This window comes from Klebsiella sp. AqSCr (assembly GCF_008452795.1).
Lineage (GTDB): Bacteria > Pseudomonadota > Gammaproteobacteria > Enterobacterales > Enterobacteriaceae > Klebsiella > Klebsiella pneumoniae.
In genome coordinates this window covers 111,488-168,528 of record NZ_MJDM01000004.1, presented here as the reverse complement: position 1 = coordinate 168,528, position 57,041 = coordinate 111,488, and the positions used below count along the sequence as shown (strand labels likewise).

General features: G+C 56.5%; 53 protein-coding genes and 1 other RNA gene (1 of these 54 cut by a window edge). 20 read left to right on the top strand and 34 right to left on the bottom strand.

Annotated elements, in window-relative coordinates:
• Both mscK and acrR read right to left on the bottom strand, forming a co-directional pair.
• Positions 1–2,460: the 5' portion of a mechanosensitive channel MscK gene (gene mscK / locus BHE81_RS03390; RefSeq protein ID WP_004142927.1), read on the bottom strand. 888 nt of this gene lie to the left of the window's left edge; only the first 2,460 of its 3,348 coding nucleotides appear in the window; its start codon is at positions 2,458–2,460; its stop codon lies off the left edge, out of view.
• A 129-nt stretch (positions 2,461–2,589) separates the two neighbouring features.
• Positions 2,590–3,240 carry a multidrug efflux transporter transcriptional repressor AcrR gene (gene acrR / locus BHE81_RS03385; protein WP_002892080.1) on the bottom strand — a complete coding sequence of 217 codons (651 nt, stop codon included), beginning with the start codon at positions 3,238–3,240 and terminating at the stop codon, positions 2,590–2,592.
• Positions 3,241–3,382: 142 nt separating this feature from the next.
• Between acrR and acrA the strand changes: the two genes are divergently transcribed.
• The 5 genes from acrA (at position 3,383) to maa (ending at position 9,575) form a co-directional block, all read left to right on the top strand.
• Positions 3,383–4,576 (top strand): multidrug efflux RND transporter periplasmic adaptor subunit AcrA, encoded by a 1,194-nt coding sequence (gene acrA, locus BHE81_RS03380; protein ID WP_004177236.1) that lies wholly within the window; start codon positions 3,383–3,385, stop codon positions 4,574–4,576.
• A 22-nt stretch (positions 4,577–4,598) separates the two neighbouring features.
• Positions 4,599–7,745, top strand: a complete 3,147-nt coding sequence (acrB, locus tag BHE81_RS03375) for a multidrug efflux RND transporter permease subunit AcrB (RefSeq protein ID WP_002892069.1) — start codon at positions 4,599–4,601, stop codon at positions 7,743–7,745.
• A 485-nt stretch (positions 7,746–8,230) separates the two neighbouring features.
• Positions 8,231–8,605: an Hha toxicity modulator TomB gene (tomB, locus tag BHE81_RS03370; protein ID WP_002892066.1), complete on the top strand. Its 375-nt coding sequence runs from the start codon at positions 8,231–8,233 to the stop codon at positions 8,603–8,605.
• A gap of 26 nt (positions 8,606–8,631) precedes the next feature.
• The gene (locus BHE81_RS03365) at positions 8,632–8,850 is read left to right on the top strand and encodes an HHA domain-containing protein (protein WP_002892050.1); all 219 of its coding nucleotides are present in this window, start codon (positions 8,632–8,634) and stop codon (positions 8,848–8,850) included.
• A 158-nt stretch (positions 8,851–9,008) separates the two neighbouring features.
• Positions 9,009–9,575, top strand: a complete 567-nt coding sequence (gene maa, locus BHE81_RS03360; protein ID WP_002892030.1) for a maltose O-acetyltransferase — start codon at positions 9,009–9,011, stop codon at positions 9,573–9,575.
• Here the strand turns inward: maa and BHE81_RS28025 are convergent.
• Positions 9,547–9,687, bottom strand: a complete 141-nt coding sequence (locus BHE81_RS28025; protein WP_004147370.1) for a hypothetical protein — start codon at positions 9,685–9,687, stop codon at positions 9,547–9,549. The genes maa and BHE81_RS28025 overlap by 29 nt on opposite strands.
• Positions 9,688–9,707: 20 nt before the next feature.
• On the opposite strand from BHE81_RS28025, the gene BHE81_RS03355 reads away from it, so the two are divergent.
• Complete coding sequence (locus tag BHE81_RS03355) at positions 9,708–10,178, top strand: YlaC family protein (RefSeq protein WP_002892026.1); 471 nt, start codon at positions 9,708–9,710, stop codon at positions 10,176–10,178.
• Here BHE81_RS03355 and BHE81_RS03350 read toward each other — a convergent pair.
• Positions 10,153–11,604 carry a PLP-dependent aminotransferase family protein gene (locus tag BHE81_RS03350; RefSeq protein WP_023302231.1) on the bottom strand — a complete coding sequence of 484 codons (1,452 nt, stop codon included), beginning with the start codon at positions 11,602–11,604 and terminating at the stop codon, positions 10,153–10,155. The two genes, BHE81_RS03355 and BHE81_RS03350, sit on opposite strands and share 26 nt — an antisense overlap.
• A gap of 100 nt (positions 11,605–11,704) precedes the next feature.
• On the opposite strand from BHE81_RS03350, the gene BHE81_RS03345 reads away from it, so the two are divergent.
• On the top strand, positions 11,705–12,403 hold the full coding sequence (locus BHE81_RS03345) for a GNAT family N-acetyltransferase (protein WP_002892021.1): 699 nt from the start codon (positions 11,705–11,707) through the stop codon (positions 12,401–12,403).
• Here the strand turns inward: BHE81_RS03345 and ykgO are convergent.
• The 3 genes from ykgO to BHE81_RS03330 form a co-directional block, all read right to left on the bottom strand.
• Positions 12,400–12,540 carry a type B 50S ribosomal protein L36 gene (ykgO, locus tag BHE81_RS03340; RefSeq protein WP_002892018.1) on the bottom strand — a complete coding sequence of 47 codons (141 nt, stop codon included), beginning with the start codon at positions 12,538–12,540 and terminating at the stop codon, positions 12,400–12,402. The genes BHE81_RS03345 and ykgO overlap by 4 nt on opposite strands.
• Positions 12,540–12,803 (bottom strand): type B 50S ribosomal protein L31, encoded by a 264-nt coding sequence (locus tag BHE81_RS03335; protein ID WP_002892011.1) that lies wholly within the window; start codon positions 12,801–12,803, stop codon positions 12,540–12,542. The genes ykgO and BHE81_RS03335 overlap by 1 nt, the downstream gene beginning before the upstream one ends.
• A gap of 115 nt (positions 12,804–12,918) precedes the next feature.
• Positions 12,919–13,989 (bottom strand): LacI family DNA-binding transcriptional regulator, encoded by a 1,071-nt coding sequence (locus BHE81_RS03330; RefSeq protein WP_002892007.1) that lies wholly within the window; start codon positions 13,987–13,989, stop codon positions 12,919–12,921.
• A gap of 270 nt (positions 13,990–14,259) precedes the next feature.
• On the opposite strand from BHE81_RS03330, the gene BHE81_RS03325 reads away from it, so the two are divergent.
• Positions 14,260–15,531, top strand: coding sequence for a maltoporin (locus tag BHE81_RS03325; RefSeq protein WP_004177240.1), 1,272 nt, complete (start codon positions 14,260–14,262; stop codon positions 15,529–15,531).
• A 136-nt stretch (positions 15,532–15,667) separates the two neighbouring features.
• On the opposite strand, the gene BHE81_RS03320 is transcribed toward BHE81_RS03325, so the two are convergent.
• The 6 genes from BHE81_RS03320 to BHE81_RS03295 form a co-directional block, all read right to left on the bottom strand.
• On the bottom strand, positions 15,668–15,982 hold the full coding sequence (locus BHE81_RS03320) for a glucose PTS transporter subunit EIIB (protein ID WP_002892003.1): 315 nt from the start codon (positions 15,980–15,982) through the stop codon (positions 15,668–15,670).
• A 64-nt stretch (positions 15,983–16,046) separates the two neighbouring features.
• Positions 16,047–18,104: a beta-galactosidase gene (locus BHE81_RS03315; protein WP_004177241.1), complete on the bottom strand. Its 2,058-nt coding sequence runs from the start codon at positions 18,102–18,104 to the stop codon at positions 16,047–16,049.
• 31 nt (positions 18,105–18,135) lie between these two features.
• Positions 18,136–19,338, bottom strand: a complete 1,203-nt coding sequence (locus BHE81_RS03310; protein WP_004178761.1) for a glycoside hydrolase family 53 protein — start codon at positions 19,336–19,338, stop codon at positions 18,136–18,138.
• Between the two features lie 4 nt (positions 19,339–19,342).
• Entirely contained in the window at positions 19,343–20,194 is an 852-nt protein-coding gene (locus BHE81_RS03305) for a sugar ABC transporter permease (RefSeq protein ID WP_000079398.1), read from the bottom strand.
• A gap of 10 nt (positions 20,195–20,204) precedes the next feature.
• Positions 20,205–21,512 (bottom strand): carbohydrate ABC transporter permease, encoded by a 1,308-nt coding sequence (locus BHE81_RS03300; protein ID WP_004177243.1) that lies wholly within the window; start codon positions 21,510–21,512, stop codon positions 20,205–20,207.
• Positions 21,513–21,574: 62 nt separating this feature from the next.
• Positions 21,575–22,807 carry a maltodextrin ABC transporter substrate-binding protein gene (locus tag BHE81_RS03295; RefSeq protein ID WP_002891991.1) on the bottom strand — a complete coding sequence of 411 codons (1,233 nt, stop codon included), beginning with the start codon at positions 22,805–22,807 and terminating at the stop codon, positions 21,575–21,577.
• Positions 22,808–23,163: 356 nt separating this feature from the next.
• On the opposite strand from BHE81_RS03295, the gene BHE81_RS03290 reads away from it, so the two are divergent.
• Positions 23,164–24,273 (top strand): ABC transporter ATP-binding protein, encoded by a 1,110-nt coding sequence (locus BHE81_RS03290; RefSeq protein WP_004178760.1) that lies wholly within the window; start codon positions 23,164–23,166, stop codon positions 24,271–24,273.
• 233 nt (positions 24,274–24,506) lie between these two features.
• Positions 24,507–26,066: an EAL domain-containing protein gene (locus BHE81_RS03285; protein WP_009307950.1), complete on the top strand. Its 1,560-nt coding sequence runs from the start codon at positions 24,507–24,509 to the stop codon at positions 26,064–26,066.
• Positions 26,067–26,100: 34 nt separating this feature from the next.
• Here BHE81_RS03285 and BHE81_RS03280 read toward each other — a convergent pair whose 3' ends face one another.
• Entirely contained in the window at positions 26,101–26,373 is a 273-nt protein-coding gene (locus BHE81_RS03280; protein ID WP_023316515.1) for a metal/formaldehyde-sensitive transcriptional repressor, read from the bottom strand.
• A gap of 164 nt (positions 26,374–26,537) precedes the next feature.
• Here BHE81_RS03280 and BHE81_RS03275 point away from each other — a divergent pair, with 164 nt between their 5' ends.
• Entirely contained in the window at positions 26,538–27,401 is an 864-nt protein-coding gene (locus tag BHE81_RS03275; RefSeq protein WP_023284740.1) for a nickel/cobalt efflux protein RcnA, read from the top strand.
• 44 nt (positions 27,402–27,445) lie between these two features.
• Here the strand turns inward: BHE81_RS03275 and BHE81_RS03270 are convergent, their stop codons facing one another.
• On the bottom strand, positions 27,446–28,060 hold the full coding sequence (locus BHE81_RS03270) for a YczE/YyaS/YitT family protein (RefSeq protein ID WP_004183194.1): 615 nt from the start codon (positions 28,058–28,060) through the stop codon (positions 27,446–27,448).
• 88 nt (positions 28,061–28,148) lie between these two features.
• Between BHE81_RS03270 and BHE81_RS03265 the strand changes: the two genes are divergently transcribed.
• Positions 28,149–29,576: a PLP-dependent aminotransferase family protein gene (locus tag BHE81_RS03265; protein ID WP_004191652.1), complete on the top strand. Its 1,428-nt coding sequence runs from the start codon at positions 28,149–28,151 to the stop codon at positions 29,574–29,576.
• 134 nt (positions 29,577–29,710) lie between these two features.
• Here BHE81_RS03265 and BHE81_RS03260 read toward each other — a convergent pair whose 3' ends face one another.
• From BHE81_RS03260 to ffs, 3 genes are all read right to left on the bottom strand, one after another.
• Entirely contained in the window at positions 29,711–29,926 is a 216-nt protein-coding gene (locus BHE81_RS03260) for a hypothetical protein (protein ID WP_004142688.1), read from the bottom strand.
• Positions 29,923–30,180, bottom strand: coding sequence for a hypothetical protein (locus BHE81_RS03255; RefSeq protein WP_004147352.1), 258 nt, complete (start codon positions 30,178–30,180; stop codon positions 29,923–29,925). The genes BHE81_RS03260 and BHE81_RS03255 overlap by 4 nt, the downstream gene beginning before the upstream one ends.
• A gap of 309 nt (positions 30,181–30,489) precedes the next feature.
• Positions 30,490–30,586, bottom strand: an RNA gene (gene ffs / locus BHE81_RS03250) — signal recognition particle sRNA small type.
• Positions 30,587–30,826: 240 nt separating this feature from the next.
• On the opposite strand from ffs, the gene BHE81_RS03245 reads away from it, so the two are divergent.
• Together BHE81_RS03245 and BHE81_RS03240 are read left to right on the top strand one after the other, a co-directional pair.
• The gene (locus tag BHE81_RS03245; protein ID WP_004178755.1) at positions 30,827–31,234 is read left to right on the top strand and encodes a dTDP-glucose pyrophosphorylase; all 408 of its coding nucleotides are present in this window, start codon (positions 30,827–30,829) and stop codon (positions 31,232–31,234) included.
• 67 nt (positions 31,235–31,301) lie between these two features.
• On the top strand, positions 31,302–31,613 hold the full coding sequence (locus BHE81_RS03240; RefSeq protein ID WP_004142687.1) for an MGMT family protein: 312 nt from the start codon (positions 31,302–31,304) through the stop codon (positions 31,611–31,613).
• A gap of 37 nt (positions 31,614–31,650) precedes the next feature.
• Here the strand turns inward: BHE81_RS03240 and BHE81_RS03235 are convergent, their stop codons facing one another.
• Positions 31,651–32,142 carry a YbaY family lipoprotein gene (locus BHE81_RS03235; protein WP_002891903.1) on the bottom strand — a complete coding sequence of 164 codons (492 nt, stop codon included), beginning with the start codon at positions 32,140–32,142 and terminating at the stop codon, positions 31,651–31,653.
• A 216-nt stretch (positions 32,143–32,358) separates the two neighbouring features.
• On the opposite strand from BHE81_RS03235, the gene tesB reads away from it, so the two are divergent.
• Complete coding sequence (gene tesB / locus BHE81_RS03230; protein WP_002891899.1) at positions 32,359–33,222, top strand: acyl-CoA thioesterase II; 864 nt, start codon at positions 32,359–32,361, stop codon at positions 33,220–33,222.
• A 54-nt stretch (positions 33,223–33,276) separates the two neighbouring features.
• On the opposite strand, the gene amtB is transcribed toward tesB, so the two are convergent.
• The 5 genes from amtB to BHE81_RS03205 all read right to left on the bottom strand — a co-directional run bounded on the left by amtB (position 33,277) and on the right by BHE81_RS03205 (position 39,224).
• Positions 33,277–34,563 (bottom strand): ammonium transporter AmtB, encoded by a 1,287-nt coding sequence (gene amtB / locus BHE81_RS03225; RefSeq protein ID WP_004152876.1) that lies wholly within the window; start codon positions 34,561–34,563, stop codon positions 33,277–33,279.
• Positions 34,564–34,596: 33 nt separating this feature from the next.
• The gene (gene glnK, locus BHE81_RS03220) at positions 34,597–34,935 is read right to left on the bottom strand and encodes a P-II family nitrogen regulator (protein WP_002891893.1); all 339 of its coding nucleotides are present in this window, start codon (positions 34,933–34,935) and stop codon (positions 34,597–34,599) included.
• A gap of 243 nt (positions 34,936–35,178) precedes the next feature.
• Complete coding sequence (locus tag BHE81_RS03215) at positions 35,179–36,957, bottom strand: SmdB family multidrug efflux ABC transporter permease/ATP-binding protein (protein WP_004147345.1); 1,779 nt, start codon at positions 36,955–36,957, stop codon at positions 35,179–35,181.
• On the bottom strand, positions 36,950–38,722 hold the full coding sequence (locus BHE81_RS03210) for a SmdA family multidrug ABC transporter permease/ATP-binding protein (RefSeq protein ID WP_004147344.1): 1,773 nt from the start codon (positions 38,720–38,722) through the stop codon (positions 36,950–36,952). The genes BHE81_RS03215 and BHE81_RS03210 overlap by 8 nt, the downstream gene beginning before the upstream one ends.
• 43 nt (positions 38,723–38,765) lie before the next feature.
• Positions 38,766–39,224: an Lrp/AsnC family transcriptional regulator gene (locus BHE81_RS03205; protein WP_002891873.1), complete on the bottom strand. Its 459-nt coding sequence runs from the start codon at positions 39,222–39,224 to the stop codon at positions 38,766–38,768.
• Positions 39,225–39,339: 115 nt separating this feature from the next.
• Between BHE81_RS03205 and BHE81_RS03200 the strand changes: the two genes are divergently transcribed.
• Positions 39,340–40,392 carry a PLP-dependent cysteine synthase family protein gene (locus BHE81_RS03200; protein WP_009307943.1) on the top strand — a complete coding sequence of 351 codons (1,053 nt, stop codon included), beginning with the start codon at positions 39,340–39,342 and terminating at the stop codon, positions 40,390–40,392.
• Positions 40,393–40,436: 44 nt separating this feature from the next.
• Here BHE81_RS03200 and cof read toward each other — a convergent pair whose 3' ends face one another.
• Positions 40,437–41,255: an HMP-PP phosphatase gene (gene cof / locus BHE81_RS03195; protein ID WP_004151335.1), complete on the bottom strand. Its 819-nt coding sequence runs from the start codon at positions 41,253–41,255 to the stop codon at positions 40,437–40,439.
• Between the two features lie 127 nt (positions 41,256–41,382).
• On the opposite strand from cof, the gene BHE81_RS03190 reads away from it, so the two are divergent.
• On the top strand, positions 41,383–43,083 hold the full coding sequence (locus tag BHE81_RS03190; protein WP_023302233.1) for an SgrR family transcriptional regulator: 1,701 nt from the start codon (positions 41,383–41,385) through the stop codon (positions 43,081–43,083).
• A gap of 66 nt (positions 43,084–43,149) precedes the next feature.
• Positions 43,150–43,851 (top strand): 7-cyano-7-deazaguanine synthase QueC, encoded by a 702-nt coding sequence (gene queC, locus BHE81_RS03185; protein ID WP_002891863.1) that lies wholly within the window; start codon positions 43,150–43,152, stop codon positions 43,849–43,851.
• Positions 43,852–43,962: 111 nt separating this feature from the next.
• On the opposite strand, the gene BHE81_RS03180 is transcribed toward queC, so the two are convergent.
• The 9 genes from BHE81_RS03180 to bolA all read right to left on the bottom strand — a co-directional run bounded on the left by BHE81_RS03180 (position 43,963) and on the right by bolA (position 54,521).
• Positions 43,963–44,364, bottom strand: coding sequence for a YbgC/FadM family acyl-CoA thioesterase (locus BHE81_RS03180; protein WP_002891860.1), 402 nt, complete (start codon positions 44,362–44,364; stop codon positions 43,963–43,965).
• A gap of 111 nt (positions 44,365–44,475) precedes the next feature.
• Positions 44,476–44,844 carry a helix-hairpin-helix domain-containing protein gene (locus BHE81_RS03175; RefSeq protein ID WP_002891859.1) on the bottom strand — a complete coding sequence of 123 codons (369 nt, stop codon included), beginning with the start codon at positions 44,842–44,844 and terminating at the stop codon, positions 44,476–44,478.
• A 148-nt stretch (positions 44,845–44,992) separates the two neighbouring features.
• A complete protein-coding gene (gene ppiD, locus BHE81_RS03170) occupies positions 44,993–46,867 on the bottom strand; it encodes a peptidylprolyl isomerase (protein ID WP_023302234.1) in 1,875 nt (624 codons plus the stop codon).
• Between the two features lie 214 nt (positions 46,868–47,081).
• Positions 47,082–47,354: a nucleoid-associated protein HU-beta gene (gene hupB, locus BHE81_RS03165; protein WP_002444653.1), complete on the bottom strand. Its 273-nt coding sequence runs from the start codon at positions 47,352–47,354 to the stop codon at positions 47,082–47,084.
• A 209-nt stretch (positions 47,355–47,563) separates the two neighbouring features.
• Positions 47,564–49,918, bottom strand: a complete 2,355-nt coding sequence (lon, locus tag BHE81_RS03160; RefSeq protein ID WP_004151336.1) for an endopeptidase La — start codon at positions 49,916–49,918, stop codon at positions 47,564–47,566.
• Between the two features lie 183 nt (positions 49,919–50,101).
• The gene (gene clpX, locus BHE81_RS03155; protein ID WP_002891807.1) at positions 50,102–51,376 is read right to left on the bottom strand and encodes an ATP-dependent protease ATP-binding subunit ClpX; all 1,275 of its coding nucleotides are present in this window, start codon (positions 51,374–51,376) and stop codon (positions 50,102–50,104) included.
• Positions 51,377–51,626: 250 nt separating this feature from the next.
• A complete protein-coding gene (clpP, locus tag BHE81_RS03150; protein ID WP_002891804.1) occupies positions 51,627–52,250 on the bottom strand; it encodes an ATP-dependent Clp endopeptidase proteolytic subunit ClpP in 624 nt (207 codons plus the stop codon).
• A gap of 309 nt (positions 52,251–52,559) precedes the next feature.
• Positions 52,560–53,858, bottom strand: a complete 1,299-nt coding sequence (gene tig / locus BHE81_RS03145) for a trigger factor (protein WP_004147333.1) — start codon at positions 53,856–53,858, stop codon at positions 52,560–52,562.
• 345 nt (positions 53,859–54,203) lie between these two features.
• A complete protein-coding gene (gene bolA, locus BHE81_RS03130) occupies positions 54,204–54,521 on the bottom strand; it encodes a transcriptional regulator BolA (protein ID WP_002891649.1) in 318 nt (105 codons plus the stop codon).
• 302 nt (positions 54,522–54,823) lie between these two features.
• Between bolA and BHE81_RS03125 the strand changes: the two genes are divergently transcribed.
• Positions 54,824–55,402, top strand: coding sequence for a lipoprotein (locus BHE81_RS03125; RefSeq protein ID WP_002891647.1), 579 nt, complete (start codon positions 54,824–54,826; stop codon positions 55,400–55,402).
• Between the two features lie 43 nt (positions 55,403–55,445).
• Positions 55,446–56,921: a muropeptide MFS transporter AmpG gene (gene ampG, locus BHE81_RS03120; protein WP_004178749.1), complete on the top strand. Its 1,476-nt coding sequence runs from the start codon at positions 55,446–55,448 to the stop codon at positions 56,919–56,921.
• Positions 56,922–57,041: the final 120 nt, after the last annotated feature.

The following is a 57,041-nucleotide window of genomic DNA, read 5'->3' as shown; positions in this document are numbered from 1 at the left end:
CCAGAGGGTAATGCTGTCGAGGTAGGCGAAAACGGTGATCAAATCAGACCAAATCGCCCAGAACATCACCGCGAACAGCGCGACCATCACCAACATGGTGATGCGCAGCGTCTGCTGGTTGACCTGCTCGAGAGCGATAGTTGGCTCTTCCTGCGGCTCGGCGCCTTCCGCCCCTTCCTTCACCAGATGTTGACGGCGCGCCAGCGCGCGGCGCCAGGCGATACGCCGCGCCGCCACGCTCAGGCCACGCAGCACGGTCTGGTACAGCAGGTTCCAGATCATCACCAGATACACGGTCTCGATCCAGCGTCCCGCCAGACGCAGCGTCGTGTAGAAGTAGCCGGTTGCCGTCAGCACCATCAGGGCCACCGGAACGATAGACAACACCGTGATCGTCAGCAGGCGCAGGCTGTGCGACTCTTTATCGCGCCAACTTTCCCGGCACATCGGCCAAACCAGCACCGCGATCAGCAGTAAGTTGAAGAAAATCACCAACTGCCCCAGCACGTCGTCCATCAGGTTCAGCGGCGACAGTTCGGAAATCACCGACCAGAAATTCAGCGGCAGCAGCGCCAGGCTGACGCGAACAATCTGCCGCCGCCAGTGGCTGGTCAACTGCGCCGGCATATTAAAGTGGTTGACCGCGACGCCGTTCTTTTCCAGCACTTTCCAGCACAGGCCAAATACCAGCCAGAACATAGCCAGCTTTTTACTGTACGCCCACAGCAGTCCGCTAATATTTAACTGCATGGTGAGTAAGATCAGACCGATAGCCAGAATCAACAGTACCACCGGTAAGGCGCGGATCAGATCGATCAGGATCGCCTTCGGCGTATGCAGTTGGGTATCGTTGCGCAGCTGTCCCACCTGGGAAGCAAGCTTTGCCTGATAATCCTTGAGCCACTGCAGACGCCAGCGGATGAGGCCGGCAATCAACAGCAGCGGTAAACCGGCCAGGAAAGCGACAAACACCGCAGGCCACGCTTTTTCCCAGTTCACGGTGATTTTCATCGCCTTAAACTGACCTTTCAGCGCCTCCGGGAAGGCCTTAATCCACTCCCAGTCCATCGGTTTATTGCTGTTCACCCAGAAAATTTGCTGGGTCAGAATTTCCTTCAGACTGCTCGAGACGCTCATCAGCTGCTGCTGGTTGATCTGCAGGTTGATGGCCATCATCAGCTGGTTGCCCAACTGTTTGTTGAACTGATCAAGCAGTTCGCGACGCATGTCGATCACTTCCAGTAGCGCGGCGTGGACTTCATCGTTCACTTCGCTGCTGTGCCCCTCCTCCAGTTTGGCGACAAAGGCATCGCTCTGGAACAGCGCGTCGCGCTGCTGGTTCACCTCAAACTGTTCAAGCCGCAGGTCGGCGATGCGGTTGGTCATATCCTGCAGCTCATCCGCCGACGGTAATGTCTGTTGCTGTTGGTAAAGAATACGCGACAGCAGCAGGCTCCCCCGCAGAACTGAAATTTGCTCTTTAATATCCCGTTCAGACTGCAGCGCGCGGTCGAGCCAGTTTTTGACCTGGATATTGCGCTGCACCAGCTGGTTACCGTTCTCTGTTGCCTGGATCAGCTTCTCGCTGAGCTGATGGTTAATATCCAGCTCCTGCTTGACCAGCGGGTTGGCCTGAATACGCGCCGTTTCGTCGGGGGTAACCGCCTCCTGGGCGGTTTTCTCGGTCAGGGTCAGCCGTTTGCTGTTCACGGCCTCCTGCAGCAGCTGTAGCTGATGCTCCAGCCGGTTGCTCCAGGCGGTGACGTAGTCACGCTGCTTCTGCAGGGTATCCTGCAGGATAGTGTTGCCTTCGAGGCTCTTGCGCTGTTGCTCGATCTGCGCGTTGAGCAATGCCTGTTGAGCCTGCAACAGCACCTGCTGGGTCGGGCGTAGGGTCTCGTCGCCCACCGAGGTACCATTCAGACGATTGCGGATCTGCTGCAGCTGCTGGGAGGCGTTGAACATCGCATTTTGCACGCGTTCCGGCTGCGTTTGCAGGGAAACCAGTTGGCTGTTATAGGTCGCCAGATCGTTTTGCGCATTCTGCAGATCGTCCAGCGTCTGGGTGACGCGCGACTCCAGCTGACGCAGGGAGAGCGTACTTAGCGTTTTGCGCGTCGCTTCGTCGTTCGGGACATCGCTCAGGTTATTGAGGCTCTCCACCGCCTGGCGCAGCTTCGCCGGCGCCTGCTCGACCTGCTGTCGCAGCTGTGCCGTCTCGCTTTTGATACGCTCGATTTTATCCAGCGTTTCCAGCGTCTGAGTCAGATCCTGCTGGACCAGTTTGTCCTGCGGAGTCAGTTCTTTTTGCTTGTTTAACGTATTGAGCTGGCTCTGCACCTCTGCCCGATCGGGGAGATCCGCGGCGCGGCCCTGGACTGGGCTGAAAAGGCCAATAAAACAGAGCAGCGTGATAATAAAGATGAACGTGGCGCGTTGCCTGGAGATCGTGTGCAGCATAGTTAATATGAATGAATGCAAATACCGGAGAATACCGGGGGTCGTCGCAAGCGCGCAGAATAGCACTTCTCAGCGCTGGCGAATAGCGGCGGACGGCGCTAAAAATTCACGCCCATCCGCGCGCTACCTTTAAGCTGACAAGCTCTCCGGGCCGCGTAGCGTCGGGCAGAATTGATACATCTCCAGCAGAATAGCGACGTAGTCCCGCGCTTCCGCATGCAGGTCGAACGAATCGGGGGCAAACAGCCAGTTTTCCATCAGCCCGGAAAGGTAGCTGCGCATTAACACGGCCGCCCGCCGGGTGAGTAAATTGGCGGGCAGCAGCTTCGCCGCGATGCACTCTTTCAAGGTCTGCTCGATACGCTCATAACTCGCCAGGGAGAGCTGCCGCTGGGCCTGCTGCACCACGGTCATTTCACCGACGAACTCACACTTATGATAGATAATCTCCATCATTAATCGTCGACGTTCTTCTGTCACTGTCGCTTCAAGAACATAGACTAGAATCTCCCTGATAACTGAGAGTGGATCGTTGGGGAATTTTGCCCGATACTCAATTTCGAGATCGCTAATACTGGCGTCTGACAGCTCCCAAATTTCGTTGAATAAATCTGATTTATTCTTGAAATGCCAGTAGATAGCCCCCCTCGTTACACCCGCAGCTTTTGCAATTGTTGCCAACGAGGTAGATGATACGCCTTGCTGCGAAAACAGACGCAGAGCAACATCCAGAATCAGTTGCCGGGTTTCACGTGCCTGTTGTTTGGTTTTTCGTGCCATAGGTTAATGACTTTACAGAGGTTACGTTTACATACATTTGTGAATGTATGTACCATAGCATGACCATAATAGAAAGACTGTAGTGGGTTTGTGGTTGTTTGAGCCACTGAACATTTTGAAATTGGACACTCGAGGTTTACATATGAACAAAAACAGAGGGTTAACGCCTCTGGCGGTCGTTCTGATGCTCTCAGGCAGCTTAGCGCTAACAGGATGTGACGATAAACCGGCTCAACAGGGAGCCCAGCACATGCCGGAAGTCGGTATTGTGACGCTCAAATCCGCACCTCTACAAATAACCACCGAACTGCCAGGCCGCACCAGCGCCTATCGCATTGCGGAAGTCCGTCCTCAGGTCAGTGGCATTATTTTAAAACGTAACTTCGTGGAAGGTAGCGATATCCAGGCCGGCGTCTCCCTGTATCAGATCGATCCAGCCACCTATCAGGCCAGCTATGACAGCGCCAAAGGCGACCTGGCAAAAGCCCAGGCGGCGGCAAACATGGATCAACTGACGGTCAAGCGTTATCAGAAACTGTTGGGCACCAAATATATTAGTCAACAAGACTACGATACCGCCGTTGCGACGGCGCAGCAGAGCAATGCGGCCGTGGTCGCGGCGAAAGCGGCCGTTGAAACCGCGCGCATCAATCTGGCCTACACCAAAGTCACCTCGCCGATCAGCGGCCGGATTGGTAAATCCGCCGTGACCGAAGGGGCGCTGGTACAGAATGGTCAAACGACCGCCCTGGCAACCGTTCAGCAGCTGGATCCGATCTATGTTGACGTCACCCAGTCGAGCAATGATTTCCTGCGCCTGAAGCAGGAGCTAGCCGACGGCCGCCTGAAACAGGAAAACGGCAAAGCGAAAGTGGAGCTGGTGACTAATGACGGTCTTAAGTATCCGCAGTCCGGCACGCTGGAATTCTCGGATGTCACCGTCGATCAGACCACCGGCTCAATCACGCTACGCGCTATTTTCCCGAACCCGGATCACACCCTGCTTCCGGGGATGTTCGTCCGTGCCCGTCTGGAAGAAGGGATTAACCCTGACGCCCTGCTGGTACCGCAACAGGGTGTTACCCGTACGCCGCGCGGCGACGCCAGCGTCATGGTAGTGGGGGAAGGCGATAAAGTTGAAGTCCGCCAGGTCACTGCTTCTCAGGCGATCGGCGATAAATGGCTGGTCACTGACGGTCTGAAATCCGGCGATCGCGTTATCGTCACCGGCCTGCAAAAAATCAAACCAGGTGTGCAGGTAAAAGCGCAGGAAGTAGCTTCTGATGATAAACAGCAAGCCGCAGGCAACGCGCCATCAGAACAAACCAAGTCTTAACTTAAACAGGAGCCGTTAAGACATGCCTAATTTCTTTATCGATCGCCCCATATTTGCATGGGTGATCGCCATTATCATCATGCTGGCTGGGGGATTATCGATCCTCAAATTGCCGGTGGCGCAATATCCGACGATTGCGCCGCCAGCAATTTCCATTACCGCCATGTACCCCGGTGCTGACGCCGAAACGGTGCAGAACACCGTAACTCAGGTTATCGAACAGAATATGAACGGTATCGATCACCTGATGTACATGTCCTCAAATGGCGACTCCACCGGTACGGCAACCATTACGCTGACCTTCGAATCCGGTACCGATCCGGATATCGCCCAGGTTCAGGTTCAGAACAAGCTGGCGCTGGCGACGCCTCTGCTGCCGCAAGAAGTACAGCAGCAAGGGATTAGCGTTGAGAAAGCGTCCAGCAGCTTCCTGATGGTTGTCGGCGTCATTAACACCAACGGCACCATGAACCAGGACGATATTTCGGACTACGTGGCGGCCAACATGAAGGATCCGATTAGCCGTACCAGCGGCGTCGGCGACGTTCAGCTATTCGGTTCCCAGTATGCGATGCGTATCTGGATGGATCCAAACAAACTGAACAACTTCCAGCTTACGCCGGTGGATGTGATCAGCGCCCTGAAAGCGCAGAACGCCCAGGTGGCCGCGGGCCAGTTAGGCGGTACGCCGCCGGTGAAAGGCCAGCAGCTTAACGCCTCGATCATCGCGCAGACGCGTCTGACCAATACGGAAGAGTTTGGCAACATCCTGCTGAAGGTGAACCAGGACGGTTCCCAGGTTCGTCTGCGTGATGTCGCCAAAATTGAGCTGGGCGGCGAAAGCTATGACGTAGTGGCGAAGTTTAACGGCCAGCCGGCATCCGGTCTGGGTATTAAACTGGCTACCGGCGCGAACGCGCTGGATACCGCCAACGCTATTCGCGCTGAACTGGCGAAGATGGAGCCGTTTTTCCCGTCGGGGATGAAGATCGTTTACCCGTATGACACCACCCCGTTCGTGAAAATTTCTATTCACGAAGTGGTTAAAACGCTGGTGGAAGCGATCATCCTGGTGTTCCTGGTCATGTATCTGTTCCTGCAGAACTTCCGCGCCACCCTGATCCCCACCATCGCGGTACCGGTGGTCCTGTTAGGCACCTTCGCGGTGCTGGCGGCGTTTGGCTTCTCGATAAACACCCTGACGATGTTCGGGATGGTGCTCGCCATCGGCCTGTTGGTGGATGACGCCATCGTGGTGGTAGAGAACGTCGAGCGCGTGATGGCGGAAGAGGGTCTGCCGCCGAAAGAAGCGACGCGTAAATCGATGGGACAGATTCAGGGCGCGCTGGTAGGTATCGCTATGGTGCTGTCGGCGGTATTTATCCCGATGGCGTTCTTCGGCGGCTCAACCGGGGCCATCTATCGCCAGTTCTCCATCACTATCGTTTCCGCGATGGCGCTGTCGGTACTGGTGGCGTTAATCCTGACGCCGGCGCTGTGCGCCACGATGCTGAAACCCATTCAGAAAGGCAGCCATGGCGCGACCACCGGCTTCTTCGGCTGGTTTAACCGCATGTTTGATAAGAGCACGCACCATTACACCGACAGCGTAGGCAACATTCTGCGCAGCACCGGTCGTTATCTGGTGCTGTATCTGATTATCGTGGTGGGTATGGCATGGCTGTTCGTCCGTCTGCCGAGCTCGTTCCTGCCGGACGAGGACCAGGGGGTATTCCTGAGTATGGCGCAGCTGCCTGCGGGCGCCACCCAGGAGCGTACGCAGAAAGTGCTGGATGAGATGACGAATTACTATCTCACCAAAGAGAAGGACAACGTGGAATCCGTGTTTGCGGTTAACGGCTTCGGTTTCGCCGGCCGCGGCCAGAACACCGGTATCGCGTTCGTTTCGCTGAAAGACTGGAGCCAGCGTCCGGGTGAGGAAAACAAAGTTGAAGCGATCACCGCGAGAGCAATGGGCTACTTCTCGCAGATTAAAGATGCGATGGTCTTCGCCTTTAACCTGCCGGCTATCGTTGAACTGGGTACCGCGACCGGCTTTGACTTCGAGCTGATTGACCAGGGCGGTCTCGGCCACGAAAAACTGACCCAGGCGCGTAACCAACTGTTTGGCATGGTGGCGCAGCATCCTGACGTGCTGACCGGCGTGCGCCCTAACGGTCTGGAAGATACACCGCAGTTTAAAATCGATATCGATCAGGAGAAAGCTCAGGCGCTGGGCGTCTCCATCAGCGACATTAACACCACGCTGGGCGCAGCCTGGGGCGGAAGCTATGTCAACGACTTTATCGACCGCGGCCGCGTGAAGAAAGTGTACATCATGTCCGAAGCGAAATACCGTATGCTGCCGGAAGATATCGGCAAGTGGTATGTTCGCGGCAGCGATGGTCAGATGGTGCCGTTCTCTGCTTTCTCGACCTCGCGTTGGGAATACGGTTCGCCGCGTCTGGAACGCTACAACGGTCTGCCGTCACTGGAAATCCTCGGTCAGGCCGCGCCAGGCAAGAGTACCGGTGAGGCGATGGCGCTGATGGAAGAGCTGGCGGGTAAACTGCCTTCCGGTATCGGCTACGACTGGACCGGGATGTCTTATCAGGAGCGACTGTCCGGCAACCAGGCCCCTGCCCTGTATGCCATCTCGCTGATTGTCGTCTTCCTGTGTCTGGCGGCGCTGTATGAGAGCTGGTCGATTCCGTTCTCGGTTATGCTGGTCGTCCCCCTGGGTGTGGTCGGTGCGCTGTTAGCCGCCACCTTCCGCGGGCTAACCAACGACGTTTACTTCCAGGTGGGTCTGCTGACCACCATCGGCCTGTCGGCGAAGAACGCAATATTGATCGTTGAATTCGCCAAAGACCTGATGGAGAAAGAGGGCAAAGGGCTGATTGAGGCGACGCTTGAAGCAGTACGTATGCGTCTACGTCCAATCCTGATGACATCTCTGGCGTTCATCCTCGGGGTAATGCCGCTAGTTATCAGCTCCGGCGCCGGCTCCGGTGCGCAGAACGCCGTCGGTACAGGCGTAATGGGCGGGATGGTGACCGCGACGATCCTGGCGATCTTCTTCGTGCCGGTGTTCTTTGTGGTGGTTCGTCGCCGCTTTAGCAAAAAATCGGAAGATATAGAGCACAGCCATCAGGTTGAGCATCATTAATCTTCACTCCTGAACAAAGGGCCGCTACCGCGGCCCTTTTTTATCACTGGCTGGCAAGGCACATATTGCCATTGTTTATTTTTCGTTCTGCATTTAATATATATTGATATGGCGCAGGCTATTTTTAGCAGCTTGTTCAACAACTCGGGATCGGCAAACACTCATTTACCAGGAATAATCTTACTATCATTATCCACGGGTCGGCGGTTTCTGAACGCGACAGCTGCCTGCCTTAAACCAATGATTCATAAGATTTCTCTATTTCTCCGGCTGTGGGCCAGCGCCTGCGAAATTAATTCGTCTATTTTTAAGATAATTTCTCGCTGATAATTGTAATTTTTCGTAATAGCACGATGAAATCTGTTGGAGAGTGGATTATAGTTAAATCAGCAGGATTACTCAGTTAGTGTCAGGTCAGTTAGTCGTGTTCATCCCACAACGGTGTTTGCTAGTCGTCGTTTAAACCACTCAAAAGGGGATGCGTTATGGACGAATACTCGCCAAAAAGACATGATATTGCACAGCTACGCTTTCTCTGCGAAACGCTGTATCATGACTGCCTTGCAAACCTGGAAGAGAGCAACCATGGCTGGGTCAACGACCCGACGTCGGCTGTCAATCTCCAGTTAAATGAATTGATCGAGCACATTGCCACATTCGCTCTTAATTATAAAATTAAGTATGCAGAGGATAATAAGCTGATCGCTCAGGTTGACGAATATCTGGACGACACTTTTACGTTGTTCAGTAACTACGGCATTAACTCTACGGATTTGCAAAAGTGGAAAAAATCCGGTAACCGACTATTTCGTTGCTTTGTCAACGCCAGCCGGGAAAACCCGGCCAGTCTATCGTGTTAGAATTATTACAATCAAAAGGTGGAATTATGTCTGATAAGCCATTAACTAAAACAGACTATTTGATGCGCTTACGTCGTTGCCAGACAATTGACACGCTGGAGCGCGTCATTGAAAAAAATAAATATGAACTGTCTGATAATGAGCTGGCGGTATTTTACTCAGCTGCCGACCATCGTCTGGCGGAACTGACCATGAATAAGCTATACGATAAAATCCCGACTTCTGTCTGGAAATTTATCCGCTAATTTACGCGTACTACGTGGTCTGCTGGCCGGACGGTACGGGTCAGCCGCCATAGGGTATCTTTGTGATAGACATCACATCATTCAGCCAACAGCAACCCTGTAACCGGTTTCTTTTTTATACTGCTACGGCCATCAACAGTCAGGTATAAGGAAGACCCATGAGTGAAGAAAAACGCAAAATGATCGCCGGTGAGCTCTATTTATCTGGCGACCCAACGCTTCGCGCCGATCGCCTGCGCGCCAGACAGTTGTTGCACCGTTATAATCATTCCGCCCCGGATGACCAGGAACAACGTCAGCATATTCTGGCCGAGCTGTTCGCTCGCGCCGGCGATGCGTATATCGAGCCAAGCTTTCGCTGCGACTATGGTTATAATATTTTTCTCGGCGCCGGTTTTTACGCCAATTTTGACTGCGTGATGCTCGACGTCTGCCCTATCCATATTGGCGATAACTGTATGCTGGCGCCAGGCGTCCATATTTATACTGCCACTCATCCGCTGGACGCCGATGCGCGTAATAGCGGCCAGGAATACGGCAAGCCGGTAACTATTGGCCACAATGTGTGGATTGGGGGTCGGGCAGTGATCAATCCCGGCGTGACCATTGGCGATAATGCGGTCATTGCGTCCGGCGCGGTGGTCACCAAAGACGTCCCTGCCTGTACCGTCGTCGGCGGTAACCCGGCGCAGATCATTAAGCGCCTTCCGCCGACAAATCCGTAACTGTTATGCTTTTCTGTAACTGATCTGTTACTTTCTCCGCAGAATATTGCAACATAAAATAGCCTTCAGGCTGAGCCTGCCGCGCCTGGTCCGCCGGGCGCGGCAGGCTCATTGCAGAATTCGAGGACCAAGATGACAGAAATACAACGCCTGCTGATTCACACCATTGACGAACTCAACGTCCAGGAAAAACGCGATAATCGCCCGCGTTTTAGCATCAGTTTTATCCGCAACCATCCGGGACTGTTTGTTGCCATGTATGCCGCGTTTCTGGCGACGCTGGTGGTCATGCTGCGCTCTGAAACGCTGGTAGACTCGGTCTGGTTGCTGGTGGTGCTGTTCATTCTGTTCAACGCCTTTTTCTTCTTTGACGTCTATCCACGCTATCGCTACGAGGATATCGATGTCCTCGACTTTCGCGTGTGCTACAACGGGGAATGGTACAACACCCGCTTTGTCCCCCGGCAGCTGATCGACCGTATCCTGCAGTCGCCAGACGTCGATAGCGAGCAGAAGGCGCAGCTCAAAAAGATGGTCGCCACCAAAGGCGAGCTCTCCTTCTACGATGTCTTTACCCTCACGCGCGCCGGTGCTGCGCAATAAGGCGATTTAGGGTCCGCAGCGCCGGGAGATAGCGAGAAGCAGAGGTATTGCCATACCCAAGCACCAGTCCGCTCCGCGCTCGCTGCGGGTCGAGATAGAAATGACTTAACGCGGCGGGCGCCAGCTGAAACTGGCGCGCCTGCTGCGCAAGCGTCCGGTCATTAACGCCCTCCATCGCCACCGTCAGGTGCATCCCCCCTCCCCCGCCGAGAACGTCGCACGGCACGGTTATCTCTTGCGCCAGCGCCTCGCGCAGCTGTTGCTGACGTTTACGGTACAGGCGGCGCATCGCTGCCAGATGGCGCGCATAGTGTCCCTTCTCGATAAAGCTGGCCAGCGCCCGCTGTTCAGCACGGTGTCCCCCGCGCAGCAGCGCGCCAATGGCGTCCTGAGCAGCATCCGCCAGCGCGGGCGGCATAACCATAAAACCGATACGCAACGCCGGAAACAGCGTTTTGCTGAAGGTGCCGAGATAGACCACCGGGGCATCAGGCACCATTCCCAGCATCGCCGGGATCGGTTCTCCGCTATGGCGAAACTCGCTGTCGTAGTCATCCTCCACAATCCACGCCCCGTGCCGGCGGGCATATTCCACGAGCGCCAGACGGCGCCCGGCGCTCATGATGCTCCCACAGGGATACTGGTGTGAAGGAGAGGTGAAAATGAGCCGGGGCGGCTCCGCGACGCCGTTGGCAATACACATCCCTTCATCGTCGACAGCCATTCCTCTGTCCCGCAGTCCCGCCCGCTGAAAGCCACTCCTCGCCCCCAGGTACCCCGGTTCTTCCAGCCACACGCTGTCGCCCGGGTTGGTCAGTAGCGAGGCGCATAAGTTGACGCCTTCCAGCGCGCCTTCGGTGATGACGATCTGCCGGATATCGCACCGGATGCCCCGGGAGAGCGCCAGATGACGAGCGATAGCCTCTCGCAGCAAAGGATCGCCCGCGGCTTCGCCATAACCCAGCAGCGCGCTACCATCTTCGCGTAGCACGTTATCCATCAGTCGCCGCCACAGCGGCAGCGGGAAATAGTTTACCGCCGGCATGCCTGGCGTAAATGCCAGCGTCGGTGAGTCGCGGCGCATCGCGGCTGGCAGCCTTTGCAGCCGCTCAGGCAGCACGACGGGCGGCATCTGACCCGCCTCCTGGCGGCAGGAGGCGAGTGGTGCCACCTGCGATCCCTGACGGCTCCGTGTCAGGTACCCCTCCAGCGCCAGCTGTTCCAGTGCGGCATTGACCGTATTCCGCGACAGGTGTAGCCGTTCGGCCATCACCCGCGATCCGGGTAAACGGCAGCGGGCCGTCAGGGTTCCCTGCAGGATAGCGTCACGTAAGGTGTGGTAAAGGGCGCGCTGTAAGGTTTCGACCGTGCGGTTCCGCATCCCCTGCGTCAACAGCGTAAAAAACCCCTCGTCCGGTATATTCATATTGCCTCCTCGTGGCCCCATAAAAACATACTCTAATGGCACTTTTTATGGAACCAGCGAGCGCGTACGCTGCCTGTAAATCCCCAATAAGGAAACCGCAATGTGCGAATATAATCAGTTTGGCCAGGCGCTCGGCGTCGCGCTGCCTGACTGGCAGCCGCGCCCCTGGCCGACACGACAGGTATTACAGGGCAGCCGTTGTCGACTCGAACCGCTGACTCTTGCTCATGCCAGCGATCTGTTCGCCGCTCACCAGCTGGCGCCAGACGCCCGCAGCTGGACGTGGCTGCTGCGTGAACCTGAGAGCAACCTTGCAGAATTCAGTGCCTGGGTGGAGCAGGTCGCCACGCTGGCAGACCCGATTCATTTTGCCGTCGTTGACCAGCAGCGAGGGAAAGCGGTCGGCTCGCTGGCGTTAATGCGTATCGATATCGCTCACGGTGTGGTAGAGGTGGGGCATGTGCATTTTTCACCGTTACTGAGCCGAACGGCCATGGCCACCGAAGCGCACTGGCTGTTGATGCAGTATGTCTTTGATACGCTCGGCTACCGTCGCTATGAATGGAAATGCAACAGTCTTAATATCCCATCAGCCCGGGCGGCAAGGCGGCTGGGGTTTCAGTACGAAGGACGTTTTCGCCAGGCGCTGGTGAGTAAAGGACACAACCGGGACACGGACTGGTTTTCGGTGATAGACGGCGAATGGCCGGAGCTGGATAACGCCATGCGCCAATGGCTGGCCGCCGACAATTTTACCGCCGACGGCCAACAGCGCCGCTCGCTGGAGAGTTTCCGTTAACGGCGTTTTTTGCGCCCCTGCACCGCTTTGAAGCGGGGGTTGCTCTTACAGATAACGTACAGCCGCCCTTTGCGTTTAACCAGCTGGCAATCCGGGTGGCGCTGTTTAGCGCTACGTAATGAGTTGACGACCTGCATCATGCTTTCCTTTTCGCATCAATAAAGCCGCCGAAGCGCTGGCGGAATCGGGCTGCACTGCCTTCATTGGCGAAGGTTTTTTGTTTGCCCGTGTAGTACGGATGCGATTTCGAGGAGACGTCGATCGTCACATACGGAAAAGTTTCGCCATCGAGTTCAATCACGCGATCGGTGCGGATAGTTGAGCCGACTTTAAAATACTCATTCGCGCTGGTGTCGTGAAACACCACCGTACGATAGGGAGGATGGATATGGGCTTTCATGCTGACCTCTTCATTACGTTATAACATAACATTAAGGGTACGCCGTGCTGTGACAAAGATCAACCCTGCTCAATTTAAGAGTAAGGTGATAAGGCGAGTTTCCCCGCCTTTGGCGTCAGGGTGCCAGACGGTGGGCGATGGCGCGGAGCTGTTCTGCAATGGCCTGCAGATCTTTTCCCTGCTCGATTCGGGCGCCGCTGGAATGGCGTATCACCAGGCGCGCCGGCAGAATGGATGAGGTATGAGGCGCCCCGCTGGTGCTGGCGAGGATCCGCCGCACCGCCTCTTTCCCCTGCAGGTCGAGGTCGAGCGACACGGTACTCAGCGCCGGATAGAAAAAGGAGCTTTCGTAGGTATCGTCATAGCCAATAACCGACTTCTCACCCGGCACCGCCACCTGATGCTGATGGAAGGCGCTGAGCACCCCCAGCGCCATCTGATCATTACCCACCAGCACAGCGCTGAAATTAGGCGTTTCGCGCAGCATCTGCAGCGCGCCGGCGTAGCCGCTCTGCGCATCCCAGTTGCCGTGCAGGACGGTCACCGGCTTCAGACCGTAACCATCCAGGGTCTCCAGCCAGCTTTTTAACCGGAGTTTGGCCGAGACTGAGCTGTCCGGCCCCGCCAGCAGGGCGATCTCCCGATGCCCCATCTCATAGAGATATTTGACGCTGGCCCGGGTGCCGTCCGCCGGGTTAAACGAAACGTTAAACACGGAACTGTAGGGATCAACGTCGAGAAACAGGCAGACGATATCATCGTTGTCAGCAGCGATTTTCTGCGCCTGTTCGGTCTCCAGCGGCACGTTGATAATGACTTTATCCACCCGCTGAGATTTCAGCTCATTGATGGAATCCTGGATGCTTTGGTTGACGCTCTCATCGATCATCGAAATCAGAACCTGGTAACCTTCCAGGTTGGCATAGCGTTTTACCGCCGCCGCCACCTGGGAAGGCGCATGCCAGGCCAGAGAAATAGTCACCAGCCCGACCGTCTGGCTCTCCTTCCCCACCAGCTGCTGCGCCAGCCGGTTTGGCACATAGCGTAAGGCCTCTATCGATTTCTCCACCTTGCGACGCGTCGCTTCGGATACATTAGCTGATTTGTTGAGTACCCTGGACACGGTCTGGTAAGAGACGCCCGCATGGCGTGCGACGTCTTCCAGAGTAGCGCTTTTAGACTTCATGGTCCGGTTCCTTATGTTGTTATCCCATGATTGTAACAGGGGCCATTTGAAAAAACGCTCACCGCCACCTCTCACTGCAAAACAATAGCGATAAAAGTATTACGTTCACAATACAACGAATTGTGAATCATCTCACCCATCGCAACAAAAACCACCGTGATTATTTGCAGTTAATCACACAATAATCATATCTCATTTGCCTGAAGTTACATTTAGGCATTTTATGACACCAGTTATGTGAACGTAATACAAAACAATAAGAGGATAGAGATGAACACTACACTGCGCGCCCTTTCAGTCGCGTTAGCCGCTGCGCTAATCGCTCCTTCCGCGTTTGCGGCCACCGCCGCGATCCCAACGATCGATTTCCATGGCTATATGCGCGCCGGGGTTGGGGTCTCCGGCGACGGTAGCGAAGCGGAATGGCAAAAAAATAAGCTGGGCCGTTTGGGGAACGAGTCGGATACCTACGGCGAGCTGGAGCTGGGCTCTGAGGTCTATAAGAAAGATGACGTCAGCTTCTATCTCGACAGTATGGTCAGCATGGTCTCCGACGGCTCTAACGATAATGAAACCACGCTGAACGATGATGCACAGTTCGGCTTACGTCAGTTGAACCTGCAGATAAAGGGGCTGATCCCTGGCGATCCGAATGCGGTGATCTGGGGCGGTAAACGTTACTACCAGCGCCATGATCTGCATATCATCGATACCAAATACTGGAACATTTCCGGCTCCGGAGCCGGGGTGGAAAACTACACCCTCGGCCCGGGCGCCGTCTCGCTGGCCTGGATCCGCGGCGATGCCAACGATGTTGACTATCGCGTCGATGGCGACAGCAACGTCAATATCAACTATATCGATTTACGCTACGCGGGCTGGAAGCCATGGGCGGGCTCGTGGACCGAATTCGGTATCGACTACGCGATGCCAAACACCACCAAAAAACAGGATAGCTACGGCGGACTGTACGATGCTGACAACGGCGTCATGCTGACCGGTGAAATCAGTCAGGATATGCTGGGCGGCTATAACAAAACCGTGCTGCAGTACGCCAACAAAGGCCTGGCGCAGAACATGGTCTCCCAGGGCGGCGGCTGGTACGATATGTGGAACTACGTGAACGACGCCACCGGTTATCGCGTGATTAACACCGGCCTGATCCCGATTACTGAGAAGTTTTCTATCAACCACGTTCTGACCTGGGGCTCGGCGGATGACATTACCGACTATACCGACAAAACGCGGATGCTGTCGCTGGTCGCCCGCGGGCAGTACCAGTTCACCGACTACGTGCGCCTGATTGGCGAAGTCGGCGGTTTCTATCAGAAAGACAGCTACAACAATGGCACCAGCTACAAACAGGCCGGTGAGAAATACACCATTGCGTTGGGCCTGGCGGACGGGCCAGACTTTATGTCACGTCCGGAATTACGCATTTTTGCTTCATATTTGAATGATTCCGAAGATGGTAAACCGTTTGAAGACCAGACGGCGAATAATACCTGGAATTTCGGCGTGCAGGTTGAGGCCTGGTGGTAATTGCGCACGGCTAAGACTCATACGTTATTTTTATCTCCTGCTGTAAGACTGTTAATTATCTTCCGGTAAACTTTATTGCCACTGCTGTCTTTGTCTTACTTTCGGGATAACCTGTTTTCAGGTTATCCCGTTTTATTTATTTCCGGGCAGCAAAATGTTCATCCAGAAGCTGACGCAGCGCATCGGACTGTTTACCGAAAATAGCATGCACCTGCTGACCAAGAATAATAACCCCCAGCGCGCCCTGCTGCTGTAATGCTTCGGAGTCCACGGCCGCAAGATGGCGAACGCTAACCCGCAGACGGGTAATACAGGCGTCCACTTGCGTAATATTCGCTTCGCCACCAAAGGCCTGAATCAGCGCCTCGATTTGCTGTTTTTCCGCCTCGCTTAATGGCTGTGCCGGACGCGCTGGGGAGAAATAGTGCAGGAAGGATTTTAAACTCACCATAATAAACTCCAGGTTTAAGATAAAAAAAAGCCTGCTCGTCAGAGCAGGCGTGGAGAAGAAGAAATTACGCGTGACGACGGAGAATACGGCAATCCCATGCCGACAGGGTCAGTGGAGCCGATACCGCCGCGTCGGTCAGGCAATCCCAATACCCTTGCGGCAGGGTAAGGGTATGGTTTTGCGCGCTGTAGTTCTGCAGGAAGATAAATGCGTTGTCACCGTCGGTGCGCGCAGTCGCCACCACGCCGGGTGGTAACTCCGTCGCTATCGCCCGCGGCAGGGCCAGCTCCTTGCTCAGGGCGGTAAAGAAATCGCGCTGGAAGGCTAAATCGTTGCGGGAGGCCACATGCCAGGCTTTGCCTTTCCCGAACGCGTTCACCGTCACAGCCGGCCGTCCGGCATAAAAATCATCCCGGTAGGTGGCCAGCGCCTGGGCGCTCTCGATATGGATCAGTTCACAGAGATGGCGCACCTGATAAGGGCCCTGCAGACCGCACTGATTCCCGGCAAGCCCCTGCACCAGATTAAACTCGCCGTCATTCAGGCAGTCGATCTCTTCCGCCCAGATCCCCAGCAGATTGCGCAGCGGGCCCGGGAAGCCGCCGAGATAGCAGAGATCGGACTCATTGACGATACCGGTCCAGTAGGTGGTCACCAGGTGGCCGCCGTTGGCGACAAACGCCTCCGCCCGACCGGCAAAGCCGTCGCGCACCATATATAACATCGGGGCAATCACTAACTGATACGGCGTTAAATCGACATCGGCGTCAATCACATCGACGGCGATGCCCTGCTCCCAGAACGGGCGGTAGTGCTCGTTGACCGTCTTCTCATATTCCATCCCAAGATTGCGCGGCCCCTGGGCGTCATCCAGCGCCCAGCGGTTCTGCTGGTCGAAGATAATCGCTACTTTCGCCTCGGTGCGACAGCCCCTCACCTCCGGCAGCTTGCTGAGGATCTCGCCGAGCTGGCAGACTTCGCGGCCAATGCGGGTATCAATATGTCCGACGTGGTCGACCACTGCGCCGTGAAATTTCTCAACCGAACCGCGGCTTTTCCGCCACTGGAAATACTGCACCGAGTCGGCGCCATGCGCCACCGCCTGTAGCGAGGAAAGAATATGCATTCCCGGCTTCTTCAGTTTGCTGGTCGGCTGCCAGTTGGTGGCGCCCGGGGTGGACTCCATCAGCACAAACGGTTTGCCGCCCTTCAGGCTGCGCATCATGTCGTGATACATCGCGGTGTAACAGGCCAGCGCGGTTTCGTCTTTATCGCGGTGCCACATCGGATAGCTGTCCCAGGAGATGAAATCCAGCGCCTCCGCCAGCTGCCAGTAGTCGTAATCGTAGAAATACTCCATAAAGTTGGTAGTCACCGGCAGGGAAGCATTCGCCGCCTTCAGCGGAGCAATTTCATGGCGGCAGAAATCGGTCACCTGAGCGGTGTTAAAGCGATGCCAGTCAAGATTAAGACCGTGGATCGACATCTCGCCCTGCGGCGCAGGCGATTCAATCTGCGACCAGTCAGTATAGGTATGACTCCAGAAGGTGCTCCACCAGGCCTGGTTGAGGTTCTCCAGGGTCTGGTAACGCGCCTTCAGCCAGTCGCGAAAACGGTTCTGGCAGAGATCGCAATGGCATTCACCGCCATATTCGTTGGAAATATGCCAGCCCAGCACCGCCGGGTGTGAGGAATAACGTTCTGCCAGCAGGGTATTGATTTGCAGGGTTTTCTCGCGATAGACCGGTGACGACATACAGTGGTTGTGACGGCCGCCGTGCAGGGCCGGCACCCGATCGCGCCCCACCCGCAGAACCTGCGGATAGCGCTGCGACATCCACGCCGGACGCGCGCCGCTCGGCGTGGCCAGAAAGACATGAATGCCGGCGGCATACAGTTTATCGAGGATAATATCCAGCCAGGCGAAATTAAATACCCCTTCGCGTGGCTCCAGTTTCGCCCAGCTAAATATTCCCACCGACATCACATTGCATTTTGCCTGCTGCATCATGGCAATGTCTTTATCAATAATATCGGGGTCATTCTCCCATTGCTCCGGATTATAATCCGCGCCATGCAGCAGCGTACTAACCTTCGGATGTAAAGGTGCAAATTTATTCATAATAAACTTCCTGAAAAAGACGACAAAAAAATTAATTAAAAACTTTTACCGACGGCAATACTTTTCCCTGGCAATCAAATAGCGCCTGATTTTCACGTGCATTACCCTCTTTCCACTCGTCGTGGATATATTTCATCCCCGCCGGGGTGGCCCAGGTATTTCCCGGCACGGCAATCCATGTAGGCTCCCAATAGAAAATACCTTTACCACGCTGGTCTGGCACATCAACCACCGCCTGCATTAAATCGTGAATATAGTTATATTGCCCCTGTACGCTGGCGGGATATCCCCCATCCTTTTCCTCTTTCGCCTGGAAACTATTTTCCGCGTTATCGCAGTTGGCCAGGGTATAGGCATAGGCCGCCTCGACGACGATGACGTCTTTGTTATAGCGTTTGCTGATGTCATCCATATTGGCCTTCAGGGCGCTGATCGGGCCATTCCAGTAGGTGTACATCGACAGACCAATCACGTCATACGGTACATGGCGCTTGTCGATCTCATCAAACCACCAGCGGAAGGTATCGTTCTTGGTCCCTTCGGCCAGATGCAGCATGATTTTCACCTGCTCGCCCTGGCGCAGGTTCTCCTTCAGGCCAGCGATAGCCGCGTTCAGCAGGCCAGCCAGCCGGTCGAACTCTCCGCCGCCCTGCCCCCAGCTTTTCCCTTCCGGCCACAGGATGCCGCCGTTGATTTCGTTGCCGATCTGCACCATATCCGGCAGCACGCCCGCCTGCTTAAAGCGGGCGATGGTATCGCGGGTATAGTCATGAATCGCCGTTTTCAGCTGCGGGTAATCCAGCTTTTCCCAGGCTTTCGGCTTGAACTGCTTGCCGGGATCGGTCCAGAAATCGCTGTAGTGAAAATCAAGCAGCAGCTTCATCCCCTGGGCTTTCGCCCGTTTCGCCAGCGCCAGGGTGGTGGCCAGATCGTTATTCCCTCCGCCATAGTCCTCGCCGCTCGCCGATTGCGGATCCACCCACAGACGGAGGCGGACATAGTTGACGCCGTTCTCTTTCAGAATAGCGATCGGATCCTTGCGCTGATTATTCTGATCGTAGAACGTCGCCCCGTGCTTTTCGGCGTCCAGCAGCGTGGAGATATCCGCGCCTTTGATAAAGTCCGCCGGCATGCCCTGAAACGCGCGGGTTGCAAGCGCGTCCGCGGCCAGAGAAGAGGTGGAGAAACTGCATGCCAGACAAACCGCAAGCCATGCGGGTGTGAATCTTTTCATGTGCTTATCCTTTAGTACTGCCCGAGGTCAGGCCGGAGACGAAGTATTTTTGTAGCGCCAGGTAGAGGATCGCCACCGGTACGGCGATCAGCACCGCCCCCGCCGCGTAGGTGGTGTAGCTGGCACCCATTTTTTGCGCCACCAGGTTATACAGACCGATAGGCAGCGTGTATTTATCCGGGGTACGCAGGATGGTGCTGGAGAGGATGAAATCCCCCAGCGGCCCAGTGAACGAGAACAGCGCCACCACCGCGAGGATGGGCCTCGACAACGGCATGATGATCTCGATAAAGATGCGAAAGCTGCTGGCGCCATCCATGCGGGCGGACTCATCCAGATCTTTGGGGATCGCGTCGAGATACCCTTTCATCAGCCAGGTATTCATCGGGATCATCCCCCCGACGTAGATCAGCACCAGCGCCAGATGGCTATTAATCAGGCCAAGCAGTTGCGACAGGACAAAGATGGCAATCAGCGCGGAAAACTGCGGGATCATCTGCAGCAGCAGGAACAGCATCAGCCCGTTCTGCCGCCCTTTAAAGCGGAAGCGGGAGAAGGCGTAAGCGGTAAAGCTAACGCTAATCAGGGTCAGCACCATGGTCAGGAAGCTGATTTTCATCGAGTTCCAGTACCAGGTGAGGTAATTCACATTGCCATTGAACAGATCGGCATAGTGCTGGAACGACACATTTTCCGGAATGATTGAGGTACTGAGCAGGCTATTGCCGGCGTTCAGCGACGCCCCGACCGTCCAGACCAGCGGATAGATAATCACCACTGAGACCAGAATAACCACCAGCCAGGTGAGAGAGAGCCGGATCCACTTTTCGCGTTTAATACTGGGTGATTGAGCCATGTTGCTTCCCTTACGCCATGTCGTCATTTTTGAAGGATTTGGTGGCGCGGAACTGCCACAGCGCCAGGCCGACGACAAAGATCGACAGCAGGATCGTGATGGTCGCCGCGATGGCGTACTGCGACGAAGACATCGTCAGCTTATAGATCCACGACACCAGAATATCCGTCCCGCCGGCGTTAGAGCCTGCCACCGCAGGGCCGCCGTTGTTGAACAGGTAAATGATATTGAAGTTATTAAAGTTGAAGGTGTACTGGGTGATGATGATCGGCGCGATCGCATACAGCACCAGCGGCAGGGTGATGGTGCGCAGACGGGTAAAGGCGCTGGCGCCGTCCATCGTCGCCGCTTCATACAGATCGTCCGGGATCGCCTGCAACACGCCGGTGGTCATGGCAAAGACAAACGGGAAGCCAAGCCAGGTCTGCATCATGATCAGCGCCGTTTTGGTCCAGAACGGATCGGTGAGCCATGCCTTCGGACTGATGCCAAAAAAGGACAGGATCGCGTTGTTGATGACCCCGAAGGAGTCGTTGAACATGCCGGCAAAAACGAGAATGGTGACAAACCCCGGCACCGCCCACGGTAAAATAAAGATGGTGCGGATCAGCGGCTTAAAGCGCAGATCTTTTTGGTTCACCAGAATCGCCAGCAGCACGCCCACCGTACACTGCAGGGTGGTCGCCAGCAGCGTCCACACCACGGTCCACTGCAGCACATCCAGGAAAGTGGAGCGCCAGATGGAGAGGGTGAAAATATTAATAAAGTTTTTCAGCCCCACCCAGTCCACCAGCTTCGCCGGCGGGGTGTGGTACAGGTTGTAGTTGGTGAAGGCGATGGCGAAACCGAACAGAATCGGAAAGATCACCACAAACACCAGCAGAATAAAGCCCGGGGTGATCATCAGGTACGGAAAGCCGTCGCTCAGCAGCATCTGGTACTGCTTACGCACGCTGTTGAGGGCGATCCCCTCATCGCGTTTTTTGCCGTTGAGCCACGCATCCCGCAGCGAGAGAAAATAGATCAGCACGCCGAAAGCGACGATCAGCACGCTGATAATCCCCTCGGCTAACAGGAAGATAGAGTTATCCCGCGGTACCTCTTCACCCAGGGTATATAACCCCCACAACCCCTCACGCAGGAAATCATAAAAAATCCCCAGAAAGCTGCTCAGCAGCACCAGGAAGACCAGCCCTTTCAGCCACTGGCGATGATAAAACTGACCGAAACCCGGCACGATTGCCAGCAGCAGGCCGCACCATGCATGGCGCCCGGGCCCGCGTGCGTCGCTAAAATTTTCGCTGGAATGGATGCTCACACTCGACTCCTTCTACAAACGGGAGGTCCCCCTCCCGCTCGGTGACTTCACGTGACGGTGAATTACTGATTGCTGGCCTGCATCGCTTCGATCTGCATCGTGATCTGTTTCACCGCGTTATCAAGCGCGGCCTGCGGCGCCTGCTTACCGGTGAGGCTCAGTTCAAGCGCGGCGTTGGCCGGCCCCCACACTTCCCCCATCTCGGGAATGCCCGGCATCGCTACCGCTCGCGCCGACTGGATGGCGACGGCGCTGGCCTTTTGGTCGTTTTTAATCACCGGATCGTCAATCATCGCCTTCAGCGGCGGAATTTCGCCAGTGGCGACATAGCGGGCTTTCACATACTGCGGCTGGTTGATGAACTCGATAAACTGTTGCGCCAGCGCTTTGTCTTTACTCCAGGTCGATACTACATAGCCTTTGACGCCGAGGAAGGAGCTCATCGGCTTGCCGTCCGGCAGGGTCGGCAGGGGCGCCACGCCATAGTTAATGCCAGCGGCTTCATACGGCTGGAAGGCCCAGGGGCCGTTGATCACCGCCGCCGCTTTTTTCTCGGTAAACAGGGAATCGATGGCATTCAGCCCGTTATCGCCGAGGATCCCCGCCGGAAAGACCTTCTCGGCATAGAATTTTTTCAGGAAGGTGACGGCTTCCACGGCGCCGGGGGTATTGAGACCCACCTGCTGCGGGTTAAAGCCGCCGCTGTCGTTTTTAGCAAAGATATAGCCGCCCATCGGGCCAATCGCCCCCCAGCTGTAATAGATCTGGTCAAACTTGGCGAGCAGGCCGTATTTGTTCTGCTCGCGCTGGGTTTTCGAGTAGTCCAGCCAGGCCTGCAGGCTGTCCAGCGGCTTGTCGATCAGGTCCTTGTTGTAGATAAGCACCAGGGTTTCCACCGCCTTCGGGATCCCATACAGCGCGTTGTCCATGCGGAAGGCATTGATGGAGGCTGGCGTAAAGGCATCCTGTTTCGCCTGATCGACGCTGAGCGGCGAGAGTAGTCCCTGTACCACGGCGCCGCCGAGCTGGTCATTCGGGATCACCAGCACGTCCGGCCCAATGCCCGCCGGGCCGTCGAGGCGCAGTTTTTCCAGTTGCTGGGCGTAGGGCATCTCCTGGAGATTGACCTTCACGTTGTACTGCTTTTCAAAATCGCTAACCGCGGTTTTGATGCCAGCGGATTTTTTAATGTCCTCCCAGACGTTGAGCTGCCCGGCGGCATGCGCCTGCAGGCTGGCGAGTTGCCCCGCCGCCAGGGTGGTAAGGATCAGTGCAGCAAGCGTGTTCTTTTTCATTATCAACCTCATGTGAAGGTATAACAATTTAATGGTTTTTATTTGAATTCCGTCTGCCAGTTAGAAAAATAAATCTTTTCGAACTGCCGTATTACGTGGAAAACATGTTCTGATGCGCTTTTGTTATACGCTACGCTTTGATCGTTGATAAAACTACCATAAGCTGCCAGTTGTGTGATCATCCTTGCAGAAATGAAACGTCCCTGTATGGCGCAAAATCCGCGGAAGTTATAGTCAGGGCATGATTTTACTGCTGTTGAACATCGTCACACCGATTTGTTACACGTAATACAAATCACACTCAACATAGCGATAAGCCAACGGCAAATAACAGCTACTCACTCCGGGGAATGTGGATGTCCAATATACGACTGAGGAATGTCACCAAAAGGTTCGGCAGCACGGTGACGCTGCACCAGGTCAATCTCGACATTGAAGATGGCGAGTTTGCCGTCTTCGTCGGCCCTTCCGGTTGTGGAAAATCGACGCTACTGCGCATGATTGCCGGGCTGGAAGAGGTCAGCGAAGGAGAAGTACTGATCGGCGATGAGGTGATGAATGATGTCGTGCCCGCCCGCCGCGGCGTGGCGATGGTCTTCCAGTCCTATGCGCTCTATCCGCACATGACGGTGGCAGAGAACATGGGCTACGGGCTGAAGGTGAATAAAGTGCCGAAAACGGAGATCCGTCGCCAGGTGGAAATGGTGGCTAAAACGCTGCAGCTCTCGCACCTGCTGGATCGTAAACCGAAGCAGCTCTCTGGCGGCCAGCGGCAGCGCGTGGCCATTGGCCGGGCGATCGTGCGTAATCCCCGGGTGTTTATGTTCGATGAGCCGCTCTCTAACCTTGATGCGGAGCTGCGCGTCGATATGCGCCTGCATATTGCCCGTCTGCACCAGGAGCTGAAGACCACTATGGTGTATGTCACGCACGATCAGGTGGAGGCGATGACGCTGGCCGATAAAATCGTGGTCATGAACTACGGGAAAGTCGAACAAATGGGTTCGCCGATGGCGCTGTACTACAATCCTGTCAACAAATTCGTCGCCGGCTTTATCGGCTCGCCGAAGATGAACTTTCTGCCGGCTATCGTCAGCGACTGGCAGCCGGAACGCTTAACGGTCACCCTCGCGCAGGACCATCAGCTGGCCCTGAATATCGCCACCCAGCCGCTGAAGCCCGGCGCTGCGGTGACGCTGGGGATCCGGCCGGAGCACCTCACCCCGGAAGTCGCCACCGGTACCGTGGTGGAGTTTCAATGTGAAGTGGTGGAGCGTCTGGGCAACAATACCTATCTGTTCGGCCAGTGCTACGGCCACGACAACGTCAAGGTTCTGCTGCCCGGCGACGTCCATTTCCGCCCCTGGCAGAAAATTAAGCTGGCTTTCGATGAGCGCTTCTGCATGGTGTTTGATGAGAACGACCTGCGCATCAGCGCTGATATCCCGGCGCCGGATGCACACTAGCTAACATATTGCTGTCATCTGCGCAGCGTATGCTGCGACTGAATGCCGGAACACACCCTGCCCGGCATTCACACCCTCATTTTTATTCTGCTACATCGGAATCATCCTTCTCTCCCGGCATCGCAGCCTGTTGTGATGCCGGCTTTTTCCCCAAACGACGCGTTTTCTCCCGCTGCACCCGAATTATCTTTCGCATATACTGATGACACCCGGCGAACGATAAGGACACAGGCATGAGGACCCGGCATCTGATGGCGCTGTTTACAGGAGTGCTGATACTGGCCATCATCCTGCCCATTTCACTCAGCATCTGGCAGGCGGCGCGGCAGGCCAAAATGCAGTTCTATCGTGAACTGGATGACTATTCCAACCGTATCGTCGTTCGGACGCTGCAGGTTGCCGACCAGGCCCGGGAAGCGTTACGAGAGGCTGACGCACACACCGCCGCCTCCTGTAGCCCTGAACATCTGCTTACGCTCCGCCGCATCGCCTATACCCATCGCTACATTCAGGAAGTGCTCTGGCTGCGTGATTCCGTGCCGCAATGCTCCTCCCTGGAAGACCATAGCGTCGCGGTCACCTTCCCCCCGCCGGACCATATTGCCCCCGACGGCTATCGCACCTGGCTGACCTCAATTAACGATCTTGGCCTCGATCATCAGATGACGGCCATGGGCAGCCGGCAGCACATGGTGATGATCGACCCCGTCTCCTTTATTGATGTCGTTCCCGCCAGCGAAGAGAAGATCCATACCATGCTGTTTGGCCTGGACCACCAGAAAATGGTGATCAGCAGTCAGCCGCTGCCGGCGAAAGTCTGGCAACGCATTAAAGATCCGCATGTGGATATGCTTACTCTGGATAACACAGTCTACCGGATCCAGCGCATTCCCGAGCTGGGCTCTGGCATCGTAACCTGGTCTTCAACCTTGCCGCTGCAGCAGCGCATTCGACAGCAGCTGTTCTTCTGGCTCCCTGCCGGCATTTTCACCAGCCTGCTCGCCACCTGGCTGCTGCTGCGTCTGCTAAGGCACCTGCGCTCACCGCGCAACAGCATGCTGGACGCCCTCAATTCCGAAGCGATTCAGGTTCACTATCAGCCGATTATTTCGTTGCAGGACGGGAAAATTGCCGGGGCCGAGGCCCTGGCCCGCTGGCAGCAGCCCGATGGCACTTTTTTATCGCCGGATATCTTTATTCCCCTGGCCGAGCAGACCGGGCTCATCACGCAGCTGACGGAAGATATCGTCAGGAAAATTTTTACCGATCTCGGTCCCTGGCTGCGGCAGCGGCCGGAAGTGCACATATCCATCAACCTGTCGGTAGATGATTTACGCTCGCCCACCCTACCGACGTTGTTACACGATCAGCTGCAGCACTGGGGGATCGCTGCCGAACAGATCATCCTTGAAATCACCGAGCGCGGGTTTGTCGACCCGGAGACCACCATGCCGGTGATCGCTCACTACCGTCAGGCCGGGCATCGGATCTCGATTGATGACTTTGGCACCGGCTACTCCAGCCTGAGCTATCTGCAGAAACTGGACGTCGACACGCTGAAAATCGATAAATCTTTTGTCGATACCCTCGAGTACCGGCCGCTGACGCCGCACATTATTGAAATGGCCAAAGCGCTCAATCTGGCCACCGTCGCCGAAGGGGTGGAAACCGAAAGCCAGCGCGACTGGCTGCGCCAGCACGGCGTTCAGTACGCCCAGGGGTGGCTTTACAGCAAAGCGCTGCCAAAAGAGCAGTTCATTCTGTGGGCAGAGCATAACCTCCATGCGCATTAAGCGGCGGGTGGCTTGAGCGGAACGTCAGGGGGCGCTACTTCAGATAGGATTTAATCACCTGCATCACCGTCTCCAGATCCGCTTCGCGCTGCTTCTCGTCAGGCTCTTTCACCACATGGTCGGTAAGATGCCCCTGAATAACCTGCAGCATCATACCGTTGACCGCGCCGCGAATCGCCGCCAGCTGCTGTAGCACCTCAGCGCACTCATGCTCGCGATTAAGCATTTTCTCTAACGCGGTACTCTGCCCCTGAATTTTCTTCAGCCGGGTCAGTAACATCTTTTTGTGTCGAACTGTATGTGACATTGCACGATCCACCGTTTCATTCTGTCCGTGATTACCGACCTTCATCATCAGTAACGCCTGCCAGCATACCATGATCCCTTTTGTCAGCCGCTTTTTCTACTGGGGGGTAGTATTTTACTACTGGGGGGGAGTAGGATAAACGCACTTTTGGCAAGGATCCCGATATGAACGATTTCACTTCCCTTCTGCAGCAGGGCAATGCCTGGCTGTTTATACCCAGCGCAATACTGCTCGGCGCGCTGCACGGCCTTGAACCGGGCCATTCAAAAACGATGATGGCCGCCTTTATCGTGGCGGTGCGGGGAACGTTAAAACAGGCGGTACTGCTGGGGCTGGCGGCCACGGTTTCCCATACGGCGGTGGTCTGGCTGATCGCCATGGCCGGCCTGTGGTTTGGCCGCGGCTGGAACGCCCAAACCTCTGAACCCTGGTTTCAGCTGGTCTCAGGGATTGTCATTGTGCTGATTGCCTGCTGGATGCTCTGGCGCACCTGGCGCGAATCGCAGCCTCACACGCACCATGAGCACCACCATGAACATGAGCACCACCATGAACATGATCACCACCATGACCATGATCACCGCCATGACCATGATCACCGCCATGACCATCACCATGCGTCCTCATCCGCCGCGCCGCTGGTGGCGGAGGAGTGGCAGGACGCGCATCAGCGGGCTCATGCTCAGGAGATCAACCGGCGCTTTGATGGCCGCCAGGTGACGACCGGGCAGATCGTGCTGTTTGGCCTGACCGGGGGGCTGATCCCCTGCCCGGCGTCCATTACCGTGCTGCTTATCTGTTTACAGCTGAAGAAATTCTCCCTGGGCGCCACGCTGGTGCTGGGCTTTAGCGTTGGTCTGGCGCTGACGCTGGTGGCTTCCGGGGCCATCGCCGCCCTGAGCCTTAAACATGCCACCCGCCGCTGGCCGTGGCTTAACGACCTCTCGCGCAAGGCGCCCTGGTTCTCAGGCTTACTGATTATTGTGGTGGGGATCTACATGATGCTTCATGGCCTGAGCGGCCTGTAAGCGATGAAAGGCCCTCTCCGTGATGAAGAGGGCGATGGGTTAATTCAGGAGACTATTTCCCGGGGAGGGCTGACCGCGTTGCGGCTGACGGGCTGGCTGAACCACGGTAGGCACAGCTGGATCAGCGGCCCAATCGACAGCGCGTAGATGACGGTTCCGACGCCAAATTTGCCCCCCAGCAGCCAGCCAATCAGCAGTACGGAAAGCTCGATCGCCGTCCGGATACCGCGCAGTGACCAACCAGTGCGAGCATGCAGACCGGTCATCAGGCCATCGCGCGGCCCGGGGCCAAAGCCCGCGCCAATATACATTCCGGTAGCTATAGCGTTCAGCACAATCGCTCCTGCCAGCAGCGCACTGCGCGCCACCATCGACTCCAGCGGCGGCAGGACGGCCAGCGTGGCGTCCGCCGCTAGTCCCAGCACGATGACATTGCTCACCGTGCCGAGCCCCGGCATTTGCCGGATCGGGATCCACAGCAGCAGTACCGCCGCGCCGGTCAGGATAATCACCGTACCGAAACTGATACCCAGCTGTTTAGCCACCCCGAGATGGAAAACATCCCACGGATCGGCGCCGAGATTGGCATGCACGAAGAGCGCCGTGGACACGCCGTAAAGCACCAGACCAATATATAACTGCAGCAGGCGACGAAGCATATTTTTTCCTCAACATCATTGCGAATGCCCTCATCATCAGCAAAAATGGACTGATAATTAATGGTCAGTTTTGGAAAAGTGGATCGCTATGTCAGCCCGACGCTTTGGAACCCAATCGCTGGTACGCCTGCTCGGCAACTGGCAGGAGACCAGCTCACGCACGCCGCTATGGCGCCAGCTGGCGGAAGCGCTCCGCCTGCTGATCCTTGATGGTCGCCTGACGCTGCAAACGCGCCTGCCCGGCGAGCGCGAGTTGGCGGCGGCCCTGAACGTCAGCCGGACCACCATCGCCAGCGCCCTCGGCCAGTTGCGGGAGGAGGGCTTTCTCTACAGCCGCCAGGGGAGCGGGTCACGCATTGTTTTGCCGGAACGCCCCGCCGATCTTCCTCTGCCTGCCGGCATCTCATCTACGCTTAATCTATCTACCGCCGCCCTCAGCGCCGGGCCGGAGGTCCATCAGGCCTTCCAGCACGCTATGACCCTGCTGCCGCCCTATCTCGCACAGACTGGCTATGACCAGCAGGGGCTGCCGGTGCTGCGGGAGGCGATTGCCCGGCGCTACAGCGAACGCGGTCTGCCGACGCGGCCCGATGAGGTGATGGTGGTCAACGGCGCGCTCAGCGCCTTCGCGCTGATCCTGCGCCTGTTCACCGGGCCGGGCGATCGGGTGGTTATTGACGCCCCCACCTATCCGATGGCCATCAGCGCCATTCAGGGCGCCTCCTGCCGCCCCGTCGGGGTTGCGCTTCCGCAGCAGGGATGGGACTGCGATGGACTGGCGGCGACTATTGCGCAGACTGCGCCACGGCTGGCGTGGCTGATGCCGGATTTTCACAACCCCACCGGACGCTGTATGGATGCCCCCACCCGCCAGCGGGTTGCGGACATCGCCGCCAGGACGCGAACAACGCTGGTAATCGACGAGACCATGGCCGACCTTTGGTATAACGCGCCGCCGCCCCCACCGCTGGCCAGCTTCAATCCCGATGCCGCGGTGCTCACCATTGGTTCGGCCGGGAAAAGCTTCTGGGGGGGACTACGTATCGGCTGGATCCGCGCCAGCGCACGGACCATCGCCTCGCTTATTCAGGCCCGCGATTCGCTGGATTTGGGTACGCCGCTGCTGGAGCAACTGGCTTGCTGCTGGCTACTGGAAAATGCCGCCACACTGCTGCCGCCGCGGCGGGATATGCTCAAGGCGCGCCGGGACATGTGCGAAACGCTGATGGCGGAATATTTTCCCCGCTGGCGGTTTTCGCCACCGGAAGGTGGGCTCTCTTTTTGGGTGGAACTTCCTGACATGCTGGCCACCCTGTTCTCTGCGCGTGCGGAAAGCCAGGGGATCCATATCGGCACCGGTACGCGGTTTGGGCTGGAAGGGGCGTTCGATCGCTATTTACGTCTGCCGTTTACGCTGCCGGATGAAGCATTGCGCCGGGCCTTCTCCACGCTACAACCGCTGTGGCAAAGCCTTGCTGAACAGAAGGAAAATACACGTTTGCGAAAAATAATATAAGAAAATAGCGACGGGCTGACTTCAGCCCGTCAAATGGCCTTCATCCATGAGGTATATGAGATGTTTTTATAAAATTGCCTGGCTATCCTGCCCTCTGGTTATGGCAACCCAATGACAGAAAGAAGGCAATTTCATTAATGCTGGCGCGGAATAGGAAACCCTTTCAGGGAAATAATAAAGCCATCTTCATCTTTTTTGATTTTAGCGCCGGTGTCACACCAGTCGGAAGCAATGCGAAAGAACTCATCACTACCGATATTCCAGTTCAGGCGGACGTGTTTTACGTATCCTGAGCGCAACATATCGCAAGCTTCGCTATAGTTGCTGGCTGTAGAGAATTGTTGTTTCATTTTTTCTTCTTCAGAAGTTTTCTTAATGCTTTGATTTCTTTAGGGGTAAGTGGCGTTGCTTCCTCTTCGGTATGCTGGCTGTCAATGTCCTCTTCCGTCACCCCCGCCTCACCTGCTGACTCCTCCAGCTGAAAAGCCAGCTGCAGCAGCTTTTCCGTTGCCGTTCCCAGGTTCTCGTTATTAACTTCCGCAAAATGACGCAACTTTTCTTTTAGCTCTGCGTCAATTTTTACATTCAAAACCACTGTGGTCATAGCTACGCTTCCCGTGCAATAAAATCATCATAATTAATACACGAAGTTAACATGCTGATCCAGAGATATATTTTACAGCATGAGCCTGGCAACAAATTCCCATCAGTAAGATGCGCTTTATTTATGACATGCAAATGACATTAATATTTCAGTAGTATTTCAGATTTATGACAAGTAAATATTATGGAATAAAAGAAGGGGGTTTTAACAACAAAAACTAATATGCGATCTTTATCAGAAATTAATTATTGCAGGAGTAAAAACCGGACAAATATAAGGGAAACACCAGGCGGGAGAAATGGGTGGGGGCCCTGCCAGCTACATCCCGGCACACACGTCGTCTGCTCTGGCTGCTTCCTTCCGGACCTGACCTGGTAAACAGAGTAGCGTTGCGGGAGAACCAACAGAGCCCCCATTGAGAGCGTTAGTTGCCTAACGCGCTGGCGCATTATCCCTGCTGACCTGGTGAATTGCAAGCTCACACCGTCCGCCTGCTGGTTTATTGCGCAATAACGCGAATAAAACCAGCCACTCACGGTCAGCCTGTGAGATTGCGAGCCCGCGCTCAGCACACATCCGGGTTATCCACCATACTTATCCTCTTCGTCCTCTTTTATCACCAGTACATTGTCTCGACGGTAATCGAATGACTGACTCATCACCACAGACCATCACTCTGCCTTTACCTGCTATTGAAGGGATGACCATCGCCTTTCAGGGCGTAAACTACCTGCGCCCTGAAAAAATGCTCGACTTCGCGACCATCAGTCCCGCGCCGGTGCGGGCGGTTACGCCGCTGGCGCTGCTCTATTCCACCGTCGGCGTGCTGCGCCAGGTGGAGCTACGCAAGCTGCCGGTCTATATCAGCGGTCGGGTGGTGTACCCTATCTCGTCGTTAACCATGCCGGGCCTGCGCGCGAGGCTGATCATCAACGCCACTTCGCAGCGGTTGAAATTTCTTGAGAGTCTCATCGCCAGCTCAGCCTCCGACAATGTCCATGGCATGCAGATCCTCGGCCTCGCTCTGACGTTCACCGTCGAACAGGCCGCCTGACCCAGGCCGGCTGTACAGCTCCTGGCTTAGCGCTTATGCTGACGTTTTGCCGGTAACAGGACAGAAAATGGCTCCGCACGACACATTTCCCCAACGCGTCTGGCACATCGTGGCGTCGATACCGGAAGGGTATGTCACGACCTACGGCGAGGTCGCCCGGCTGGCAGGTTCACCGCGCGCGGCGCGCCAGGTGGGCGGCGTATTGAAGCGTCTGCCGGAAGGGTCCACCCTGCCATGGCATCGGGTAGTCAATCGCCATGGCGATATCTCCCTCACCGGCCCCGATCTACAGCGGCAGCGTCAGGCGCTGCTGGCCGAGGGTGTGCAGGTCTCCGGCAGCGGCCATATCGATCTCCAGCATTATCGCTGGGTTTATTGAAGGCAAAAAAAAGCCCCCATCCGGGGGCGTAGCGAGCTTACTGGGCGACAGGAACGGCGGTCTGCTGGACCGGAACCAGCGTCAGGTCGGCATGAGTGCCGCCCTGGTTTATTACCGTCTGCACGGTATCGGTAATAAACATCAACTGGCCGTTAACCGTGATCGCCGCGCTTAGCAGAATGCGAGCGTTCGGTTGAATATCTGCCGGGTTGTAAGGCAGCGCAAAGTTAAATGGCGCCTGTTTGCCTTCGGTACGCACCGCTTTTTGCGACAATACGCGGGCTGGCGCATCTGCCAGAGAAGCATCCGACAGGGTCACCGTCAGTACCGCATCCGGCGGTAAAGCGATTCTCTGGCGGATATTAATCGTCCCCGTGACGCTCGGCTGCTGCTGCGCCACGCTCAGCGTCGCGATACCGTAAGGGTCGGGCGCGGCCGCCTGCGTCGAAGAATTGTTCGAGTGGTGATTAGCACAGGCGGTCAGCGTCGCGGCGACGGCTAAGGCACTAAACATATAGGCAAATTTCATGATGTTCTCCTTATCATCCCTTAATACCCAGGAGGATGTTCCGCCGCTTCGCCGGCAGGAACTTTCGTGTCGTCAATAAGTGTGGCACAGATCTCAGATTTGTTCCTGTTAACAGGTCGTTATTCAGATTATTACACCCATCGGACCACTTGCGATTCCAGGTTATACTTGGCCACATTACGCGCGCTGCGCCGCTATTGTTAATTGAGGATAAGTATGAGTCAGGCACTCTCTAACCTGCTGGCATTATTAGATCTGGAAAAAATTGAGGAAGGGTTGTTTCGCGGGCAGAGCGAAGACCTGGGGTTACGTCAGGTTTTTGGCGGCCAGGTAGTGGGTCAGGCGCTGTATGCGGCAAAAGAGACCGTGCCCGTTGAGCGTCTGGTTCATTCGTTTCACAGCTACTTTCTTCGCCCCGGCGATAGCCAGAAGCCGATCGTTTACGATGTGGAGGTGCTGCGCGACGGCAACAGCTTCAGCGCCCGTCGGGTCGCCGCCATCCAGAACGGGAAGCCGATTTTCTATATGACCGCCTCCTTCCAGGCGCCAGAGAATGGCTATGAGCATCAGAAAGCAATGCCGGCCGCCCCCTCCCCTGACGGCCTGCCTTCGGAAACCGATATCGCTCGCAAGCTGGCGCATCTCCTGCCGCCGCAGGTGAAAGACAAATTCCTCTGCGATAAACCGCTGGAGATCCGTCCGGTGGAGTTTCATAACCCAATGAAAGGCCATATCGCCGAACCGGTGCGCCAGGTCTGGCTGCGCGCCAACGGCGCCGTCCCTGACGATCTGCGTATTCATCAGTATCTGCTGGGCTATGCTTCAGACTTTAACTTCCTGCCGGTGGCGCTGCAGCCGCACGGCGTTGGTTTCCTTGAGCCCGGCATGCAGGTCGCCACCATAGACCACTCTATGTGGTTCCACCGGCCGTTTAATATTAATGAATGGCTGCTTTATAGCGTCGAAAGCACCTCGGCCTCCAGCGCCCGCGGCTTCGTTCGCGGCGAATTCTACACCCAGGATGGCACGCTGGTTGCCTCAACGGTTCAGGAAGGGGTGATGCGCAACCGCAACGCATAAAAAAAGCCTCCCGGACGGGAGGCTTTTCGCTATCAGGAGAGAATGGCTTTTTTATCAGGCGTTATAGGCATTTTCGCCATGGCTGTTGACGTCCAGCCCTTCGCGCTCCTGCTCTTCCGGCACGCGCAGCCCGACGGTCATATCCGCCACTTTGTAGCCGATGAACGCCACAACGCCGGACCAGACCACGGTGATGGCGATACTTTCCAGTTGCACCAGCAGTTGATGGCCCATGGTGACGCCTTCCGCATAACCGACGCCGCCCAGAGAAGTCGCCGCGAAGATACCAGTCAGGATACAGCCGACGATGCCGCAGACGCCGTGAACGCCGAAGACGTCGCAAGGATCATCCACACGCAGCCAGCGTTTCAGCGCAGTCACGCCCCAGATACCCGCCAGGCCAGAGGCGATACCGACGATCAGCGCCCCGCCGACACCGATATAACCACACGCCGGCGTAACGCCAACCAGACCGGCAATTGCCCCGGAGCAGGCGCCCAGCAGTGAAGGTTTGCCGCGCAGAGCCCATTCGCCAAAGGTCCACGCCAGGATAGCCGCAGCGGTCGCCACGACGGTGTTAACGAACGCCAGGGCCGCAATTTCATTCGCTGCGCTGGCAGAGCCGGCGTTGAAGCCGAACCAGCCCACGTAGAGGATAGCGGTGCCAGTGAACACCATCGGCAGGTTATGCGGTTTGAACGCTTCTTTGCCGAAGCCCACGCGTTTGCCCATCATATAGGCGCCGACCAGCCCGGCGACCGCGGCGTTGATGTGCACAACGGTGCCGCCGGCGAAGTCCAGCGCGCCATGGGTCGCCAGCAGACCGCCGCCCCAAACCATATGCGCAATCGGCACGTAGGAGAGTGTCATCCACACCACCACGAAGATCAGTACCGCGGAGAAACGAATACGTTCCGCCAGCGCCCCGACAATCAGCCCGACGGTGATGCAGGCGAACGAGCCCTGGAAGGCCACGTGGATATACTGATAGAAGGTGCCCATCAGCGCTTTCAGCTCAATATTTTTCAGCATCACCCAGTCAAAGCTGCCGAAGAAGCTGCCGCCGGTGCCGAAGGCCAGGGTATAGCCATAAATCACCCACAATACGCAGACCAGGCCAAAGGTGACAATCACCTGAGTCAGCATGGACAGAACGTTCTTACCGCGGATCAGGCCGCCGTAAAACAGCGCAATCCCCGGGATAGTCATAAACAGAACCAGCGCGGTGCAAATCATCATAAACGCGTTATCGGCTTTGTCCGCCACCGCAGGCGCGGCCATCGCCAGCCCCGGCAGAAGGGCTAATGCCCCCAGACCCGATTTCATTGTTGCCATTTTCATTGTTTCGTTCCCCATCACTGTGTGGTCTGGAAATTACAGTGCCGCTTCGTCAGCTTCGCCGGTACGGATGCGAATGACGCGCTGCAATTCAGCGACGAAAATTTTGCCGTCGCCAATTTTTCCGGTGTAAGCCGCTTTGCTGATGACATCGATGACTTCATCCAGCTGATCGTCGGCAATCGCCACATCAATCTTCACTTTTGGCAGAAAGTTGACGCTATACTCGGCGCCGCGGTAGAGCTCCGCGTGACCTTTCTGACGGCCAAATCCTTTGACTTCAGTGACCGTCAGGCCCTGAATGCCGATGGAAGACAAAGCTTCACGCACGTCTTCCAGTTTGAATGGTTTGATTACCACGGTAACCAGCTTCATAAGTCCCCTCCAGTCAGTATTCGGTAATGGCCGCAGCTAACACGATGGATATAAAGCAAGGGCTATGCCAGAAATGAAAAAAGGCCGCAAAGCGGCCCTTTGATGGCAAAAAACAGGGGACAGGTCAGGCAATATCCTGCGCAACGGCGCCTGGCGCGCAAAAATGCACCACAACGGTGCATTTGATGTAACGTTTTTGCACCATGGCAGGCCGCCCAGCGTTCCCTGCCTGCTGGTGGTGCATCAGGCGCTGAGCGACTCCTCTCTGGCGCTGGCCGCCAGCTCTTCGCCGGCCAGCTGCAGCTGATACATCTGCCAGTAGCGGCCTTTCGCCGCCAGCAGCTGCTGATGGGTGCCCCGCTCGACAGCCTGACCTCGATGCAGAACCAGGATGGTATCGGCCTCCACAATGGTCGACAGCCGATGGGCAATAACCACGAGGGTGGTATGCTGGCGGACCTTCGCCAGCGCCTGCTGGATCGCCTGCTCGGTACCGGAGTCGATGTTTGCCGTCGCCTCATCCAAAATCAGTACCTGCGGGGTGTCCACCAGCACGCGAGCCAGCGCCAGCAGCTGCTTCTGCCCGACGGAGAGATTATTGCCCTGCTCGCCCAGTTGGGTGTACAGCCCATCGCTCATGCTGCGCGCCACCGCCGCCAGCTGCACCGCCTCCAGCGCTTCCCAAACCTGCGCCTCACTGATGTCCCGGCCCAGCGCGACGTTGGCGTAAAAGGTATCCGCCAGCACTACGGGATCCTGTTGCACCATCGCGATGCCCCGACGCAACGCGCTGTGGCTGAGGGATGCGAGCGGTCGACCATCGATGCGGATCTCGCCGTGGGTTAACGGGTAATAGCCCATCATCAGACTGGCGAGGGTACTTTTTCCGCTGCCGGTATGTCCGACCAACGCCACGAAGCTGCGGGAGGGAATATCCAGCGTGATATCCTGGAGAACCAGACGGTCCCCCCGGTAAGCAAAGGAGAGATGGTCAATTTCCACCCGACCGCTGCTCAGCGGCGCGTCATCCCTACCCCACGCCTGGCGCGGGCGATCCATCAGCTCGAAAACGCGCTCGCCGGCGACCACCGCCTGCTGCAGCATCGACTGCTGGGTGGTCAGCTCGATAAGCGGCTCGTTAAGGCGTCCAAGATAGCTGATAAACGCGTACAGGACCCCAACCTCGATCGTGCCCACCGCGCTAAAGCCGAACAGCATCAGCAGCCCGCACAGCACCAGCGAGGAAAAAAGGCTCAGCAGCGGGCGCAGCAGAAAACCGTCCAGGCGCAGCGTCTGCATCCGCGCCAGATAGTGGGCATAGCTGGCCTCGCGCATCCGTTCGCCAAAGCGCGCCTGCTGGCGGAACTGCTGGATGACGCCCATGCCGTTGATCACTTCGTTGAAGCCATCGTTGATGTCGGCAAGCCAGGCGCGCACCCGCCGCACGATCGGCGTGCTATAGCGCTGATAGATAATCATCACGATCAGCACCGCCGGGAAAATCGCGATCGCCACCAGCGCCATCCGCCAGTCGAGGCTAAACATCGCCACCAGCATCGCGCCGATCAGCGCGGCGCTGCGCAGTACCGTAGCCACCACCGTCACGTACAGATCGCGAATGACTTCCGTATCGTTGGTTACCCGTGAGATAAGCTGCCCAACCGGCTGGGTATCAAACTCGCTGAGCGGCTGATGCAGGGCGGCATCCATCACGTCGCTGCGCAACTGCTGGACGACGCCGACCGCGGCGCGGTTAAACAGCAGCGACTGGTTATAGTGCAGGAGCGCCGCCAGCAACTGCAGGCCGATATAGGCTACCGCCAGGCCGGCCACCAGCTTCAGCGGCAGCGTATGTTTCGCCACCATGTTGTCGATGAAATAGCTGATAAGCAGCGGGCCGCTCACTTCCGCCGCCGCCGCAATCCACATCATCGCCACCGCGATGGCCAACGGCTTGCGCCACGGTGAACCATAGGCCAGCAGGCGTTTAAGCGTCGGCCAGAGTTCGGTAAAGCTACGCATCCAGGGCCTCCTCTTGCGTCTGCGGAACCTCGTCGAGCGCGGCCTCCAGCTGCTGATATCGATACATGTCGCGGTACCAGCCGGGCTGCACGGCCAGCGCCTCGTGGCGGCCTCGCTGGGCAATATGCCCATGCTGCAGTACCAAAATTTCACTGGCCTCGGTGAGCGCCGACAGGCGGTGGGCGCTGATAATGACCGTCCGCCCCTCCCCCCACTGGCGCAGGTTATGCAGGATCTGGTGCTCGGTGCGGCCATCCACCGCCGATAAGGCATCGTCGAGGATCAAAATTTCGGCCTCCAGCAGCAGGGCGCGAGCAATAGAGATGCGCTGTTTCTGGCCGCCGGAGAGCATCACGCCGCGCTCGCCCACTTCGGTCTCGTAGCCCTGAGGCAGACGCAGAATGTCGTCATGCACGCTGGCCAGTTGAGCAACCCGCTCAATCTGCGCCTGCGTCGCGTCCGGTTTTCCCAGCGCGATATTATTGGCGACGGTATCGGAGAATAAAAATGGCGTCTGATTGACCACCGCCAACCGGGCGCGCCAGCTGTCGAGCTGCAGAATCGGCAGCGGCAGATCGTGAAAGCGGATCTCGCCGTGAGTGACGTCAAAATGGCGCTGCAGCAGCGCCAGAATGGTGCTTTTGCCGGCGCCCGTCGGCCCGCAGATGCCCAGCATTTGCCCCGGCTGGAGAGTAAAATTTACCTGCTCCAGCGAAGGTTTGCTCGCCTGCGGATAGATGAAATCGCGGATAGCAACCTGCAGGACGCCGCGGCCTGCCGGCACCGCCTCGGTCCCGTCATCCACCGCCGGCGCCTCTTCAAGCATCGTGCGGATACGACCATAGGCCGCGCTACCGCGCTCCACGATGTTAAACATCCACGCCAGCGCCAGCATCGGCCAGATCATCAGGCCAAGATACATCACGAAGCTGGTCAGCTGGCCCAGGGTCAGGCTGCCGTGGATCACCATCCAGCTGCCGCCGCCGATGGCCAGCAGGTTAGCGGCCCCGATGGCGATATAGATGGTGGGGTCGAAGCGGGCGTCAATGCGTGCCACGCGCATGTTTTTCGCGCCGGTATCGGCAGCATCGGCAGCAAACTGCGCCGACTGGCGATCCTCCAGCCCAAACGCCTTAATCATGCGGATGCTGGTCAGGCTCTCCTGCGTGCGATCGTTGAGGCTGGAAAAGGCCGCCTGAGCAACGCGAAAACGTTCGTGAAGCGCATCGCCGTTACGTTTGATCGCCAGGGCCATCAGCGGCATCGGCAGCAGCGCCAGCAGAGTAAGCTGCCAGCTAATCTGCGTCGACATTACAATCAATACCGCACAGCCCATCACCAGGGAATCCACCAGGGTTAATACTCCTTCGCCAGCGGCAAACACCACCCGGTCCACGTCATTGGTGGCGCGGGCGATAAGATCCCCGGTGCGATGGCGCAAATAGAACGCCGGATGCTGGCGGCTCAGTTGCCGGTAAAAATCTTCCCGCAGCTCAACCGCCAACTGGTAAGAAGCGCCGAACAACAGCACGCGCCAGACATAGCGCAGCAGGTAGACCATCACCGCGATCAGCACCAGCGCGCCGATCCACATCCACACCTTCTCCGCGGTGTAATGCTGTTGCGTCACGCCGTCGACCACAATGCCCACCACCTTCGGTGGAATAAGCTGCAGGACGGCAATAATGACCAGCAGGGCAATTGCGCCAAGATAGCGGCGCCACTCCCGGCGGAAGTACCAGCTGAGTTGAGCAAATAATCGCAAGCAATAAAATCCTGATTTTGTAATGGGTTACGGCGCAATACCGTTATTCGACAGGCAAGGCGGTGGTATATTTTATCTGTTCCATGGCAAAACTCGAAGTGACATCCGACAGACCGGGCACACTGTTCACTAAACGTTTATAAAAGTCGTCATAGCGTTTCATATCAGCCACCTGCACCCGTAGCAGGTAGTCATACTCCCCCGCCATCCGCCAGAAGCCGAGCACTTCCGCCATCTGCGTCACTTCGCTCACGAACTGACAGTACCAGTCGCTGCTATGATGCTGGGTCTTGATCAGGACGAACGCCGTCAACCCCAGCCCCACCTTTTCCGCGTCCAATAGGGCGACGCGCCCGCGGAGAATACCCTCGTCTTCGAGCCGTTTCAGGCGTTTCCAGCAGGGCGTGGTGGTCAGATTAACGGCATCGGCCAGCGCCTGCAAAGAGAGGGTGCAATCTTCCTGCAGTAGCGCCAGCAGCTTACGGTCAATTTTATCTAGCATTGGGCATCCTCAGAGAAAATTTTGCTCTCATAATGGTAATCCACAGGTTAAATGGCAACAATTTTTCCTGCGCTTTCCGCTAAGCTAGGCACAAAATGACAAACAGGAAATCACGATGAATAGCGCCTGGGTTAAACATGCCATTAGCGAAATCAACGCTGACTATCAGCGCTCCGCCGACACGCACCTGATCCGTCTGCCGCTGCCCGCTTTTCCGGGCATCCACCTGTATCTGAAAGATGAAAGCACCCACCCCACCGGCAGCCTGAAGCATCGCCTGGCGCGGTCGCTGTTTCTCTATGGCTTGTGCAACGGCTGGATCAAAGAAGGCACGCCAATTATAGAGTCCTCCTCAGGGTCAACCGCCGTTTCGGAGGCCTATTTCGCCCGCCTGCTGGGGCTGCCGTTTATCGCTGTGATGCCCTCCTGCACCGCCAGACGCAAAATCGAACAGATCGAGTTCTACGGCGGACGCTGCCATTTTGTGCAGAGCGCCGGCGAAATCTACGCGGCTTCCGAAACGCTGGCCCGCGAGCTGAACGGCCATTATATGGATCAGTTTACCTTCGCCGAGCGGGCCACCGACTGGCGCGGCAACAACAATATCGCCGACAGTATTTTCCGCCAGATGAGCCATGAGCCGCACCCGCAGCCGTCATGGATCGTCATGAGCGCCGGCACCGGCGGCACCTCAGCGACCATTGGCCGCTATATTCGCAGCCAGGGCTACGAGACGCAGCTGATGGTCGTTGATCCGCAGAATTCGGTGTTCCTCGATTACTGGCAGACCCGCGACGCCAGCCTGCGCAGCCCGGTCGGCAGCAAAATTGAAGGCATCGGACGGCCGCGCGTCGAGCCGTCGTTTATTCCCGACGTTGTCGATGAGATGCTGCGCGTGCCGGATGCGGCGAGCGTAGCCACCGCCCTGTGGCTGGAAACGCAGCTTGGGCGCAAGGTCGGCGCCTCGACCGGCACTAATATGTGGGGCGTATTGCAGCTGGCCGCGCGGATGCGCGAGGAAGGTCGCACCGGCTCGATAGTGACACTCCTGTGCGACAGCGGCGAGCGTTACCTGGAAAGCTATTACAACCCGCAGTGGGTGGCGGACAATATCGGCGATATTGCGCCCTGGCAGGCGGAGATCGCCGGTCTGGTCGAAAGGCGATAAAAAAAGCCAGATAGAAGCCTATCTGGCTTGCTGGAAGGGTCTCTCTATTCGGGGGAATAAGGAAGATCAGGATTATCCAGCCAATGAGTTAAAAAATGGGAGACTGCCTGATTCCGACAGTCGCCAATTACCGGCAGATGCGGCAGCTCGGCTTTCAGCTGCGGCATCGCGTTGCCCATGATGAACCCCCGCCCAACGCTGCCCAGCATCTCGCGGTCGTTCATCGCATCGCCGAAGGCCATGCACTCCTGCAGGGTGAAGCCTAAATGCTGGCTGAGCACCGCCAGCGCCGCGCCTTTATTGCAGCCAACCGGCAGCACCTCCAGACAGTCCATTGCCGAGAAGCAGAGAAATGCGCGATCGCCCAGCGTCTCATTCAGCTGGATCCGCAGACGGCGCAAATCGTCATGATCGCCGCAGAAACAGATCTTGGTGACATGCTGCGCCGACATGCGCTTCAGATCGCACAGTTGATAGTGAAAGCCGCTGAATACATGCGCTTGCAACAATTCAGGCCTTGCCTGGCCGGTGAACCAGCCGCCATCGTTAAAGACGTGCATGCTGGCCTGGGTATCCCATTTGCCGTGCAGCACCGCTTCCGCCGCTTCGGGAGCGAGATCCTGGCGATAAAGCTCCTCCCCTTCCAGCGAATGGATGCGCGTCCCGTTGCCGGTGATCAGAAATGCATCAAGGGAAAATTCGCCAATCACATGGTGCATCTCCAGTACATGGCGGCCGGTGGCGAAGGTCAAGGTGATATCGCGCTCACGCAGCCGTTTCAGCGCGGAAAGCGTCTTTTCTCCAAGACGATGGTCCGGCATCAGCAGGGTGCCGTCCATATCAAATGCCGCCAGTTTTGCCATGGTATATTCCCCGATGTGTGATGGGCTTCGCTTGTCTTGCAGTATCACCTGGGATATACGGAAGTAATAGTGAATAGATATTATTAATTGTTCCGGGTTTACAGCGGCCCGGTGGACGACGACCCCCATGCGACTCTTACACCGTTTAAATCAGTACCAGCGATTGTGGCAACCCTCAGCCGGGGCGCCGCAGCAGGTCACCGTCGGCGAACTGGCGGAGCGCTGTTTTTGCAGCGAGCGCCACGTCCGTACTCTGCTGCGTCAGGCGCAGGAGGCCGGGTGGCTAAGCTGGCAGGCCAGCTCCGGGCGCGGCAAACGCGGACAGCTCTCATTTCACAAAACCCCGGAAAGTCTGCGCAACGAGATGATGGAGCAGGCGCTGAACAACGGTCAGCAGCAAATCGCGCTGGAGCTGGCGCAGCTTGCCCCGGTGGAGCTGAAAGCCCTGCTCCATCCCTTCCTCGGCGGTCAGTGGCAAAACAATACCCCCACGCTGCGTATTCCTTACTATCGCCCGCTGGAGCCGCTGCGTCCCGGCTTTCTCCCCGGCCGCGCCGAGCAGCATCTGGCCGGACAAATCTATGCCGGGCTGACGCGCTTCGACGAAGGCGACAATATGCCGATCGGCGATCTGGCGCACCACTGGCAGGTCTCCCCGGACGGCCTGCGCTGGCATTTTTATATCCGCTCCACGCTGTGCTGGCACAATGGCGATACGGTGGAAACCGCGCAGTTGCGACAGCGGTTACTGCTGCTGCTTGAGCTGCCCGCCTTGTGGACCCTCTTCGCCAGCATCAGCCGTATCGATGTCACCCATGCCCAGTGTTTAACAATAACCCTGCATCGCCCTGACTACTGGCTGCCGTTCCGCCTCGCCAGCTACTGCAGCGTGTTGGCGCATCCCGACGATCCGGCCATTGGCTGCGGACCGTTCCGCCTGAAGCGGTTTAGTCCGGAACTCGTCCGCCTGGAAAACCATCCCCGCTACCACCTGCAGCATCCGCTGATCCAGGCGGTGGAGTACTGGATCACTCCTCAGCTCTTTGACCGCGATCTCGGCACCAGCTGCCGCCATCCGGTGCAGATCACCATCGGCGATCGCGCAGAGCTGCATAATCTGCGTCAGGTCAGCAACCGTATCAGCCTTGGCTTCTGCTATTTGACCCTGCGCCACAGCCCTCGGCTTAGCAAAGCGCAGGCCCAGCGGCTGGTGTCGATAATCCATCACTCGTCGCTACTGGATACGCTGCCGCTGGAGGAGGATCTGATTACGCCAAGCCATGAGGTGCTGCCGGGATGGTCCATCCCGCAGGGACCGACAAACAACGCGGTACCGCTGCCGGCCAGGCTCACCCTGCTCTATCATCTGCCGGTCGAGCTACATGCGATGGCCGAACAGCTGAGGCAACGTCTGGCTCTGCTGGGCTGCGAGCTGACGCTCCTGTTCCACGACGCTAAAAACTGGGAAGGCTGCCAGCATCTGGGGCAGGCCGACCTGATGATGGGCGACCGTCTGATCGGCGAAGCGCCGGAGTACGCCCTGGAACAGTGGCTGCGCTGCGATATGCTGTGGCCTAATTTGCTGACCGGGGCGCAATATGCTCATCTGCAGGCGACATTAGACGCGGTGCAGTCTCAGCCCGACGCTCGCAGCCGCAACGATGCGCTGCGCAACGTATTTAACAGCCTGATGGAAGACGCCATCATGACGCCGCTGTTCAAGTATAACTATCGGATCAGCGCGCCACCGGGGGTCAATGGTCTGCGCCTCAACGCCCGGGGCTGGTTCGACTTCGCCAGCGCCTGGCTGCCGGCCTCGTCGACGTGAGAGAGCTGGTGATGGAGGGCGTCTGGCGCTACCATATCGCCTTTATTCATTTAGTCAGGAATTGCCATGAAACGCGCCGTAGTTGTCTTCAGCGGAGGACAAGATTCAACCACCTGTCTGGTGCAGGCTCTGCAACAGTATGATGAAGTGCATTGCGTCACTTTTGATTATGGCCAACGCCACCGCGCGGAAATCGACGTTGCGCGCGAACTCGCCCTGAAACTGGGCGCCGTCGCGCATAAAGTGCTGGACGTCACTCTGCTCAACGAACTGGCAGTCAGCAGCCTGACCCGCGATAACATTCCGGTACCGGACTATCAGCCTGATGCCGAGGGTATTCCCAACACCTTTGTCCCCGGGCGTAATATTCTGTTTTTAACCCTGACGGCAATCTACGCCTATCAGGTAAAAGCCGAAGCCATCATCACCGGCGTGTGCGAGACCGACTTCTCCGGCTACCCGGACTGCCGCGATGAGTTTGTCAAAGCGCTGCACCACGCCGTCAGCCTGGGGATGGCGAAAGACATTCGCTTTGAGACGCCGCTGATGTGGCTGAATAAAGCCGAGACCTGGGCGCTCGCCGACTACTGGGGTCAGCTGGATCTGGTGCGCCGGGAAACCCTCACCTGCTACAACGGCATTAAGGGCGATGGTTGCGGCCAGTGCGCCGCCTGTAACCTGCGCGCAAACGGACTCAACCAGTATCTGGCGGACAAGGTCGGGGTAATGGCGGTTATGCAGCAAAAAACCGGACTGGCGCAGGCATAATCTCCGGGGATCGATTTACCGGAGCTTTGACTCAAATTCCCCGGTGGCGCGATGCTTACCGGGGCTACGGGTTCATCACCTGCCGTGGGCCCGCCACTCGCACGACGGTTGTCAGCGCAGGTTCATCTGGTCAAGTTTCGCACGCAATTCCCCTTCCAGCGGCAGCGCCTTCTGGGTTTTCAAATCGATACAAACGAAGGTAATCAGCGCATCGGCCACTACTTCGCCATTGGGGTTGAGGGTGACCACCTGGCTTAGGGTGCCGCTTTTGCCGTTGAGTTGCTCCAGTTTGCTGCTCACCGTCAGCACATCGCCCAGTACCGCCGGACGACGATAGTTAATATTGATATTCACCACCACGAAGGCGATGTTTTTCTCCATCATCCACTGAAACGCGGGGCTGTTTTCCAGGCCGTCCCAGCGGGCTTCCTCAAGGAACTCCAGGTAGCGAGCGTTGTTCACATGCTGGTAGACGTCCAGATGATAGCCGCGAACTTTAATTTGTGTCTGCATAGCACTAATGCCTTTCTGTTATTGTTGTTTATGAGGTAAGAGGTCACACCACTTGATGCAACCTCTTTATCCTGGCAAAAAATCACCGCTGTGCAAGGTCTGGCATAAAATTTACAGCGTCAGATGGGCTAAATTGCGCTCCACCAACGCGCTCCCCATTCCCGGGACCTGCTTCAGATCATCGAGGGTTTTGAACGGCCCGTACTCTTCGCGGTAGCTGACAATAGCCTGGGCTTTTTTCAATCCTACGCCATTCAACGCCTGCGCCAGCTGTTCGGCGCTGGCGCGGTTAATGCTGACCTTTGTCGCCCCGATGTCAGACTCGCCGGGCACCGCTTCCGCCTTCGCCGAAGAGGACGCCTGCACATTTTCTTTATTCACCGCCGCTTTGCCGCTGGCGGGTGCCGCCAGCGCCCCCTGTACCCCTACCGCAAAAACCAGAACGCCCGCGGCCATCAGTGCTTTTATTCCATATTTCATGCTGATATCTCCTTGTGTGTAGACAGCAAGGTCACGATAGCGTCAGTGCGGATGGTCGACAAAAGGCAAATCACAGAAATGGAAAGGGCCGCGAAAGCGGCCCTTGAGGATTACATCGTGTTGCTCATTTTTGCGAGACGACGCGAAATTACTGCTGCTGGTCGATGCTGTCGCCGAGCTTAATTTTCGCCGCCTTGCGCAGGTTGCTCATCAGCGCTTCGAAAGCGATTTGGGCATTGTTCTGGGTGATCCCCTGAACCATGGCCTTCTTCTGCTCTTCCGGCATGCTGCCGGCTTTCACCTCATCCAGCGCTACCAGCACCACATCGCCTTGCATATTGCTGCCCACGCCGTAGACCGGTTTACCCTGCTGCGGCAGCGGCAGGGTAAATGCCAGCTGGCTCAGCGGATCCTGGCCGGTACGAGAAAGCGTCTGCGGCGCGCCAAAGCTCAGGCCAGCCGCCTTCATCGCTTCATCGCCTTTGCCGTCTTTCAGCTCCGCCAGCAGCTTGTCGGCCTCCAGTTTCGCCTGCTGTTCCGCTTTATTGTGCTTAACGATATCGCTAACCTGTGCCTTCACTTCGGCCAGCGGCTTCACCGCCTCGGCTTTGTGTTCGCTAATGCGCAGAACAAAAGCGCGATCGCCGTCAACGGTAATGATATCGGAGTTGCTGCCCGGCGCGCCGTTCTCACCCACCAGACCGCCGTTGAAAATAGCGTCAGCGACCGGTTTAAAGTTCAGCTCCTCCGGCAGGTTATCGCGGCCAAACCAGCCGGTTTCTACGACCTTCATCCCGGCGACCTGCGCTGCGCTCGCCAGCGATTCATTATCGTTGCTGGCCGCATCGCTCACCTTCTGCTGCAGCGCGTAGTAAGCATCCAACGCTTTTTCCTGCTTCACTTTCGCCGCAATGTCATTACGCACGTCAGCCAGCGGCTTCACCTGCGCCGGCTGGACGTCGTCCAGACGAGCTACCAAAAAGCCAACCGAGGATTTGATCACGCCAGACAGCTGGCCTTTCTCTTTCAGCCCGGCATCTTTCAACTCAGGCACGGTAGAGGCATCTTCCATCCACCCCATATCGCCACCGTTGCGGGCAGAGATAATATCGGTCGATTTTTCTTTCGCCAGCGTGGCGAAGTCCGCTCCATTTTGCAGCTCGGCCAGTACCGCTTTCGCATCGGCTTCAGTTTTGGTCTGAATCACGCTGTAGCGGTTGCGCTGCGGCTGAGTGAACTGATCCTTGTGCTGGTCGTACCATGACTGAATCTCTTCGTCAGAGGCGCTCTCCTGCATGCTGGCGGCATCCATTTTGATGTAGCTGACGCGGAACTGCTCCGGCGCCATAAAACGGGCCTGATTCTGCTGCCAGAAGGCGTTGATTTCCTCATCGCTGGCGGTCTGTTTTGCCGCCAGGGCATTTACGTTGATGGTCGCTTCGCGGACCACCCGCTGTTGAGATACCAGCGCCGCCAGCTGATCGGACTCGCCCGGCAGCATGAAGTCGGTACCCGCAATGGCGTTAATCAGCTGCTGCGTGGTCAGCTGGTTACGCAGCGCCTGGGCGTACTGATCGGTGGTCATCCCCATCTGGGCGACAATACCGCTGAAACGCTGGTTGTCGAACTTACCGTTCGTCTGGAACGCCTGGGTCTGGAAGATCGCCTGCTTCACCTGCTCATCGCTGATGCTGAGGCCCAGCTCGCGGGCATACTGATCCAGAAGCGACTCATCGATCAGGCGGTTCAGCACCTGCTGGCGCATGGTTTTCATGTAGTTTTCGTTCGCCGCCAGCTCGGAGAATTGATCGCCAAGCTGCTGCTGCATACGGTTACGTTCGCTGGCGACGGCGTTTTCAAACTGCCCACGGCCAATCTCCTGGCCATTCACTTTTGCGGCATAGTTTTTGCCACCGCCAATCAGGTAACCACTCACCCCGGTCAAAATGAACGAGACGATAATGATACCGAAAATAATCTTGAGCACGACGCTGTTGGCGGCCGTGCGTAGGTTGTCCATCATGGTGTAACAACGCTCCGCTGTAGATGACTTTAGCTCGCGCAGCATAGCACGTGATGGCCGCCGCGCGTGAGGACGTATTTTGACAAGAAAACAGGGTGATTGTCAGCCCACAAGTGGCGATAAACACACATAAAGTGGTCTGAAAAGGCAATAAAAAAGGCACATCTCACGATGCGCCCTTGTACTTCGTCACATTCCCTGACGGGAAAGCCGATCAGTTCACCGCGTCTTTCAGCGCTTTACCAGCACGGAAGCCCGGCACTTTTGCGGCAGCGATAGTAATTTCTTTACCTGTTTGCGGGTTGCGACCAGTACGGGCGGCACGTTCTTTAACAGCAAAGGTACCAAAACCTACCAGCGCAACGTCATCCCCAGCCTGCAGAGATTCAGTAACAGAAGCGATTAAAGCATCTAACGCACGTCCAGCTGCAGCTTTAGAAATGTCCGCACCCGCAGCAATTTTGTCAATCAGTTGAGATTTATTCACTGTTCTCTTCCTCTCTTTATAATTTATATCGCACCTGAGTCCTTCATAGTGCGACCGCGCAGCAGTTATATCAGGACTGTCATGCCCTTACAACAGCAGTTGTCGATGACCCCCCTGCCAGCGATCTAAGTTAGCTACACAAAAAAAGGCTGGCAAGTCCGAAATGACTTACCAGCCCTATTTTTATTAGCGCAATTTGCGCAGAATCACTATTTCGCGGTCACAACCTGCATGCCGAACGGTTCGTTCTGCAGCGCAAGTGTCAGAACTTCCTCGATTCGTTTCACCGGATGGATATCCAAATCGGCGATAACGTTATCCGGAATTTCTTCAAGGTCGCGTTTGTTCTCATCAGGAATCAGAACAGTCTTAATGCCGCCGCGATGCGCCGCCAGCAGTTTTTCCTTCAGACCGCCGATCGGCAGCACCTGACCACGCAGAGTGATTTCACCGGTCATCGCCACATCAGCGCGTACCGGGTTACCGGTCAGGCAGGAGACCAGCGCCGTGCACATGGCAATACCCGCGCTCGGACCATCCTTAGGCGTCGCCCCTTCCGGCACGTGCACGTGAATGTCACGCTTCTCGTAGAAGTCGGCGTTAATGCCCAGCTTGTCAGCCCGCGAACGTACCACCGTCAGCGCAGCCTGAATCGACTCCTGCATCACCTCGCCAAGCGAGCCGGTGTAGGTCAGCTTGCCTTTGCCCGGCACGCAGGCGGTTTCGATGGTCAGCAGATCGCCGCCCACTTCCGTCCACGCCAGACCGGTCACCTGACCGACGCGGTTCTCACTATCGGCGCGGCCATAGTCGAAGCGCTGTACGCCGAGATAATCATGCAGATTCTCACCGTTAATTTCGATGTGTTTCAGCGATTTATCCAGCAGCAGTTGCTTAACGGCCTTGCGGCACAGCTTGGAGATTTCACGCTCCAGGCTACGTACCCCCGCTTCCCGCGTGTAGTAACGAATAATGCCGATAATGGCGCTATCGTCGACGGTCAGCTCGCCTTTCTTCAGCGCGTTACGTTCGATCTGCTTCGGCAGCAGATGACGTTTGGCGATGTTCAGTTTTTCATCTTCGGTATAGCCGGAGAGACGAATCACTTCCATACGGTCCAACAGCGGCGCCGGAATGTTCATGGAGTTGGAAGTCGCCACGAACATCACGTCGCTGAGATCGTAATCCACTTCCAGGTAGTGGTCGTTAAAGGCCACGTTCTGTTCCGGATCCAGCACCTCAAGCAACGCGGAAGCCGGGTCGCCGCGCATGTCGGAAGACATTTTGTCGATCTCGTCCAACAGGAACAGCGGGTTTTTGACCCCCACTTTCGCCATTTTCTGGATCAGTTTGCCCGGCATCGAGCCAATGTAGGTCCGACGATGACCGCGGATTTCCGCTTCATCGCGCACGCCGCCAAGCGCCATACGAACGTATTTCCGTCCGGTCGCTTTGGCGATGGATTGACCCAGCGAGGTTTTACCTACCCCCGGCGGTCCCACCAGACAAAGGATTGGCCCCTTGATTTTGTTCACCCGGCTCTGCACCGCGAGATATTCAAGGATGCGATCCTTCACGCGCTCCAGGCCATAGTGATCGGTATCGAGGATCTCCTGGGCCTGACGCAGGTCTTTTTTGACCTTACTGCGCGCATTCCACGGCACCTGCACCATCCAGTCGATGTAGCCACGCACGACGGTCGCTTCCGCAGACATCGGCGACATCATCTTCAGCTTCTGCAGTTCCGCTTCGGTTTTTTCTTTCGCCTCTTTCGGCATTTTCGCCGCGTCGATCTTACGCTTCAGCGCTTCGTTTTCGTCCGGGGCGTCGTCCATCTCGCCGAGTTCTTTCTGAATCGCTTTCATTTGCTCGTTCAGATAGTACTCGCGCTGGGATTTCTCCATCTGCTTTTTGACGCGGTTGCGAATGCGCTTCTCAACCTGCAGCAGATCGATTTCCGATTCCATCATCGCCATCAGATATTCCAGACGTTCGTTAACGTCGGACATCTCAAGCACAGACTGCTTGTCAGCCAGCTTCAGCGGCATGTGCGCCGCGATGGTATCCGCCAGGCGCGCCGGATCGTCGATGCTGTTCAGCGACGTCAGCACTTCCGGTGGGATCTTCTTGTTCAGCTTGATATAGCCTTCAAACTGGCTGATAGCGGTGCGAACCAGCACTTCCTGCTCGCGTTCGTCAATCGCCGGCGAGTCGAGATACTCCGCTTTCGCCGAGAAATGCTCGCCATTATCAGACAGCGCAGAAATGCGAGCACGCTGCAGCCCTTCGACCAGCACCTTCACGGTGCCGTCCGGCAGCTTCAGCATCTGCAAAATAGACGCCACGGTTCCAACGGTGAAAAGATCGTTTACACCCGGCTCATCCGTCGACGCTTCTTTCTGCGCAACCAGCATGATTTTTTTATCATGGTCCATGGCCGCTTCGAGGCAACGGATAGATTTTTCCCGCCCTACGAACAGGGGTATGACCATGTGCGGATAAACCACCACATCGCGCAATGGCAATACGGGGATTTCAATGCGTTCAGAACGCTCAGGATTCATAGAGCTCTCTCTTAGTTTAAAGTCCGCCAGGTAGCCGACGACGCTACACTCCACTGCATCGTCGTTAATATGTAATCCAGTATATGGGGATGTATTCCACACATTCAACGGCGGGAATGCAGGAAAAATAAAAGGGGAGATAAAATCCCCCCTTTTTGTTAACTGCTTGAGTGAAATGGTTAATTATTCACCAGATGCCTGCTGAGCTTCCGGTTTGCCGTAGATCAGCAGCGGTTTGCTCTGACCGGCGATAACCGACTCATCAATGACCACTTTTTCGACATCTTCCATCGAAGGCAGGTCATACATGGTATCCAGCAGCGCCGCTTCCACAATTGAGCGCAGGCCACGGGCGCCGGTTTTACGCGCCATCGCTTTCTTGGCGATAGCGTCCAGCGCTTCGTCGCGGAATTCGAGCTCTGCGCCTTCAAGGCTAAACAGCGCCTGATACTGCTTGGTCAGGGCGTTTTTCGGCTCTTTCAGGATCTGGATCAGGGCTTCTTCGCTCAGCTCGTTCAGGGTCGCCACTACCGGCAGACGGCCGATGAACTCCGGGATCAGACCAAACTTGATCAGATCTTCCGGCTCGACCTGAGCCAGCAGTTCCCCTTCGCTCGCTTTGTCGGACTTCGCTTTTACCGTCGCGCCAAAACCAATGCCGGAGCCGGTTTCCACACGGTGGGAAATCACTTTGTCCAGGCCAGCGAACGCGCCGCCGCAGATAAACAGGATCTTGGAGGTATCAACCTGCAGGAACTCCTGCTGCGGATGTTTACGCCCGCCCTGCGGCGGAACGGCGGCAACGGTCCCTTCGATAAGCTTCAGCAGCGCCTGCTGCACGCCTTCGCCTGAGACGTCGCGCGTAATCGACGGGTTATCGGATTTACGCGAAATTTTGTCGATTTCGTCGATATAAACGATGCCGCGCTGCGCTTTCTGCACGTCGTAATCGCACTTCTGCAGCAGTTTCTGAATGATATTTTCGACGTCCTCACCCACATAACCGGCTTCGGTCAGGGTAGTGGCGTCCGCCATGGTAAACGGCACATCCAGCAGGCGCGCCAGCGTTTCCGCCAGCAGCGTTTTACCGGAACCGGTCGGCCCGATCAGCAGGATGTTGCTTTTACCCAGCTCTACGCCATTGCTGGTATCGCCATTGCGCAGACGCTTGTAGTGGTTGTATACCGCGACCGCCAACACCTTCTTCGCCTGTTCCTGACCGATGACGTAGTCATCAAGGTGGTGGCGAATCTCGTGCGGCGTCGGCAGCGCGCTGCGCTCGCGGTGCGGCGCCACTTCTTTAATCTCTTCGCGAATGATGTCGTTACATAAATCAACGCATTCGTCGCAGATATACACGGATGGCCCGGCGATCAGCTTACGCACTTCATGCTGGCTTTTGCCGCAAAAAGAGCAATACAACAATTTGCCCGATCCATCTTTGCGTTTATCTGTCATGAGTCCAAACCTCTTTTTAAGTTCTTTGTGCCGCACACGACGACGCAAATGCCATTCTCAGGCGCAAGCCGCCATATAGCGTTGTGCCGCCCTTCATTAGTATATACACAAAATCCTTCGCGCTACATCGAGCCGGTAGCGAAGCCACCGGCCGCAAGCCTGCCAGACAAGCGGCCGAATAAAAGCCAACCGCTCGCACAGACGTGGCGAGAAGGATGAAGCGTAAAGCGGCACCCTTGCGCCTTGGGCATCAATTACGATGGGTCAAAATAGAGTCGACCAGCCCGTACTCCACGGCTTCCGCAGCAGACAGGAAGCGGTCACGCTCGGTGTCACGCTCAATCTGCTCAAGAGACTGGCCGGTATGATGCGCCATCAGCTCATTCATGCGTCCTTTCACCTTCAGGATTTCACGGGCGTGGATCTCAATATCCGTCGCCTGTCCCTGATAGCCGCCCAGCGGCTGGTGGATCATCACGCGGGAGTTCGGCAGGCAGAAGCGCTTGCCTTTCGCCCCGGCGGTCAGCAGGAACGCGCCCATAGAAGCGGCCTGCCCCATACAGATGGTGCTGACATCCGGCTTGATGAACTGCATGGTGTCATAAATCGACATCCCGGCGGTGATTACCCCGCCCGGAGAGTTAATGTACAGGTAAATGTCTTTTTCCGGGTTTTCCGCTTCCAGAAACAGCATCTGCGCCACGATCAGGTTTGCCATGTGGTCTTCGACCTGGCCGGTCAGAAAAATGACGCGTTCCTTAAGCAGACGGGAGTAGATATCAAAAGAACGTTCACCGCGTGAGGTCTGTTCAATGACCATCGGCACCAGGGCCATATGGGGTGCAAAGTTGTCTCGTTCGCCACTGTATGACATTTCCGTCTCCTGGAGTAATTTTAAAATACCTGCTGCACTGATTGTAACCTTACGGACGGATTATCAGCCACAGTTTCTATCCGCTGAATGCGTCACCGCCTCTTCAATACGCGTGCGATTGCGGATGCAGTTGCCTCCCCCGGTAATGGGGATGGTGTTGCCATATTTCAAGCATAACAAGCTTTTGCTGTAACGCTATCATGGTTAATGCGTTTTCGCACCGTGCCTGTGGCTATCATTATCTTAAAAAAAAACCCGCCGCCTTTCGGCAACGGGTTTTTGCTCGAACCTTAAACGATAGGGGCGAAATTACGCCTGCTGGTTCATCAGTTCGTTGAAGGAAGTGGCTTTTTCAGACACTTTGGCTTTCGCCAGCACGGCTTCAACAGCCTGCTCTTCCAGCGCCACGTTGCGCATGTTGTCCATCAGCTCTTTGTTCTTGCTGTAGAACTCAACGACTTCAGACGGATCTTCGTACGCAGAAGCCATCTCTTCGATCAGGGCTTTTACGCGCTCTTCGTCAGCTTTCAGCTCGTTGGTGCGGATCACTTCGCCCAGCAGCAGACCAACAACGACGCGACGTTTAGCCTGCTCTTCGAACAGCTCGCGCGGCAGTTCCAGAGCCTGTTTCTCGTTGCCGCCGAAACGCTGAGCAGCCTGACGACGCAGCACGTCGATTTCGCTGTCGATCAGGGCAGCCGGAACGTCGATCTCGTTGGCTTTAACCAGACCTTCGATAGCCTGAGACTTCACGCGGTTACGCACAGCGCCTTTCAGCTCGCGTTCCATATTTTTACGCACTTCAGCGCGCAGGCCAGCGACGGAACCATCTTCCACGCCGAAACGTTTGATGAACTCTTCGGTCAGCTCAGGCAGTTCACGCTCTTCGACTTTCTTCAGGTTGATAACGAACTTAGCCGCTTTACCTTTCAGGTTTTCTGCGTGGTACTCTTCCGGGAAGGTCACGTCGATGGTGAACTCTTCACCCGCTTTGTGGCCTTTGATACCGTCTTCGAAGCCCGGGATCATGCGACCCTGGCCCATCGCCAGTACGAAGTCAGAGGCTTTGCCGCCTTCGAACTCTTCGCCGTCAACAGAACCGGTGAAGTCGATGGTTACGCGATCTTCAGCGTCAACCGCGCCTTCTTTTTCTTTCCAGGTCGCCTGCTGCTTGCGCAGAGTTTCCAGCATGGTATCAACGTCAGCGTCGGTGACTTCAACAACCGGTTTTTCAACTTCGATCGCGTCCAGACCCTGCAGTTCAACTTCCGGATACACTTCGAACTCTACCGCGTAGGTGAAGTCTTCGCCCAGTTTGTATTCGCCCGGAACGTAGTTCGGCGCGCCGGCCGGATTGATTTTTTCTTTGATGATCGCGTCAACGAAATGACGGCTCATCAGGTCGCCCAGCACGTCCTGGCGAACGGAAGCGCCATAGCGCTGAGCAACAATATTCATCGGCACTTTGCCTTTACGGAAGCCGTCAATGCGAACTTTTTTCGCTACGTTGACCAGCTCGCTTTTGACAGCATTCTCGATGCTGTCAGCGGCGATAGTAATCGTTACACGGCGCCCAAGGCCCTGAGTGGTTTCAACTGAAACTTGCATCTTGTTACCTCAAAAAAATCACAGTGCTCGGTCAACTCTGGAAGCGCGTGTAGGTGGCTTCGCAGAACCGGGATGCCCTCTTCAAATCAGAAACACATTCCCTGTCGTCAGAATCATCCCGAAGACATTCATATATAAGACGCGGCATTATAGCGGCATCACTTTTGTGAGTCGAGAACGGTTGTCGCCTGATGCTGCGGCATTTTTCACATTTCCCGCTCAAATTTGCCCGCAAAAGCGCTGACTTTGCGCATTTTCCAGGCAAAACAAAACGGCCCGTAGGCCGTTTTTGCTAAATCTGCAAGCAACATACTGGAAAAGCGCCAGCGGTTGCAAATGGGATTTCTAAGCGATACTCCCTGCGCCGCGGCACGGCGGCGAAGCAAATACCGTATCCTGTAATGCTTCCCATTCTTTAATCGTGTAGGTGTGCAGCGCCAGGGCATGCACCGTATTCGACAGCTCCTCGGTTAGCGTGCCGTAGATCATACGGTGGCGATTGAGGAAACGCTCGCCAGTGAAGCGATCGCTCACTAACACCACTTTAAAATGACTTTCAGAGCCCGCAGGGACGTTGTGACGATAACTTTCATCCACGACTTCGAGATACATCGGGTCGAACGCTGCTCTAAGTTTTGCTTCGATCTGTTCACGTATCATCATGAATTTTCTCCTCCGACAACGCTGAGATGCCGCCACTCCATTTAAATGTTAGCCGCTTTTACCGCTTCCATTAGGAGAAAACAACAAAAAATTAGCATTGTTCTGATATTTTCATTCAAAAGTATCACGTTTACTGGCTCTGGTCGCCAGATCCGTCGGGGAACGAGCCATTAACCGTGGCGGGACGCTCAGAAAACCGCCAGCACGATGGATTTACACGCGTTGCCACTTCCCCTTGCCGTTGGCAATGCTATGATGGCGGTAATTTTCCTTATAACAACACCATGCGTTGAGACCTGAACATGCTTAAGAAGATTCTTTTCCCGTTGGTCGCCATGTTTATGCTGGCAGGATGCGCCACGCCGCCGACCACCATTGAAGTATCGCCGAAAATCACGCTGCCGCAGCAGGATCCAAGCCTGATGGGCGTGACCGTCAGCATCAACGGCGCCGATCAGCGTCCGGACCAGGCGCTGGCGAAAGTGACGCGTGACAATCAGCTGGTCACTCTCACCGCCTCCCGCGATCTGCGCTTCCTGCTGCAGGAAGTGCTGGAGAAACAGATGACGTCTCGCGGCTACATGATTGGCCCGAACGGCGCGGTCGATCTGCAGATCATCGTCAACAAACTCTATGCTGACGTCTCTCAGGGTAACGTGCGCTATAACATCGCCACCAAAGCCGATATCGCCATCATCGCCACCGCGGCAAACGGCACGAAAATGACCAAAAACTACCGCGCCAGCTACTCCGTTGAAGGCGCCTTCCAGGCCTCGAACAAAAACATCGCTGATGCCGTCAACAGCGTCCTGACCGATACCATCGCCGATATGGCGCAGGACACCAGCATCCACGATTTCATCAAGCAAAACGCGCGTTAATGCTATCGCGAACCCGGCCTCCGCCGGGTTCGTGCTTTATGCTATGTCCAGTCATTACTTACGCATTTTTCAGCAGCCGAAATCAGCCATTTTGCTGATCCTTGGTTTCGCCTCCGGTCTGCCGCTGGCTCTCACCTCCGGTACCCTGCAGGCCTGGATGACGGTGGAAAATATCGATCTGAAAACGATCGGTTTTTTCTCGCTCGTCGGCCAGGCCTATGTCTTTAAATTCCTCTGGTCCCCGCTGATGGACCGCTATACGCCGCCGTTTCTTGGGCGTCGTCGCGGTTGGCTGTTGACCACCCAGGTATTACTCCTGCTGGCGATCGCGGCGATGGGCTTTCTTGAGCCGGTCACCCAATTACGCTGGATGGCGGCGCTGGCGGTGGTGATCGCCTTCTGCTCGGCGTCGCAGGATATTGTGTTCGACGCCTGGAAAACCGACGTGTTGCCAGCAGAAGAGCGTGGCGCCGGCGCCGCGATCAGCGTGCTGGGCTATCGCCTGGGGATGCTGGTCTCCGGTGGACTGGCCCTGTGGCTTGCCGACCGCTATCTCGGCTGGCAGGGGATGTACTGGCTGATGGCGGCGCTGCTGGTACCCTGCATTATCGCCACGCTGCTGGCGCCCGAACCGAGCGACGTTATCCCGGTCCCCAGATCGCTCGAGCAGGCGGTAGCCGAACCGCTGCGCGATTTTTTCGGCCGCAACAACGCCTGGCTGATTCTGCTGCTCATCGTCCTTTATAAGCTTGGCGATGCGTTTGCCATGAGCCTGACCACCACCTTCCTGATCCGCGGCGTGGGATTTGACGCTGGCGAAGTGGGAATGGTGAACAAAACCTTAGGCCTGTTCGCCACCATTCTCGGCGCCCTGTACGGCGGCGTCCTGATGCAGCGGCTGACGCTGTTTCGGGCACTGCTCATTTTCGGTTTGCTGCAGGGGGTCTCTAACGCCGGCTACTGGCTGCTGTCGATTACCGATAAGCACCTCTATTCCATGGCGACCGCGGTATTCTTTGAAAACCTGTGCGGGGGAATGGGGACGGCGGCATTTGTCGCGCTGCTGATGACGCTATGTAATAAGTCGTTCTCCGCCACCCAGTTCGCGCTGCTCTCGGCGCTCTCTGCGGTCGGTCGCGTATACGTTGGGCCGATTGCCGGCTGGTTTGTCGAGGCTCACGGCTGGTCGACCTTCTATCTCTTCTCTGTCGTTGCGGCGGTGCCGGGGATTGCCCTATTGCTGCTGTGCCGGCAAACGCTTGAGCATACCCAACGCACCGCAAGCTTTATGCCGCGTAGCGAGTTCCCGCAGGCCTATGCGCTGGCGCTGGGGATCCTGACTCTGGGCTGCCTGCTGCTCGCGGTGTGGCTGGCGCTGCTGATCCTCAACGCGCTGGATTATACGTCGTTCTCCTTCCTGTCCGGCCTGCTGGAGGTTGCCGCGCTCACCGCCGTCGGCGGGATTTTGTTCGGCGGCCTGCTTGACTATCTGGCGCTGCGTAAAACCCGCCTGATTTAAGGATCCAGCATCATTATTAGCCGTTGTAATTACGAAACGTAATTATAACGGCTTATTAACGCTTTTATATTGTCCGCCGCGCTATTTGTTGTTTTGTGCGTTTTTGATTTCTGGAAATTA

Excerpts from the sequence above, each read along its gene's own strand:
- BHE81_RS03125 (WP_002891647.1), top strand. The coding sequence starts at position 54,824 with ATGCTTAAGAAGATTCTTTTCCCGTTGGTCGCCATGTTTATGCTGGCA.
- acrA (WP_004177236.1), top strand. The coding sequence starts at position 3,383 with ATGAACAAAAACAGAGGGTTAACGCCTCTGGCGGTCGTTCTGATGCTC.
- cof (WP_004151335.1), bottom strand. The coding sequence starts at position 41,255 with ATGGCAAAACTGGCGGCATTTGATATGGACGGCACCCTGCTGATGCCG.
- tesB (WP_002891899.1), top strand. The coding sequence starts at position 32,359 with ATGAGTCAGGCACTCTCTAACCTGCTGGCATTATTAGATCTGGAAAAA.
- BHE81_RS03310 (WP_004178761.1), bottom strand. The coding sequence starts at position 19,338 with ATGAAAAGATTCACACCCGCATGGCTTGCGGTTTGTCTGGCATGCAGT.
- BHE81_RS03290 (WP_004178760.1), top strand. The coding sequence starts at position 23,164 with ATGTCCAATATACGACTGAGGAATGTCACCAAAAGGTTCGGCAGCACG.
- maa (WP_002892030.1), top strand. The coding sequence starts at position 9,009 with ATGAGTGAAGAAAAACGCAAAATGATCGCCGGTGAGCTCTATTTATCT.
- BHE81_RS03245 (WP_004178755.1), top strand. The coding sequence starts at position 30,827 with ATGACTGACTCATCACCACAGACCATCACTCTGCCTTTACCTGCTATT.
- BHE81_RS03265 (WP_004191652.1), top strand. The coding sequence starts at position 28,149 with ATGTCAGCCCGACGCTTTGGAACCCAATCGCTGGTACGCCTGCTCGGC.
- BHE81_RS03330 (WP_002892007.1), bottom strand. The coding sequence starts at position 13,989 with ATGAAGTCTAAAAGCGCTACTCTGGAAGACGTCGCACGCCATGCGGGC.
- BHE81_RS03190 (WP_023302233.1), top strand. The coding sequence starts at position 41,383 with ATGCGACTCTTACACCGTTTAAATCAGTACCAGCGATTGTGGCAACCC.
- tig (WP_004147333.1), bottom strand. The coding sequence starts at position 53,858 with ATGCAAGTTTCAGTTGAAACCACTCAGGGCCTTGGGCGCCGTGTAACG.
- clpX (WP_002891807.1), bottom strand. The coding sequence starts at position 51,376 with ATGACAGATAAACGCAAAGATGGATCGGGCAAATTGTTGTATTGCTCT.
- BHE81_RS03205 (WP_002891873.1), bottom strand. The coding sequence starts at position 39,224 with ATGCTAGATAAAATTGACCGTAAGCTGCTGGCGCTACTGCAGGAAGAT.
- ykgO (WP_002892018.1), bottom strand. The coding sequence starts at position 12,540 with ATGCAGGTCGTCAACTCATTACGTAGCGCTAAACAGCGCCACCCGGAT.
- acrR (WP_002892080.1), bottom strand. The coding sequence starts at position 3,240 with ATGGCACGAAAAACCAAACAACAGGCACGTGAAACCCGGCAACTGATT.
- BHE81_RS03255 (WP_004147352.1), bottom strand. The coding sequence starts at position 30,180 with ATGACCACAGTGGTTTTGAATGTAAAAATTGACGCAGAGCTAAAAGAA.
- ppiD (WP_023302234.1), bottom strand. The coding sequence starts at position 46,867 with ATGATGGACAACCTACGCACGGCCGCCAACAGCGTCGTGCTCAAGATT.
- BHE81_RS03280 (WP_023316515.1), bottom strand. The coding sequence starts at position 26,373 with ATGTCACATACAGTTCGACACAAAAAGATGTTACTGACCCGGCTGAAG.
- ampG (WP_004178749.1), top strand. The coding sequence starts at position 55,446 with ATGTCCAGTCATTACTTACGCATTTTTCAGCAGCCGAAATCAGCCATT.
- BHE81_RS03365 (WP_002892050.1), top strand. The coding sequence starts at position 8,632 with ATGTCTGATAAGCCATTAACTAAAACAGACTATTTGATGCGCTTACGT.
- BHE81_RS28025 (WP_004147370.1), bottom strand. The coding sequence starts at position 9,687 with ATGAGCCTGCCGCGCCCGGCGGACCAGGCGCGGCAGGCTCAGCCTGAA.
- BHE81_RS03285 (WP_009307950.1), top strand. The coding sequence starts at position 24,507 with ATGAGGACCCGGCATCTGATGGCGCTGTTTACAGGAGTGCTGATACTG.
- BHE81_RS03270 (WP_004183194.1), bottom strand. The coding sequence starts at position 28,060 with ATGCTTCGTCGCCTGCTGCAGTTATATATTGGTCTGGTGCTTTACGGC.
- BHE81_RS03215 (WP_004147345.1), bottom strand. The coding sequence starts at position 36,957 with ATGCGTAGCTTTACCGAACTCTGGCCGACGCTTAAACGCCTGCTGGCC.
- BHE81_RS03295 (WP_002891991.1), bottom strand. The coding sequence starts at position 22,807 with ATGAAAAAGAACACGCTTGCTGCACTGATCCTTACCACCCTGGCGGCG.
- BHE81_RS03200 (WP_009307943.1), top strand. The coding sequence starts at position 39,340 with ATGAATAGCGCCTGGGTTAAACATGCCATTAGCGAAATCAACGCTGAC.
- BHE81_RS03305 (WP_000079398.1), bottom strand. The coding sequence starts at position 20,194 with ATGGCTCAATCACCCAGTATTAAACGCGAAAAGTGGATCCGGCTCTCT.
- BHE81_RS03320 (WP_002892003.1), bottom strand. The coding sequence starts at position 15,982 with ATGGTGAGTTTAAAATCCTTCCTGCACTATTTCTCCCCAGCGCGTCCG.
- bolA (WP_002891649.1), bottom strand. The coding sequence starts at position 54,521 with ATGATGATACGTGAACAGATCGAAGCAAAACTTAGAGCAGCGTTCGAC.
- BHE81_RS03260 (WP_004142688.1), bottom strand. The coding sequence starts at position 29,926 with ATGAAACAACAATTCTCTACAGCCAGCAACTATAGCGAAGCTTGCGAT.
- glnK (WP_002891893.1), bottom strand. The coding sequence starts at position 34,935 with ATGAAGCTGGTTACCGTGGTAATCAAACCATTCAAACTGGAAGACGTG.
- acrB (WP_002892069.1), top strand. The coding sequence starts at position 4,599 with ATGCCTAATTTCTTTATCGATCGCCCCATATTTGCATGGGTGATCGCC.
- BHE81_RS03325 (WP_004177240.1), top strand. The coding sequence starts at position 14,260 with ATGAACACTACACTGCGCGCCCTTTCAGTCGCGTTAGCCGCTGCGCTA.
- queC (WP_002891863.1), top strand. The coding sequence starts at position 43,150 with ATGAAACGCGCCGTAGTTGTCTTCAGCGGAGGACAAGATTCAACCACC.
- BHE81_RS03240 (WP_004142687.1), top strand. The coding sequence starts at position 31,302 with ATGGCTCCGCACGACACATTTCCCCAACGCGTCTGGCACATCGTGGCG.
- BHE81_RS03355 (WP_002892026.1), top strand. The coding sequence starts at position 9,708 with ATGACAGAAATACAACGCCTGCTGATTCACACCATTGACGAACTCAAC.
- BHE81_RS03350 (WP_023302231.1), bottom strand. The coding sequence starts at position 11,604 with ATGAATATACCGGACGAGGGGTTTTTTACGCTGTTGACGCAGGGGATG.
- BHE81_RS03335 (WP_002892011.1), bottom strand. The coding sequence starts at position 12,803 with ATGAAAGCCCATATCCATCCTCCCTATCGTACGGTGGTGTTTCACGAC.
- BHE81_RS03345 (WP_002892021.1), top strand. The coding sequence starts at position 11,705 with ATGTGCGAATATAATCAGTTTGGCCAGGCGCTCGGCGTCGCGCTGCCT.
- tomB (WP_002892066.1), top strand. The coding sequence starts at position 8,231 with ATGGACGAATACTCGCCAAAAAGACATGATATTGCACAGCTACGCTTT.
- BHE81_RS03175 (WP_002891859.1), bottom strand. The coding sequence starts at position 44,844 with ATGAAATATGGAATAAAAGCACTGATGGCCGCGGGCGTTCTGGTTTTT.
- BHE81_RS03275 (WP_023284740.1), top strand. The coding sequence starts at position 26,538 with ATGAACGATTTCACTTCCCTTCTGCAGCAGGGCAATGCCTGGCTGTTT.
- clpP (WP_002891804.1), bottom strand. The coding sequence starts at position 52,250 with ATGTCATACAGTGGCGAACGAGACAACTTTGCACCCCATATGGCCCTG.
- lon (WP_004151336.1), bottom strand. The coding sequence starts at position 49,918 with ATGAATCCTGAGCGTTCTGAACGCATTGAAATCCCCGTATTGCCATTG.
- BHE81_RS03315 (WP_004177241.1), bottom strand. The coding sequence starts at position 18,104 with ATGAATAAATTTGCACCTTTACATCCGAAGGTTAGTACGCTGCTGCAT.
- BHE81_RS03235 (WP_002891903.1), bottom strand. The coding sequence starts at position 32,142 with ATGAAATTTGCCTATATGTTTAGTGCCTTAGCCGTCGCCGCGACGCTG.
- BHE81_RS03180 (WP_002891860.1), bottom strand. The coding sequence starts at position 44,364 with ATGCAGACACAAATTAAAGTTCGCGGCTATCATCTGGACGTCTACCAG.
- amtB (WP_004152876.1), bottom strand. The coding sequence starts at position 34,563 with ATGAAAATGGCAACAATGAAATCGGGTCTGGGGGCATTAGCCCTTCTG.